At 58.6% G+C, this 45,110-nt stretch carries 45 protein-coding genes and 1 pseudogene; 23 read left to right on the forward strand and 23 right to left on the reverse strand.

The window, feature by feature from the left end; genetic code table 11:
- Nucleotides 1–43: 43 nt before the first annotated feature.
- Nucleotides 44–502, reverse strand: a complete 459-nt coding sequence (locus tag ACWKV9_RS22470; protein ID WP_483838303.1) for a hypothetical protein — start codon at nt 500–502, stop codon at nt 44–46.
- 75 nt (nt 503–577) lie between these two features.
- Between ACWKV9_RS22470 and ACWKV9_RS22475 the strand changes: the two genes are divergently transcribed.
- A complete protein-coding gene (locus ACWKV9_RS22475; protein WP_483838304.1) occupies nt 578–934 on the forward strand; it encodes a MerR family transcriptional regulator in 357 nt (118 codons plus the stop codon).
- 159 nt (nt 935–1,093) lie between these two features.
- Here the strand turns inward: ACWKV9_RS22475 and ACWKV9_RS22480 are convergent, their stop codons facing one another.
- The gene (locus ACWKV9_RS22480) at nt 1,094–2,107 is read right to left on the reverse strand and encodes an NADP-dependent oxidoreductase (RefSeq protein WP_483838305.1); all 1,014 of its coding nucleotides are present in this window, start codon (nt 2,105–2,107) and stop codon (nt 1,094–1,096) included.
- Nucleotides 2,108–2,196: 89 nt separating this feature from the next.
- Between ACWKV9_RS22480 and ACWKV9_RS22485 the strand changes: the two genes are divergently transcribed.
- Nucleotides 2,197–3,099: a LysR family transcriptional regulator gene (locus ACWKV9_RS22485; protein ID WP_483838306.1), complete on the forward strand. Its 903-nt coding sequence runs from the start codon at nt 2,197–2,199 to the stop codon at nt 3,097–3,099.
- 191 nt (nt 3,100–3,290) lie between these two features.
- On the opposite strand, the gene ACWKV9_RS22490 is transcribed toward ACWKV9_RS22485, so the two are convergent.
- The 14 genes from ACWKV9_RS22490 to ACWKV9_RS22555 all read right to left on the reverse strand — a co-directional run bounded on the left by ACWKV9_RS22490 (nt 3,291) and on the right by ACWKV9_RS22555 (nt 15,853).
- Nucleotides 3,291–3,725: a GFA family protein gene (locus ACWKV9_RS22490; protein ID WP_483838307.1), complete on the reverse strand. Its 435-nt coding sequence runs from the start codon at nt 3,723–3,725 to the stop codon at nt 3,291–3,293.
- 118 nt (nt 3,726–3,843) lie between these two features.
- On the reverse strand, nt 3,844–4,356 hold the full coding sequence (locus ACWKV9_RS22495) for a nucleotidyltransferase family protein (protein ID WP_483838346.1): 513 nt from the start codon (nt 4,354–4,356) through the stop codon (nt 3,844–3,846).
- 118 nt (nt 4,357–4,474) lie between these two features.
- Complete coding sequence (gene argE / locus ACWKV9_RS22500) at nt 4,475–5,623, reverse strand: acetylornithine deacetylase (protein WP_483838308.1); 1,149 nt, start codon at nt 5,621–5,623, stop codon at nt 4,475–4,477.
- Nucleotides 5,624–6,298, reverse strand: coding sequence for a DUF1028 domain-containing protein (locus ACWKV9_RS22505; protein WP_483838309.1), 675 nt, complete (start codon nt 6,296–6,298; stop codon nt 5,624–5,626).
- Between the two features lie 72 nt (nt 6,299–6,370).
- Nucleotides 6,371–7,189 carry an ABC transporter permease gene (locus ACWKV9_RS22510; protein ID WP_483838310.1) on the reverse strand — a complete coding sequence of 273 codons (819 nt, stop codon included), beginning with the start codon at nt 7,187–7,189 and terminating at the stop codon, nt 6,371–6,373.
- Nucleotide 7,190: 1 nt separating this feature from the next.
- Nucleotides 7,191–8,045, reverse strand: a complete 855-nt coding sequence (locus tag ACWKV9_RS22515) for an ABC transporter permease (protein ID WP_483838311.1) — start codon at nt 8,043–8,045, stop codon at nt 7,191–7,193.
- 71 nt (nt 8,046–8,116) lie between these two features.
- Nucleotides 8,117–9,145: an ABC transporter substrate-binding protein gene (locus tag ACWKV9_RS22520; protein WP_483838312.1), complete on the reverse strand. Its 1,029-nt coding sequence runs from the start codon at nt 9,143–9,145 to the stop codon at nt 8,117–8,119.
- 179 nt (nt 9,146–9,324) lie between these two features.
- Complete coding sequence (locus tag ACWKV9_RS22525; RefSeq protein ID WP_483838313.1) at nt 9,325–10,257, reverse strand: 2-hydroxyacid dehydrogenase; 933 nt, start codon at nt 10,255–10,257, stop codon at nt 9,325–9,327.
- Complete coding sequence (locus tag ACWKV9_RS22530) at nt 10,254–10,730, reverse strand: type II 3-dehydroquinate dehydratase (RefSeq protein WP_483838314.1); 477 nt, start codon at nt 10,728–10,730, stop codon at nt 10,254–10,256. Before ACWKV9_RS22530 ends, ACWKV9_RS22525 begins: the two co-directional genes overlap by 4 nt.
- A gap of 16 nt (nt 10,731–10,746) precedes the next feature.
- Nucleotides 10,747–11,421, reverse strand: coding sequence for a glutathione S-transferase (locus ACWKV9_RS22535; RefSeq protein WP_483838315.1), 675 nt, complete (start codon nt 11,419–11,421; stop codon nt 10,747–10,749).
- Nucleotides 11,421–12,425: an NAD(P)H-quinone oxidoreductase gene (locus ACWKV9_RS22540; RefSeq protein ID WP_483838316.1), complete on the reverse strand. Its 1,005-nt coding sequence runs from the start codon at nt 12,423–12,425 to the stop codon at nt 11,421–11,423. The genes ACWKV9_RS22535 and ACWKV9_RS22540 overlap by 1 nt, the downstream gene beginning before the upstream one ends.
- 78 nt (nt 12,426–12,503) lie before the next feature.
- A complete protein-coding gene (locus tag ACWKV9_RS22545) occupies nt 12,504–13,664 on the reverse strand; it encodes an ABC transporter ATP-binding protein (RefSeq protein WP_483838317.1) in 1,161 nt (386 codons plus the stop codon).
- 29 nt (nt 13,665–13,693) lie between these two features.
- Nucleotides 13,694–14,119 carry a RidA family protein gene (locus tag ACWKV9_RS22550; protein WP_172611932.1) on the reverse strand — a complete coding sequence of 142 codons (426 nt, stop codon included), beginning with the start codon at nt 14,117–14,119 and terminating at the stop codon, nt 13,694–13,696.
- 483 nt (nt 14,120–14,602) lie between these two features.
- A complete protein-coding gene (locus ACWKV9_RS22555) occupies nt 14,603–15,853 on the reverse strand; it encodes a flavin-containing monooxygenase (RefSeq protein ID WP_483838318.1) in 1,251 nt (416 codons plus the stop codon).
- Nucleotides 15,854–16,184: 331 nt separating this feature from the next.
- Between ACWKV9_RS22555 and ACWKV9_RS22560 the strand changes: the two genes are divergently transcribed.
- The 5 genes from ACWKV9_RS22560 (at nt 16,185) to ACWKV9_RS22580 (ending at nt 21,672) form a co-directional block, all read left to right on the forward strand.
- Nucleotides 16,185–17,159, forward strand: a complete 975-nt coding sequence (locus ACWKV9_RS22560; RefSeq protein WP_483838319.1) for a LysR family transcriptional regulator — start codon at nt 16,185–16,187, stop codon at nt 17,157–17,159.
- A gap of 413 nt (nt 17,160–17,572) precedes the next feature.
- Nucleotides 17,573–19,096 carry an amino acid ABC transporter permease/ATP-binding protein gene (locus ACWKV9_RS22565; protein ID WP_483838320.1) on the forward strand — a complete coding sequence of 508 codons (1,524 nt, stop codon included), beginning with the start codon at nt 17,573–17,575 and terminating at the stop codon, nt 19,094–19,096.
- A gap of 36 nt (nt 19,097–19,132) precedes the next feature.
- Nucleotides 19,133–20,005 (forward strand): phytanoyl-CoA dioxygenase family protein, encoded by an 873-nt coding sequence (locus ACWKV9_RS22570; protein ID WP_483838321.1) that lies wholly within the window; start codon nt 19,133–19,135, stop codon nt 20,003–20,005.
- A gap of 27 nt (nt 20,006–20,032) precedes the next feature.
- Complete coding sequence (locus ACWKV9_RS22575) at nt 20,033–20,866, forward strand: ABC transporter substrate-binding protein (protein ID WP_483838322.1); 834 nt, start codon at nt 20,033–20,035, stop codon at nt 20,864–20,866.
- A 59-nt stretch (nt 20,867–20,925) separates the two neighbouring features.
- Nucleotides 20,926–21,672, forward strand: coding sequence for a class II aldolase and adducin N-terminal domain-containing protein (locus ACWKV9_RS22580; RefSeq protein WP_483838323.1), 747 nt, complete (start codon nt 20,926–20,928; stop codon nt 21,670–21,672).
- Between the two features lie 83 nt (nt 21,673–21,755).
- Here the strand turns inward: ACWKV9_RS22580 and ACWKV9_RS22585 are convergent, their stop codons facing one another.
- Complete coding sequence (locus tag ACWKV9_RS22585; protein WP_483838324.1) at nt 21,756–22,898, reverse strand: alpha-hydroxy acid oxidase; 1,143 nt, start codon at nt 22,896–22,898, stop codon at nt 21,756–21,758.
- A gap of 219 nt (nt 22,899–23,117) precedes the next feature.
- A complete protein-coding gene (hutC, locus tag ACWKV9_RS22590; RefSeq protein WP_483838325.1) occupies nt 23,118–23,837 on the reverse strand; it encodes a histidine utilization transcriptional repressor HutC in 720 nt (239 codons plus the stop codon).
- 268 nt (nt 23,838–24,105) lie between these two features.
- Here hutC and ACWKV9_RS22595 point away from each other — a divergent pair, with 268 nt between their 5' ends.
- The 7 genes from ACWKV9_RS22595 to ACWKV9_RS22625 all read left to right on the forward strand — a co-directional run bounded on the left by ACWKV9_RS22595 (nt 24,106) and on the right by ACWKV9_RS22625 (nt 29,727).
- Nucleotides 24,106–24,957, forward strand: a complete 852-nt coding sequence (locus ACWKV9_RS22595) for a transporter substrate-binding domain-containing protein (protein ID WP_483838326.1) — start codon at nt 24,106–24,108, stop codon at nt 24,955–24,957.
- Nucleotides 24,958–24,981: 24 nt separating this feature from the next.
- Entirely contained in the window at nt 24,982–25,629 is a 648-nt protein-coding gene (locus ACWKV9_RS22600) for an amino acid ABC transporter permease (RefSeq protein WP_483838327.1), read from the forward strand.
- A 10-nt stretch (nt 25,630–25,639) separates the two neighbouring features.
- Nucleotides 25,640–26,317: an amino acid ABC transporter permease gene (locus tag ACWKV9_RS22605; protein ID WP_483838328.1), complete on the forward strand. Its 678-nt coding sequence runs from the start codon at nt 25,640–25,642 to the stop codon at nt 26,315–26,317.
- The gene (locus tag ACWKV9_RS22610; protein WP_483838329.1) at nt 26,314–27,093 is read left to right on the forward strand and encodes an amino acid ABC transporter ATP-binding protein; all 780 of its coding nucleotides are present in this window, start codon (nt 26,314–26,316) and stop codon (nt 27,091–27,093) included. The genes ACWKV9_RS22605 and ACWKV9_RS22610 overlap by 4 nt, the downstream gene beginning before the upstream one ends.
- Before the next feature lie 35 nt (nt 27,094–27,128).
- On the forward strand, nt 27,129–27,806 hold the full coding sequence (locus ACWKV9_RS22615) for an RraA family protein (RefSeq protein WP_483838347.1): 678 nt from the start codon (nt 27,129–27,131) through the stop codon (nt 27,804–27,806).
- Between the two features lie 22 nt (nt 27,807–27,828).
- Nucleotides 27,829–28,722, forward strand: a complete 894-nt coding sequence (locus tag ACWKV9_RS22620; protein WP_483838330.1) for a dienelactone hydrolase family protein — start codon at nt 27,829–27,831, stop codon at nt 28,720–28,722.
- Between the two features lie 81 nt (nt 28,723–28,803).
- Nucleotides 28,804–29,727: a LysR family transcriptional regulator gene (locus tag ACWKV9_RS22625; RefSeq protein ID WP_483838331.1), complete on the forward strand. Its 924-nt coding sequence runs from the start codon at nt 28,804–28,806 to the stop codon at nt 29,725–29,727.
- Nucleotides 29,728–29,789: 62 nt separating this feature from the next.
- On the opposite strand, the gene ACWKV9_RS22630 is transcribed toward ACWKV9_RS22625, so the two are convergent.
- Together ACWKV9_RS22630 and ACWKV9_RS22635 are read right to left on the reverse strand one after the other, a co-directional pair.
- Entirely contained in the window at nt 29,790–30,947 is a 1,158-nt protein-coding gene (locus ACWKV9_RS22630) for an HPP family protein (protein ID WP_483838332.1), read from the reverse strand.
- Nucleotides 30,948–31,194: 247 nt separating this feature from the next.
- A complete protein-coding gene (locus ACWKV9_RS22635) occupies nt 31,195–32,091 on the reverse strand; it encodes an AraC family transcriptional regulator (RefSeq protein ID WP_483838333.1) in 897 nt (298 codons plus the stop codon).
- A 138-nt stretch (nt 32,092–32,229) separates the two neighbouring features.
- Between ACWKV9_RS22635 and ACWKV9_RS22640 the strand changes: the two genes are divergently transcribed.
- Nucleotides 32,230–32,973: an SDR family NAD(P)-dependent oxidoreductase gene (locus ACWKV9_RS22640; RefSeq protein ID WP_483838334.1), complete on the forward strand. Its 744-nt coding sequence runs from the start codon at nt 32,230–32,232 to the stop codon at nt 32,971–32,973.
- Between the two features lie 69 nt (nt 32,974–33,042).
- Nucleotides 33,043–34,020: a saccharopine dehydrogenase family protein gene (locus ACWKV9_RS22645; RefSeq protein ID WP_483838335.1), complete on the forward strand. Its 978-nt coding sequence runs from the start codon at nt 33,043–33,045 to the stop codon at nt 34,018–34,020.
- A 30-nt stretch (nt 34,021–34,050) separates the two neighbouring features.
- Here ACWKV9_RS22645 and ACWKV9_RS22650 read toward each other — a convergent pair whose 3' ends face one another.
- Nucleotides 34,051–34,929, reverse strand: a complete 879-nt coding sequence (locus ACWKV9_RS22650; protein ID WP_483838336.1) for an AraC family transcriptional regulator — start codon at nt 34,927–34,929, stop codon at nt 34,051–34,053.
- A 192-nt stretch (nt 34,930–35,121) separates the two neighbouring features.
- Between ACWKV9_RS22650 and ACWKV9_RS22655 the strand changes: the two genes are divergently transcribed.
- The 6 genes and pseudogenes from ACWKV9_RS22655 to ACWKV9_RS22680 all read left to right on the forward strand — a co-directional run.
- Nucleotides 35,122–35,871: a glucose 1-dehydrogenase gene (locus ACWKV9_RS22655; protein ID WP_483838337.1), complete on the forward strand. Its 750-nt coding sequence runs from the start codon at nt 35,122–35,124 to the stop codon at nt 35,869–35,871.
- Nucleotides 35,872–36,639: 768 nt separating this feature from the next.
- Entirely contained in the window at nt 36,640–38,184 is a 1,545-nt protein-coding gene (locus tag ACWKV9_RS22660; protein WP_483838348.1) for an MFS transporter, read from the forward strand.
- Entirely contained in the window at nt 38,181–39,209 is a 1,029-nt protein-coding gene (locus ACWKV9_RS22665) for an HlyD family secretion protein (protein WP_483838338.1), read from the forward strand. The genes ACWKV9_RS22660 and ACWKV9_RS22665 overlap by 4 nt, the downstream gene beginning before the upstream one ends.
- A gap of 1 nt (nt 39,210) precedes the next feature.
- Nucleotides 39,211–40,620, forward strand: coding sequence for an efflux transporter outer membrane subunit (locus tag ACWKV9_RS22670; protein ID WP_483838339.1), 1,410 nt, complete (start codon nt 39,211–39,213; stop codon nt 40,618–40,620).
- An 88-nt stretch (nt 40,621–40,708) separates the two neighbouring features.
- Complete coding sequence (locus tag ACWKV9_RS22675) at nt 40,709–42,208, forward strand: FAD-dependent monooxygenase (protein WP_483838340.1); 1,500 nt, start codon at nt 40,709–40,711, stop codon at nt 42,206–42,208.
- Nucleotides 42,209–42,272: 64 nt separating this feature from the next.
- A pseudogene (locus ACWKV9_RS22680) lies at nt 42,273–42,416 on the forward strand (LysR family transcriptional regulator); the annotation flags it as partial.
- A 90-nt stretch (nt 42,417–42,506) separates the two neighbouring features.
- Here the strand turns inward: ACWKV9_RS22680 and ACWKV9_RS22685 are convergent.
- Both ACWKV9_RS22685 and ACWKV9_RS22690 read right to left on the reverse strand, forming a co-directional pair.
- On the reverse strand, nt 42,507–42,860 hold the full coding sequence (locus ACWKV9_RS22685) for a putative quinol monooxygenase (RefSeq protein ID WP_483838341.1): 354 nt from the start codon (nt 42,858–42,860) through the stop codon (nt 42,507–42,509).
- 88 nt (nt 42,861–42,948) lie between these two features.
- Complete coding sequence (locus ACWKV9_RS22690) at nt 42,949–43,146, reverse strand: tautomerase family protein (RefSeq protein ID WP_483838342.1); 198 nt, start codon at nt 43,144–43,146, stop codon at nt 42,949–42,951.
- A 142-nt stretch (nt 43,147–43,288) separates the two neighbouring features.
- Between ACWKV9_RS22690 and ACWKV9_RS22695 the strand changes: the two genes are divergently transcribed.
- Entirely contained in the window at nt 43,289–44,191 is a 903-nt protein-coding gene (locus ACWKV9_RS22695; protein ID WP_483838343.1) for a LysR family transcriptional regulator, read from the forward strand.
- The last annotated feature ends 919 nt before the right edge of the window (nt 44,192–45,110 follow it).

A 45,110-nucleotide genomic window follows, 5' to 3' on the forward strand; every position in this document is an offset into this window, starting at 1 on the left:
GAGGCTATGGCATCAACGCATCAATGAACAGACATCAGCTTGCTCAGGCCACACTGCTGGGAACCTTCGTCCCCCTACCTTCAGGTGAATATGGGCTGCTTTCTTTTGTATTGTTCACCGGCAACGTCTGCACAATGGCAAAGACTACCTCGGCACAGGTAAAGCCCAGCAGGAGAAAACTGGCGCCATGCGCCACCGCAAACAGCTGCCAGAATGAAAACAGTACCCTGGCAACGGCGTCATACCATCCGACGCTGCGACTTGGGCGCATCAGCCGCCAGAGTGACCAGACCACCACCAGGCTGCCCATTAAATTGGCGAACATCAGGCTGGTTACATCCAACGTCGGAACTGGGCGGGCCAAGGCCAACTTGTGGGATAACGCTGCTACAGCCTCAAGAAGCAGAGGTGCAGTCCAAGGCGTCATGAATCCCGCTGTCACCACCAGGTCGTAGCTGGCGCTCAGCCGGACTATTTGCAGATTTCTGTTTACGCTGATCATGGTCTTCCCTCACTGTTCGAACCCGCAGGCTAAAGCCTGGTGTAAGGTCCAGGGTCAAGAGGAAATGTGCTGATTATGAAAATCGGAGAAATGGCAGCGCGAACGGGGGTGACCGTTGACGCATTGCGCTTTTATGAAGAGAAAGGCTTGATCAAGCCTCAGCGTACCGCGAACGGGTATCGGCTTTATCCAGAGCAGATGCTGCAACTGGTGGGGTACATCAAGCAGGCTCAGCAACTGGGGTTTTCGTTAAGCGAAATTGGTGAAAATCTGCCGCTTCTGTGGGGCAGCGAAGGGGTGTCCGGCGAAGTATTGGCCCGCTTGTTTATCGAGAAAATAGCTTTGCTCGACAAGAGAGTGGCGCAAATGCAGGAACTGCGCGGGCTGCTGGCTATACGTGCGACACAGGTATGTCCTTTGCTGGGAAACTAGCTGCCAAGGAGCCTAGCAACCAGGGAGGAGGGGTCCGCGTTAAAGACCGCTCCTGGCCAAAACCGGCCGGTCGAGTGCCCGTCCGCTAAGTCACGACTCATCCCTGTTGGTTTTTTCCCCTTCCATCCAGGTATCGATTCAAGATCAGATATCCAACTCTCAGACAATAAGCACGACCTTACCCTGGATGCTGCCCCGTGAAGCTCGATGATGCGCATCCGATGCCTGGGCCAGTGCGAAGGTGCTGTCGATTACAACCTGAACAGTGCCGTCGTTGAGCAGTTCTCCCGCCTCTGCCAGTTGGGCGCCATTGGAGCGTACTTGTGTCGTGGATACGGTGACTCCCAGATCAGCAGCTTCCTTATGCCCGGCGAATCCTAATGGGTTGACGAGGAAGAGGGTGCCGCCCGGCCTGATGATGCGCAAAAAGCGTTCCATATTTGCGCCGCCAACGGCGTCGATCACCAGATCCACATCCTTGGCAGCAGCTTCGGCGGCTATCTTTGTGTGATCAATGAATACCTCCGCGCCCAGCGTGCGAAGCAGGCTTTCATGCTTGCCTGAGGCAACCGCGATCACGTGCGCGCCTTTCCATCTGGCAATCTGCACCGCCAGATGCCCCACGCCACCCCCGGCACCGTTGACCAACACCGTCTTGCCTTCAAGCGGGACTGGCGTATGTCGAAAAGACTGAAAAGGGTTCGGCTCGTCATGACCCACGTCAATCAAAAACTGCCACGCGGTGAGCAGCGACATCGGCGCGCCTGCAGCCTGGATATGATTTGTGCCCTTGGGTTTGAGCGCCAGCTCTGACTCATGGATGCGTATGTATTCGGCATACGCGCCGCTGCCGGTCATCAGATCTTCCGGAAAACGCACCATTGAATACACTTCGTCACCGACGTTGAATCGGGAAACTCCATCGCCCACTGCTACAACTTCTCCAGATACATCCGTGCCCAGAATCATCGGAAATTTCTCAACGGGCCGCCACTCAGGGGGTAGGGACCGAAAGCCGTCTCTGAGATAAAGGTCCGGCGGGTTAAGGCTTGCCGCATGGACACGGACCAGTACCTCGCCGGCTTGTGCCAAGGGTTTGGGCGCATCTTCATAAAGCAAGACCTCCGGGCCGCCGAATTCGTGTAATCGCACCGCTTTCATGGTTTCGCTCATGACAACCTCATTCAGACTGATCGATTCGACCGAGCTTAAGCCTTGTTGGCGAGGTTGATAATAAGGCTGACTTTCGTTTCAATGGTGCCATGAAGGAACCAATAGGATTTGAACGGCTCAGTGGCTTGATTGCGTTCGCGCGCGCAGGATCTCTGGGCAACTACAGAGCGGCAGCCCGCTCGCTGTCGGTTTCGCCGTCGGCGATCAGTAAAAGTATCCAGCGGCTGGAACGGCATTTCGGGATGGCGCTATTTATTCGCACCACACGTTCGCTGACCTTTACCCCCGAGGGTCGCGATCTTCATGGGCGTGTGTTGCAGCTGCTGCGCCAGGCGGAAGAAATCGAGCAGGTGGCGAAGGCAGCGCGCTCCGAGCCTGCAGGCACGTTACGGATTGCAGCATCGCTTCCGATCGGTCTGCACCTTATTGCGCCCGCCATCGCGGAGTTCCGCAAACGCCATCCGAAGGTGCTCATCGACCTTCGACTCAGCGATCAGATAGTGGACCTGACTGAGGAAGGCATTGACCTTGCTGTCAGGATCGGTGAGCTTGCGGACTCCTCGCTTTTGTCCCGGCGGCTCATGCCGTACACGCTCTGTTGTTACGCCTCTGCGGAGTATCTGGCGAGGCGCGGCATCCCTCAGCATCCCGATCAACTAGCGGATCACGATACGGTGAACCTGCGCTATCAAAGTAGCGGTCAAGCCTTTCGCTGGCCGTTTCGCATTGCAGATAAGGAGATCGAAGTTTTGCCGTCATCGCCTGTCGTAGTGGATGCGAGCGAAGCGCTCCTGGCCGCAATGGCAGCTGGGGCAGGCATAGGCATGGCCGCGAGTTTCATGGCCGCCCCCAGGGTGAGGTGCCATGAGCTGATCCCGATTCTTTCCGAATTCGCGGTGCCTAGGCAAAACATCACGGCCATTTGGCCAGAGAGTCGCCGCAGCAATCCTGCTGTGCGCGCGTTTTTGGACATGCTGATTGAACTTGGGTGAAGTCGTGACTTTTGGCTAGGGGGGGTGTTTGCGCGGGCGCTGGCCGAGTCGATCGACTCCCGTTTCGGCGGGATTTTGCGTTTAAGGATCATTGATTGACGACTCCTGACCAATCGCGTTGTTGCGTCGACCGGCTGAATCCGCAACGCAAAGCAGTCGTCGAAGCACCAAACGATATAGTGACTTTTTTCTCAGTCAGCAGTATTTGGAAAATATCGCAGGTATCCAGCGATGTTAGGCCCGCTTTCCCCCGCCTTATCCATTGGGTGGATTCGCCCCTCGTTTACTGGCACCTCTCCAAAATCAAATGGGCTAACGCCTTCCAGACAGGCCGCGTTAATCCCGTATTGTTTTGGGTTGGAACGGCGCTGGTGATGTGTGTATATCCCACACTTTGAGCAGAAATAGTGTTTGGCTTGCAGGGTGTTGAACTGATACAGCGTGAGCCATTCTTCGCCAGCAGTGACCTCTATGTCTTGGGTCTCTGCTGATACAGCCACGGCGCCCCTCATGCGGCAATAAGAGCAGTTGCATCGTCGTGCGGTATTGAGTTCTTCGGTAAGTCGTACCAGGAGTTGTACTGATCCACAATGACACGAAGCTCGTAAAGGTCTCGCATTGTCCATTTACTTCTCCTTTCCCGATGACTGCTCATGGCCGATAGCAACCATCCGCTATCCCACCCAATTTATATCCCGGAGTATCTCAACGGATATCTGACAATTTAATAGCTTTACGGAAAAGCTAGCGGCCATCAGTGGGGAAGGTCAACCCCGGCCATTTTGATTTCCACTGCTTGGAATCAATCCGGCCGAGAAATATCGCGTGTTTGTCCTGCTGAAACCGTGGTGATGGCCTCACCACCAACGCAAATAAATCAGCTAGGCCGAAAGGTGCCGCTATTTCTATTTCGTCTTGCGCACTGAGCCTGACCGCCACGGCTGTTGCCGTCTCCGGCCAATAGACCATTGCATCGGTTGCGGACATGTAAGGCGCGTCGCCATTGCGAGCATGCATTCGAGCCTGATTTTTCACAGACCATTTCACCTCGTGGTCCATGGCTGACAAAGATGCTTGCAGGGATTGGTGTGTGCGTGCGTCGGTCTGCTCAGGGTCGTACCAGATGACATCTATATCGGCAGGCAGCGGGGAGCATGATCTTTGATGCAATCGGTCCCAGACCAGGCTTCGCACGAAGCCCGCGGCAACCCAGCAATCCGGCGCATTCAACGCACGTACCTGCCTGAGAATCTGCATTCGCACTGGATCGCCCGCAATATGCGTTATGAGCCATTTTTGCTGCGCCGTGGCGCTCTTCAGATGGTCTGCAATCACGAATGGCTGACCTCAATATCGTTTACGCCGAGGGCCAGTATCAAGCGCGCAGTGCCTGGGTCAGGCGTTCGAGCATGCGATCGCAGCCATCCAGTTGCTCGACGCTGATGAATTCATCGGGCTTGTGCCCTTGATCCATACTCCCCGGCCCACACACTACTGTCGGTATACCGATGGCATCGAACAACCCGCCCTCGGTACCGAACGCCACAGTGGTGAAATCCTGGGAGCCACAGCATTCGGCAATTAGCATGGCCGCTTCGCCACGGGCATCCGTCGCCAGCCCTGGATAGGCGGACAGCTCGGAGAAGCGGATATCGCTTGAAGCGTTGATTGCTTGCATTTTTGGTACCACTTGGTGATGCGCGTATTGCTCCAGTTGCCGGGCGACATCGTGGGCATTTTGATCGGGCAGGGTGCGTATCTCGAAGTCGAAGCTGCAGTCGGCAGGCACGATATTCAGCGCCTTGCCGCCCCTGATCAGGCCGGTCTGCACGGTAGAGAAGGGCGGATCGAAGCGGGCATCCTGCAATTCCACGGCGCGTAATCGCGACCCGATACGACCCAGCTCACCGATCAGCTCAGCGGCGTACTCAATGGCATTGACCCCTTGCGGGGCATACGCCGAATGACAGGCCGCGCCGTGTACATCGCAGCGCATGGCGAGTTTGCCCTTGTGACCGAGCACCGGTTTGAGTTCAGTGGGCTCACCAATCAAGCACAGCGCAGGTTTGATCGCACGCTGTTCCAACTCGGCGAGCAGGCTGCGTACGCCCAGGCAGCCGACTTCTTCATCGTAGGACAACGCGATATGCACGGGCATACGCAGTGGCTGGGCGAGCAATCCCGGTACGGCGGCCAGCACGCAGGCAATAAAGCCCTTCATGTCCGCTGCGCCGCGACCGTACAAGTTGCCGTCCTTTTCACTGAGTTCGAAGGGTGGCACGGTCCACGCTTGCCCATCCACCGGCACTACATCGGTATGGCCTGACAGCACAACCCCAGGCCTGTCGTCCGGGCCGAGGGTGGCAAAGAGATTGGCCTTGCTGCCTTCATCATTGAAAATCAGTTCGCAGGGCACTTGATGCCCGGCGAGGTAATCACGAACGAACTCGATCAGTTGCAGGTTGGACTCGCGGCTGGTGGTGTCGAAGCCGATCAGTGCCGCCAGAATCTCTCGGCTGCTCATTCATTCGTCTCCCGGCACGCCGTAGCTCGGCGCCCGGGTTGGGTCAAGAGCCCGAGTCAGGTAGTCCTGCATCTGCGGGCGGTAGGCGGTCCACAACTGCGCCAGCGCTGTTATTGGATCTTCCTCGGCCCAGTCGACGCGCAGGTCAATGATCGGCCAACTCACGTCGCCCACCACTTTCAAGGCAGCTGAATGCACAGGGCCCGCTTCGCCACCGGCCGCCATCGCGGCCTGCATGGCGGCGATCAAACGATCGGCCAATTGCCCGCCGGTGGTTTCGAAGGCCTTGACCAGTGCATCGATGACGGCCTTATCGGCCAGCATGTTGCCGGCACCGACGCATTGCTCACCCGCTACCGAGTGCACGCAGCCCAGGGTTTCGGTGCCGTTGAAGATCGCGGTGTTGCCCTGATGATCGATGACAGTCACCTGACGAAACCGGCTGAACGCGTCGTAGGCTGGCACGGTGGCAATCGCTTGCCCGGGTGACAGGCCAAGCTCCAGCTGATCGAGCACATGGCTGCCCAAAGCCGGCAGCGTGATGTTCTGCGTCGAGACCGCGCCTACACCTGGGCGCAACCATGGGCAGCGTGCGCCGACGGCAATGCTTGAAGAGCTGATGGCGATGCCCAGCTGACCGGTTTCGGCGCAGCGGCCAATGATGGAAAACGTCATGGTGTCCGATCCTTTCTGATACGTATTCGGCGCCCGTACAACGGGCGATAGATGAGCAATTCAGGGCCGCGTTCAGCGTGCCCCTTCGACATTCAGCACGCGGCCCAATCCCAGAAAACGATTGGCCAGCGTCAGTAACGTTGCGGTCACGGCGATGTACATCACCGACAGCGCAGCCAGGGTCGGGTCGGCGAACTCACGCACGTAGTTATACATCGCCACCGGTAAGGTCTGGGTGGCCTGGGTGGTGACGAACAGCGAGGCGGTGAATTCGTTGAACGACAAAATGGCTGCGAACAGCCAGCCACCGAACAACCCCGGAATCATCAGCGGCACGGTGATGGTCCACACTACGCGCAATGGCGAGGCCCCAAGACTGGCAGCGGCCAGCTCGATACGCTGCTCCAGATTGTGCAGCGACACATACAGGCTGCGCAGGACGAATGGCAGCACCAGCAGAATGTGGCAGAAGATCACCAGCGCATATCCGCGCCCCAGATTGAGCTGCGCCACCAGCATCAGCAGCCCCAGCCCGATGGTGAAATGCGGGATGAACAGCGGCGACAGCAGCACGCCTTCGAGCAGGCGCTTGAAGCGGAAATCGAAGCGATGGATGGCGATGGCGAGCATTGTCCCGATCACCACTGCCAGGCTTGAGGCCCAGGCGGTGACGATCAGCCCGGCGTAGAACCCCTTGCGAAAATCGTCGTAGGCAAGGGCTCGTTCGAACCAGCGCAACGACCAGCCTTTGGGCGGAAAGAACAGCACTGAGGTGCTGCTGAACGAGGAGATGATCACCACGATCGTGGGCAGTAGCACGAACAGCAGAATCAGCCCCACCAGCAGGCGGCCCGCGTGGCCGAGCCATTTGTCGCGATTGGAACGCGTCATCTCAATGGCCTCCGACGGTATGCAGGGAGCGCGTCATGCGCTTGAGCGCCGTCAGCAGCAAGATCGTCAGCACCAGGCCCGCGACGCTCAGTGCCGCAGCGAACGGGAAATTCAGAGACGAAAAGCCCAGTTGATAGACCAGCGTGGCGATGGTGCTGACCTTGCCACCGCCGATCAGCTGCGGCGTGGCAAAAGCGCTGAAGGTCCAGGCGAAGGCGGTCGTCAGGCTGGCGACGATACCCGGCAATGACAACGGAAGCGTCACCGTGAGAAACGCGCGAATCGGCCCGGCGCCAAGACTGGTTGCGGCTTTCTCGTAGGCCGGGTCGATGTGCGACAGCCCGGTGGCGAGCATCAGCACCATGATCGGCATTGTTACGTGAACCAATGCCAGGACCACGCCGGTCTGGGTGAACATCAATTGCAGCGGAGTGTCGATCACGCCCATCGCCAGCAACAGGCTGTTCAGAAAACCGCTGCTGCCCAGCACAATGATCCAGGAGTAGGTGCGCACCACTTCGCCGAGGAACAGCGGGGTGATCGCGATGATCAGGATGCTCGACTTCAGCCAGCCCGTGCGGGTACGGACCAGCGCGTAGGCCAGCGGATAGCTGAGCAACAATCCAAACAGGGCGGTCTTGAAACTCAAGGACACGGTGTTGAAGAACGCCTGGGCATACAGGCTCTTGAGCAGATCCTGGAAGTTATCGAGCGTAAACCCCCCCACGTCCAGTGAGCCTGGAACGTAGGCGCGCACGCTGTATTGCAGCACGGTCAGCATCGCGATCGTCAGGCCGATGGCGGTCAACGCCGACGGCAGCACGAACCACAGGACAAACGCAGGTCTTCGAGTCATGGGGTCTTCCATGCAAGCGGCCAATACAGCAGGCCGCTGAAACAATACAAATGCTGGAGCTACGCCAGCACTCAGTGCGCCATGATGTTTTCAGAGAACCACTTACGCCATTCCGCTGATTTCTGGGCGCGCAGCTCAGGGTCGATGTTCAGGGTCGCGTCCCACTGAGCAGGGGTTGTGAGCATCCCCGGCAGCTTGGCGACTTCCGGATCGACATGGGCATTGGTCACCACCGGGCTGCCACGGTTGATCTTGGCGATCTTCGCTTGTACTTCCGGCGACAAGGCTATGTTCATGAATCTATAGGCCAGGTCCGCGTGCTTGCTGCCGGTGTTGATGCCCATCGCATCAACGCCCAGTACCGCGCCTTCCTTGGGGATGGCGAGCTTGATGTTCACGCCTTCTTCCATCATGTGATAGGCGTTCATGGACAGCATGACCTGCACCGGTGTCTCGCCGGTGGCAATCAGCTGCTGGCTGTTGGCGTCGTTGGTGTAGAACGACTTGATGTTGGGAATCAGCGCCTTGAGCTTGTCCTCGCCTTTTTCCCAGTGCTCGGCGTCGCTGCCCGAGAGCTTGGCCGAGACCGCGATGATGTGGCTCGGGTCCCAGTCGGGCAGGGCCAGCGTGCCTTTTAGCTCGGGTTTCCACAGGTCTGCCCAGCTGTCGAAGGTCACGCCTTTGGGTACCAGATCCGGCCGATAGCCGATGGTGTAGACGTAGCCCCAAACGCCAATGTGCGACGGGCTCAGTTTGGCCTGATGCACCAGGTTGGCGGCATTGGGAATCTTGCTCATGTCCAGGGTTTCGAACAGCTTGTCGTTGGTGTACAGCCAGCCTACGTGGGACGTCGTGAAGGTCAGGTCGGACTCAGCGGTGCCAGCGAGCTTGGCCTTGTTGAGGCGGTCGATGGTGCCGCCGGTGATGTACTCGACCTCAACGCCGGTCTGCTTGGTGAACTCCTTGCCAATGGCTTCGTCGATCAGGTCCTTGAAGCTGCCGCCCCAAGTGCTGACGACCAGTTTGTCAGCGGCGTTGGTATTCGCGGCGGCCAGCAGGCTCGCGCTCAACAAGGTCAAGGCAATGACGTTACGCAGCATGTTCTATTCCTTCTGGCTGTACGGAAAGGAGGACGTCTCGCCAACGCGCGTGCACACCATGTAGACGCGCATCGGTTCGATGGGACCATCATGGAGTGGCGCCACTGGATCGGTAAAACAGGCTTTGCTGTACTTGTGCATCGGAATTTGCGACGCAGTCACTCAAGTGTCCGCGATCATCAATAACCGCGGGCCGGATCAACCTGATTCAGCACGGGCTCGCCTCGGTTCAGTCGCTGAATGTTGTCCGCCACTTGCTGCGCGGCGGTGGCTGGTATGGCCACCGAAGCCAGATGGGGTGTGATCAGCACGTTGTCCAGCGCCCAGAGTGGGTCCTCGGGCGGCAATGGCTCGCGATCGAATACGTCCAGCGTCGCCTCGCCGATCTGCCCGCTGGCAAGTGCAGCGGTCAACGCTTGTTGATCGACGACGGCACCCCGTGAGACGTTGACGAAGCAACTGCCCTTGGGCAAGAGGGCCAGCCGTTCAGCGTTGAGCAAGCCATGGGTTTGCGGCGTCAGTGGCAGCATCACCACCAGAATGTCGCTGCTGGCGAGAAAGCCGTCCAGACTGGCCATGCCGTTCACGCAAGTGACGTTATCCAGCTGTTTTTCCGAACGTGACCAGCCGCGCACATCGAAACCCTGACGCGCCAGTTCGAGCGCCGCATAGGCGCCTAGCTCTCCCAGGCCCAGCACCCCGACCCGCACGCTCGATGGCAAACGCGGGTGCAAGTAGTGCCAGCGCCGCTCACGTTGGGCGCGTTCGAAGGCCGGGATGTCGCGGGCATAACGCAGCACCGCAAAGAGCACGTAGCTGGCCATCATGCGACCCATATCGGGATCGGAAATACGTGTGATCGGCACGGCGGGCAGGTCATCGCGACCCACCAGCGAATCGACGCCAGCCCCCAGGTTGACCAGCAATTTGAGCTGCCGGTACTGCGCGAAGAAACCCTGCGGCGGTTTCCACCCCATCACCACGTGCACGCTGTCCGGGTCTTCGACGTCATGGGGCTGGCAGATGCGCACCCCAGGCAGCAGCGGTGTGAGCAGCGCGCTCCATTCTTCAAAACTGTCGTGCTCGCTGTAAAACACCAGGGTCGATGTCATGGTTTGGCCTCCAGTGGCTGAGCTTCATCGGTCTGCACGTCCAATAGTTCCGCCACCGCCGTGAGCGCCAGTCGATAACCGAGAGCGCCGAGCCCGGCAATGACCCCGGTGGCGGCCTTGGACACGTAGGAGTGATGACGAAAACTCTCGCGCTTCCAGATGTTGCTCATGTGCGCTTCGATGATCGGGCCGTCGAAGGCGAGCAGCGCGTCGAGAATCGGCACTGAACTGTAAGTCAGGCCGGCCGCATTGATGATCACGGCGTCGGCGTGCAGGCGCGCTTCCTGAATCCAGTCCACCAGTACGCCTTCGTGATTGCTCTGGCGAAACTCCAATTGCAAGCCCAGTTCGGCGGCGTGGCGCTGACAGCGGGTTTCGATGCTGGCAAAGCTTTCGCTGCCATAGGTGCCTTTGGTGTCCAGCCCATAGAGGTTGGCGTTGGGGCCGTTAAGAAAAAACACGGTACGGGGCATGATTCACTCCAGGGCGTTATGCAACAGGGCGAGTCGCAACCATCGCGGGGTGCTGGTCGAAGACGCCGAACCAGGCGGCAGTGGCGGGGTGGTCGGACCGCCAGTCGAGATGGGCAAAGCGGAAATCCAGGTAACCGAGGCCGCAGCCAATGGCGATCAGGCCGATGTCATCGGGCACGACGCTGTACAGCGCCGCCTGGGTCTCGATGTCGGCCAGCACGGCTCGAATCTTGGTCAGTTGCCCGTCGAGCCAGCCGTCCCATTGCTTGTCGACAGGCCGGGCAACGGTTTCGTAGCGGGCAAGCATGGCGGCGTCCAGCAGACCGTCCCCCAACGCCTGTCGGACCAGACTGGCCCAGCGTTGCGTGCCTTCGCGCGGGAACAGCGAGCCGCCAGCATGGGTGTCGAGGTATTCGCAGATCACCCGGCTGTCGTACAGATCCAGGCCATCAACCGTCTGCATCGCCGGCACCTTCGCCAGCGGATTGAAATGTGCAATGCGCTCGTCGCGCTTGATCGGGTGGGCGGCGGACTCAAGTTTCTGGATCTGCCCCTCCAGTCCCAGGCAGTGGGCGGTAATCATCACCTTGCGCACGTAGGGCGAAGTCGCGGCGTAATACAGTTTGAACATGGGCTCTCCGGCGACGATGTCGGGTTGATGGCCTTGCAGGCCGTCAAGCGAGTTAGGCATCAGGTGGCATCGGCGATCAGCAGCACTTTGCCGAGATTGGCGTTGCTCTCCAGCAGGCGGTGCGCTTGGGCGGCCTGTTCGAGGGGCATGCGGGTGTGGATCAGCGGCCGAACCTGACCCGAGACGATCCACGGCATCAGGTTGGCGCGAATGCAGGTCGCCAGACGCGTCTTCTCCGCGACAGATTTGGGCCGCAGTGTGGACGAGGTAAGGCTCAGGCCCTTACGCATCAGCAGTTGCAGGTCCAGTTCAATCTTCGCCCCTTGCAGGAACGACAGGCTGACGTGGCGCCCTCCAGCGGCCATGGCGTCAAGATTGCGCGCCACGTACGGGCCGCCGACGTTATCGAGGACGACATCGACGCCACGTCCTTCGGTGCATTCGGCGATCACCTGGACGAAGTCTTCGCGATGGCGATCAACCGCACGCCAGACGCCCAGCGCCTCCAGCATCAGCACCTTGTCGGCGCCGCCTGCGGTGGCGATAACCCGCGCACCCGCCGCATGGGCGCATTGCACGGCGAAGCTGCCGACGCCGCTGGCCGCGCCATGAATCAACACGGTATCGCCTGCGCCCAGACGGCCCAGCTCGAACAGGTTATGCCACACGGTGAAGGCTGCTTCGGGCACGCCTGCGGCGTCTTCGAGGGGCAGTTCATCGGGTACTGGCAGGCAGTAGGCGGCCAGGGCGAGGCAGTACTGCGCATAACCGCCACCGTTGAGCAATGCCATGACGCAGTCGCCGGGTTTGAAGTCGTGGACGCCGTCACCTACGGCCACCACCGTGCCCGCCGCCTCAAGCCCCAGCACGTCAGGGGTGCCGGGCGGCGTCGGCATGCCGCTGCGCTGCATCAGGTCCGGACGGTTGACGCCTGCGGCTGCGACGCGGATCAGCAACTCACCGGCTTGTGGCGCGGGCATAGGACGTTGCACGCTTTGCAGCACATCAGGGCCGCCGGGTTCACGGGCGATGATCGCGGTGATGGTGACGGGAAGCGCACTCATAAGAGCTGCTCGGACGCTTGAGGGCAGACGCTGAGGTGGCGGTTGAGACGATGGCGTGTGGTCATGGAATGCTCGAATTCAGGAAAGGGGCGGGACGTCGGCGGCGAAAGCGCACACGCCTTCTTCATCGAAGCTCAGGCCCGCCGCGGCACCTATCGGCCAGCGAGTCAGAGCGTCGAGCCCGGACTGGCGGACGAACAGAAGGGTCTGGCCCAAAGCAGGGACGTCAAGGTGGATATCGACGTGATCACCCTGAAAGACATGGGTGACCACGGTGGCACTCAGCAACGTATCGGGGCCGAGTGCGCCGAGGCGGATGTTTTCCGGGCGCACATAAATGTCCACTCGCGCGCCGACATCGGCATGAACCCGCTCAGGCGGCAGGCGCAGCACGCTGTCGCCAAAGGCCAGGGTCGCGAGCTCGTCGCGGCTCAGGTAGCGCCCCGGAAGTACGTTGACGTCGCCCACGAAGCTGGCGACGAAGGGGTCTTCGGGATGACGATAAATCGCATCCGGCGTACCGATCTGGCGGACATGCCCGGCAGACATGACCACCACTCGGTCGCTCATGCTCAGCGCTTCGCTCTGGTCATGGGTGACGAACACTGTGGTGACGCCGAGCTTGCGCTGGATGTCCTTGAGCTCGATTTGCATCGACAGCCGCAGGTTCTTGTCCAGCGCTGAAAATGGCTCGTCCAGCAATAACACTTTGGGCCGGATCACCAGCGCCCGGGCCAGCGCGACACGTTGCTGCTGCCCACCGGAGAGCTCGCGCGGCTTGCGCTCGCCGTAGCCTTGCAGCTTGACCAGCGCCAGCGCCTGCTCGACGTGCTCGGCGATCTCGCCCTTTGGCACGCCGCGCATCCGCAGCCCATAGCCGATGTTCCTGGCCACGTTCATGTGCGGGAACAACGCGTAGTTCTGGAAGACGATGCCAATCTCACGCTGATAAGGCGGGGTCTCGGTGACCAACTGGCCGTCGATGAATATTTCGCCTTTGTCGGCATCGTCAAACCCGGCCATCAGGTTGAGCAGCGTGGTCTTGCCGCAGCCCGACGGGCCGAGCAGGGTGACGAATTCGCCTTCCTGGATCTTCAGCGAAACCTCATGCAGCGCAATCGAGTCGCCAAAACGCTTGAGGACGTTGTCCAGTTGCACGGCGATGTTGATCTTCGCAGTTGCAGCCGTGCCCACGGCCACTGTCGCAGGTTCAAAGGGTGCGATCTGTGCAGTTGCCATGGCGACTCCGTCAGCGAGGGGTTGGGGTTTCAGGCGGCGGTCCAGTCATCCGGAATGACTGCGATGACGTCGATTTCCATCAGCCACTCAGGTTGGCCAAGCCCGGAAATCACCAGACCGGTGGAGATCGGGAAGACGCCCTTGAGCCATTTGCCGACCTCTTTGTAAACCGGCTCGCGGTAGCGGGGGTCGATGATGTAGGTGGTGGTCTTGACGATGTGGGAGAGGTCGGAACCCGCTTCTTCCAGCAATTGCTTGACGTTTTTCATGGCTTGCTCGGCTTGGGCCTGAGGGTTGCCCAGGCCAACGAGGTTGCCAGCGAAATCAGTGCCGATCTGGCCCCGGACGTAGACCGTGTTACCCGCGCGCACGGCCTGGCAGAGGTCGTTGTCGAGAGACTGATTGGGATAGGTTTCTTTGGTGTTGAACATGCGGATGCGAGTGTGAGTAGGCATGTCGGCGTCTCTTGGAAGTGATGGGATAGAGCTTCACATCGGGGGTGATTTGACGAAACCAGCATTTGCGTGGGGTATTGGTTAGGTAAAACCGAAGGCGGGGCGAGACGGGCTTTCCGGCACATGTGGCTTTTGCCGTCTAAAGCCGCGAAGCCCTCGATCCGCCTTTGATCTTGAACTTCAAACATAAAAAGCCCAGACACCACATAGCGCGACTTGGGTGCAGGCTGAACGCAGCTCTCGCTCCGTGGGCCGAGCGGCATGGATGCCGCGAGAGCCGCCCCCCGCCATGGATGGCGGATGGCGGCGGGCCCACGGAGCGAGAGCTGCGTGAAGGAACCCGACGGAGGCGGGCCCAACCGAGAGCCAGCACCCTTGGCTGCTCTTTAAAACCAAAGGCGGGGTGCTTTTCCAAGTAACTCGCCGAAGGCGAAACAGTCTGCCCCAAGGCAGACGCCCTTGATCTTGATCTTTCCTACTCGATCACGACCGCTCATACGCCTTGTAGTCATTCTGCAAAACGATGTGATCGGCAATGTATTTCGCGTCATGCCAAACCCCGTAGATGAACGAGGACGCGCGGTTGACCAGGTTCGGCAAGCCGAGGAAATAGATCCCGCTTTCGGCGCAGATCCCGCGTTTGTGGAACGGATCGCCTTTCTCATCGAACGCATTGACCTGCAGCCAGTTGAAATCGAACTTGAAGCCCGTGGCCCACAGGATCGTGGTGATGCCAGCTTCTTCGAGATCCAGACTTAACAGCGGGTTCGTCAGGCAATCCGGGTCAGGCAACAGCTCCCAGGCCTCGGGTTCCGGCGGGAACGGCAAACCGTTCTGCTCGATATACGCATCCGCGTCGCGCAGCACGTCGAAATACGCCCGGTCGCCCTCAGCCACGTTCGCTGCCAGACCTGGCTCAAACGTCATGACCCCGTCCTCGCAGGCTTTGGTCAGGCCCACCAGCGTGATGCCCTGATGGGCGAGGCGACGGAAATCAACGGTTTTGCCGCCCTCATAGCCACTGACCGCGAAGGCCACGTGTTTTTTCTTCGGCGTGATACGCACTTCGTCCCACAGGCCCAACGCACCCAGCCACCAGCAGTAATCACGGCCGCGATACGAGCGAGGAGGGCGGTAATGTTCGCCCACTGAGAGAAAGACTTTCTTCCCGGCTTTTTGCAATTCTTCAGCGATCTGCGAGCCCGAGGCGCCAGCGCCGACCACCAGCACGGCACCCTCTGCCAATTGCGCCGGATTCTTGTAATCCGACGAATGAAGTTGCTGAACGCTGACTTGCCCGGAAACGATGTTTGGCACCGCTGGACGCTGAAAGGGACCGGTGGCCGCGACCACGTTTGACGCCTCGATCACGCCCTGAGACGTGGTGACTTTAAAGCCGGGCCGCCCCACATGGCGCTCAACTTTCAGCACTTCGATGCCGGTACGCACAGGCGCTTTCAACATGGCGACGTAGTCTTCGAAGTAGTCCGCCATGCGCTCTTTCGGCGGGAAAGCCTCCGGCGAGATGTTGGTAAATTTCATGCTCGGGAAGCGGTCATGCCAAGCCGGTCCGTTGGCAACGAGCGAGTCCCAGCGCTCCGAACGCCAGCGTTCGGCGATTCGGCTGCGCTCCAGGACAACGTGCTCCACGCCCATGAGGGAAAGATGTTCGCTCATCGCGACACCCGCCTGGCCTGCGCCGACCACCAAGGTGTTGATTTTTTCCACTGACATTTGAGTTTCCTAAAGAGAATCGACCTTGATCGGTTTCGCCGATGCCGCAGCAACGACAGCACGTCTAGAAGGCACAGCCGCTTTGCGGGCTTCATCCAGCCATGGGGCCAGTGTGATCAAGGGACCGTCTTTGGGAAATTCTGCTTTTTGAACGTATAGCTTAGGAAAAACCGAACCCCGCTCTGGCGTGTGCCAATGCTGTGGCACCGCGTCGCATGCAGGCGGCTGGGAGCCGGTCCGGCATGAACCGTGCAACCGTGCCTGTGCAAAGTGATTCATTCAAAGGGTCGGCGCGGTCGTTCGCCCGCTCGTTATAGATGTGGAGGGCGTGATGCTCAGTCGTATTACTCAACGCCAGCTGGAATATTTCGTCGCGTCCGGGGAAGCCGGCAGTATCAGCGCGGCGTCGGAGCGCATTCATGTGTCGTCACCGTCTATCTCGGCGGCGATCACCCACGTGGAGGCCGAACTGGGCATTCAGTTGTTCATTCGTCATCACGCGCAAGGCATCTCCCTCACGGCAGTGGGGCGGCAGGTCATGCAAGAGGCCAAACTCATCCTTGAGCAGATGAGCAACCTTTATACGATCGCCTCAGAGTCACTGAACACAGTGCGCGGGCCCTTGAGAGTGGGATGTCTGCATTCGCTCGCGCCGATGATCACCCCGGAGCTGGTGTTCGGTTTCGGGCGCGCGTTTCCGGGCGTGCGGATCACTCAGGTGGAGGGCGATCACGAGCAATTGCTGGAAAAACTGCGCAGCGCCGAGATTGATATCGCGCTGACCTACGACCTGGCGGCCAGCGCTGACATCGATTTCCAGCCGTTGGCCAAATTGCCGCCCTACGTCATGGTTGGGGATTACCACCCACTGGCCCATCTGCCCACGGTGAGTTTGCAGGACCTGGAATCCTTCCCGATGGTGCTGCTGGATATCCCGTGGAGTCGGGAATATTTCCTCAGCCTGTTCATTCAGGCAGGCACCACGCCGAACATCGTGATGCGTTCCAGCAACCTCGAAACCGTGCGCGCGATGGTCGGTAACGGTATCGGCTACACCATTGCCAATGCCCGCCCCAAGGGCAACATGTCTCAAGACGGCAAGCGCTTGATCCGCATTCGTCTGGCGGGCGGATTGCACCCGTTGCAGTTGGGTTACGCGACGGCTACCAACGCGCAATTGTCCCGTGTGGTATCCGCATTTACCGAGCGCTGCCGTATGTTCGTTTCTGATCAATACATCCCTGGCATGGCAGCGCCCAGCTTCTTTGACCCTCACGCTGTACGCCCGGCACCTACTGCCGACTAAGCGGGTGCACCAGCGTTGGTCACCTCGGCGGGTGCGGCTGCTTCGGATTTACCCGCCCCAGCCGTAAACCAGAAACGAATTTAAGCAAAGCCCCCGAGCCTGCAGACTGCAGGTATCAGACGAGCCCAATGGTGGCTGGAACCTGGGCGCACCAAAGTGTGGCGCCCGCCCGCGAATGGAATGGGTTATGCGTCATTTTGGCGCGACGTGCGCGCCCGCCGGTTATGCAGTCACGCACGGGCAACTAAACAGCGGGGCGCTGCATCGGTTCTGCCTACGCACTGCTCCAGTTAATCCTAATTGACCATGAGTGCCTCGCTCCACGAATCTCGTTTCATCGGTGCACACCGTGAGAGGCGTTAGAGCAGGGCGCCCGGTTGCACATTCAGATTTTTTTGTAGGGCGCAGCGACGATGACATTCGACTGGAATTACATGTTTGGTTTGCTGTTCGATGCCGAGTTCTGGCGAGCGACGTGGACCGTTATCAAGCTGAGTTTCGCGACCTGGGTATTGAGTATCGGCCTGGGGTTCTTCGTGGCCCTGGCAAAACAATCCAAACGTCCACTGCTGAACGCACCGGCACGTGCCTACATCTGGCTGTTTCGCAGCATACCGCTGCTGGTGCTGCTGATTTTCGTCTACAACATCCCCCAGGCCTTTCCCGCCGCGTCCGTGGTGCTGGGCGATCCCTTCTGGGCCGGTCTCCTGGCAATGGTGCTCTGCGAAACAGCCTATGTGGCTGAAATTCATCGTGGCGGTCTGCTGTCGATCCACAAGGGTCAGGCCGAGGCCGCGCGAGCCCTGGGCCTGAAGTTCTTCGGCACCCAATGGCGCGTGGTCATTCCCCAAGCGCTGCGGGTTGCATTGCCCTCGTTGGCCAACGAATACATCTCGATCGTCAAGCTTAGCTCCCTGGTCTCGGTGATCTCGCTCACCGAAATCCTCATGGTTGGTCAGCGCCTGTACTCGCAGAATTTCCTGGTGATGGAGACGATGGCGGCGGTCGCCTTCTATTACGTGCTAATCGTCACTGTGTTCGATTTCCTGCTCAAGAGGCTGGAAAAATATCTGGACGTCAACCAGCGCAATGTCTCCCGCGTGCCGGACGCCGAGGTGCTGGCGCTGGCGACACAGCAGCGCGCCGTCATTCAGCGTGAAGCGGCCACCGAACCGCAAGTCCCGGCGTTGCAAGCGACCCGTCTGCACAAGGCCTACAACAACGTTGAGGTGCTGGGCGCCGTCAGCCTGAACGTTCAGCCTGGTGAGGTGGTGTCGGTGATCGGGCCGTCCGGTTCAGGCAAGACCACGCTGATCCGTTTGCTCAACGGTCTTGAGCAGATCGACAACGGCGACATCAAGATCAATGGCCAGCCCTTCATTCACCTGAACAAGCAGGGCGCCCAGAAACCTCAGTACGTCGAGCACGCCGAACACCGCTTGAACATAGGCATGGTGTTTCAAAGCTTCAATCTGTTTCCGCACTTGACGGTGCTCGACAACCTGCTGATGGCGCCGCGTTACCACCGCCTCGGCAGTCTGCCGGAGCTCAAGCAACAGGCTTATGCGCTGCTGCACAAGGTCGGCATGCTCGATCACACCTGGAAATACCCGCATCAGTTATCCGGTGGTCAGCAGCAACGTGTGGCGATTGCCCGGGCCCTGATGATGCGTCCGCAGATCATGTTGTTTGACGAACCGACCTCGGCGCTGGACCCGGAGAAAGTGACCGAGGTGCTACAGGTCATCGAAGCCCTTGCCCAGGAAGGCATCACCATGGTGATCGTCACTCATGAAATGAATTTCGCGTTCAAGGTCTCCGACCGGATCGTCTTCATGGAGAAAGGCCGCGTGGTGTGCGACGACAAGCCCCACGTGCTGCGCAGCGGCCAAAACCCACGCGTTGAATCGTTCCTCAAGGACGTTTCGCTGGCGTGACCACTTTTATCGTTCGAGTTTCAAGAAGGTAAGCGCATGATCGAGCAATCGCAGGTTGAGCAGTTCCACCGGGACGGTTTTCTGGTGGTGGAAGGGGTCCTGTCGGCAGACGAAGTGGCGGCGTTGCAGCACGACTTCGACCAGTGGGTTGAAGACAGTCGCGCTCATCAGCAGGGCTGGGGCGAAACCATTGACGGTCGTCTGCGTTTCGACCTCGAAGGCGATCACCGCGCCGATCACCCTTCGCTGCGTCGGGTGAGTTCGCCCACCGAGATTTCGCCGGTCTACAAGCGCGTTGCGTTGCAGTCGCGGATGGCGCACATCTCCGCGCAATTGATCGGGGGCGGCGGTACGCGCTTTCATCACAGCAAGATCAACTCCAAGCTGCCGAAAACTGCCACGCACGTGAAGTGGCACCAGGATTTCTTGTTCACACCCCACAGCAACGACGACCTCGTCACCGCGCTGTTGATGGTCAGCGAAGTGACGCCGCAAAACGGCCCGCTGAACGTTATCCCCGGCAGCCATAAAGGACCGTTGTGGTCGCACTGGCATGATCAGCGTTTCACCGGCGCGGTGGATGACGAGGTCGTCCAGGCCCACTGCCAGTCACCCGTTGCCTGTTTCGGCCCCGCCGGTTCCGTGTGCTTCATGCACACCCGTTTGCTGCACGCTTCAAGCCCTAACGAGACCGAACTGCCGCGCACGCTCTTCATCGGCGTGTATGCCGCTGAAGACGCGCTGCCATTCGGCGACAACCCCCTGCCCAGCGAACACTCCGGCCTGATGGTGGCCGGTGAGGAAAGCGGCCTCGTGCGTTCCACGGCCAATCAGATGCGTTTGCCGCAGAAGCCACGCGGCGCCTCTTTCTTTGTACAGCAAGCCGGACAAGACCAAGCCACTGCCTGACTTCTTTTAACTTTGCGGGGATTCACCATGACAGCGTTTCACAAGATTGTTCGTCCTATCGCCCTGAGCCTGGTCGGCGCTGCGGTCGCAGTGACTTCGTTGGCGGCTTCGGCCTTTCAACAAGACGGCAAGATCATTGCCGGTTCCGACGTGACGTTTTTCCCGTATGAATATATGGACAATAACCGTCCTGCCGGCTTCGATATCGAGTTTCTCGACGGTCTGGGCAAGGTCATGGGGCGCAAGGTCGAGACTGTCGACACGCGGTTTCCGAACCTGATTACCGGTCTGCAGGGCGGTCGTTTCGACCTCACCAACTCCTCGATGTACATCACCGCTGAACGGGTGAAAGTCATCGACATGATCCCGTATCTGAAAAGCGGTGAGTCGATCCTTGCGCTCAAGGGTGCCGAGTACCAGCCCAAGCGTCCTGAAGATTTCTGCGGTCACAAGGTCGGCTCGATGGCCGCGACGGCGTGGTTGCAGCAGATGCACAAACTGTCGGACGAATACTGCGTCAAGAATGGCCTGCAGCCCATCGCAATCAGTGAGTACGCCACTGACCCGCAAACCACTCAGGCGATGCTCGCGCACGCCGTCGACGCGCAGATCACCGACGCGGCTGTGGCCCGTGGTGTGGTTGAAAAACTGGGCACTCGCGTAGTGATTTCCTCCGACACCCTGATTTATCCGGTGCTCAACGGCTGGGGCGTGAAGAAGGGCAACGACGAGGTCAAGAACGCGCTGGTCGAGGCACTGAACAAGTATCGCGTGACCCCTGAATACGCCGCGCTGATGAAGAAGTACAACTTCCAGGCACCGACAGACGAAGACATCGCCACCCTGATGCCCAAGCCCTGATACCAGGTTATAGCGCGTGGCCACCGCTGGTTGTGGTCACGCCCTGCGGAGAAAGATTGATGGCATTAACAGTGGAAGAACAGGCGGTCGAGAAGCAGGCGCGCATCGATCTGGCGGCAACTTTTCGGATCATCGCCCATCTGGGCATGCACGAAGCGGTGGCTAACCATTTCAGCGCTGCGGTCTCGGCCGATGGCAAAAAGTTTTTGATCAATCCGAAGTGGAAACACTTCTCGCGTATTCGCGCCAGTGACCTGCTGTTGCTGGACGCTGACGACCCGGCCAGTGCCGATCACCCGGACGTCGATTCGACGGCCTGGTCGATTCACGGGCAGATTCATCAGCGCTTGCCGCAAGCCCGCGCCGTGCTGCATTTACACCCGGTCTACACCACGGCAGTTGCCTGTCTTGCCGATCCCCACGTTCCGCCGATCGACCAGAACACCGCGCGTTATTTCAATCGCGTAGCAGTCGACAGGATGTACGGTGGGATGGCCGACACAGAAGCCGAAGGCGAGCGTCTGGCTGGATTGCTCGATGGCAAGAGTCGCTTGCTGATGGGTAATCACGGGGTCATGGTGATTGCGCCGAATATCGGCGAAGCTTTCGACGACGTCTGGACCCTGGAGCGCGCGTGCCAGATTCTGGTGACAGCCTGGTCTACGGGCCAACCGTTGCGGGTGCTGGCAGACGACGTGGCGGAAAAGACTGCCAAGGGCTGGGAAGGGATCACCGATTTCTCCCGACGGCATTTCGAGGAAATGAAAGAGATGATGATCGAGGCTGATCCGTCGATGCTCGACTGAATGTGGTTTGACTGAATCGAACGCTGACCTGGCGCCACACCCCTCGGGTGCTGGCGCCTTGTTCTGACTACGATGCGCAATGCTCAGTGATTTAGCAGAATCTTGCGATCGACGTTGCGAATGTCGGTCCGGCCGCAAAACGCCATCGACAGGTCCAGTTCATTTCTGATGATCTCCAGCGCCGTGCTCACCCCTCGTTCACCCTGGGCACCCAGCCCGTAGAGCATGGCGCGGCCGATGTAAGTTCCCCGGGCGCCCAGCGCGATGGCCTTGAGCACGTCCTGTCCGGAGCGAATGCCGCCATCCAGATGCACCTCCGCGTAGTGACCGATCGCCTCGACAATGCCCGGCAGCGCCGAAATAGACGAGCCCGCGCCGTCCAGTTGACGTCCTCCGTGGTTGGAAACGATGACAGCATCGGCGCCGTATTCCACCGCCAGACGCGCATCTTCCGGGTCCTGAATGCCCTTGACGATCAGCTTGCCGCCCCAACGCTGTTTGATCCACGCTACGTCCTGCCAGGACAAGCGCGGATCGAACTGATCCCGTGTCCACTCGACCAATGAGCTGATGTTGTCCACTCCCTTGGCGTGGCCGACGATGTTGCCGAACTGGCGGTTGCGGGTGCGCAGCATATTCAGACACCAGCGCGGTTTGCTCGCCATGTTGACGATATTGCGCAAGGTCGGTTTGGGGGGAATGGACAGTCCGTTTTTCTTGTCCTTGTGGCGCTGACCGAACACTTGCAGATCCATCGTCACCACTAATGCCGAGCAGTTGGCGTTGCGCGCGCGTTCGATCAAATCTTCCACGAACGTTCGATCTCGCGTGACGTACAGCTGGAACCAGAACGGGTGAAGTTCGGTTGCCTGCGCCACCGCTTCAATCGAGCAGATGCTCATGGTCGACAGGGTGAAAGGAATGCCGAAGTTTTTGGCGGCACGGGCGGCCAGGATTTCCCCGTCGGCGTGCTGCATGCCGGTCAGCCCGGTCGGAGCAATCGCTACCGGCATGCTGACCGGTATGTCCACCATGGTGGTGGACGTGCTGCGCCGGGTAATGTCGAACGCTACACGCTGGCGAAATTCCAGACGCTGAAAGTCCGCTTCATTGGCCCGGTAGGTGTATTCGGTCCAGGAGCCGCCGTCGACGTAGTCATAAAACATGCGCGGCACTCGCTTGCGCGCAAGCCTGCGCAAATCTTCGATGCAAGTCATTTCAGCCATGGACGCCCTTGTCGCATTCGCGTGCTTGAGTGAGTGGAGCTTGAAGCTTCACACCGCGAGAGGGAACACGAAACCAGCATTTGAGCGGGGTAGTGCTTAGGTAAAAGCGATGCCTGAAATATCAGCAGCGCGGCATATCCCATGTGGGAGCGAACCTGTTCGCGAAGGCGGTGGTTTGGGCGGTAGAGATGCATCGTCAGGCCGCGATCGAGGATTTGATCACTCGATTTCTGTGCTCTGCCCCCCGGAAATGAACGAGCCGGAGAACTGATAGCGGTCGCCTGCGTAGATGATTTGCGTGTAATTGATGGTGCTCTGATTGAGGAACGTTTGGCGGATGAGCTTCAGGCAGGCCGCATTGCGTTTGGTCTCAAGCAGGCGTGCCGTGGTCGCATCGGCAGACAATGCCTGGATCACATGCCGGGCCTCGGACCACGGCATCTGCGTGATCATCCATTGTCCGGGCGTCAGGGCGTTGAAGTTTTCATCCCGCGCCTGGGGCACAACGTCGAGCATGATGATCCGGTGTTCAAGGGCATAGGGCAGGTTATCAACGCGGTGCAGGCAATCGATTCGCTTGATTTGAGCCCCGCTTGATTCACCCACTGTGTGCGCTTCTTCTTCGGTCAACTCGCTCACGGTATTGCTCAGGATTGTGTAGGTGTGCGCCTGTTTAGCAAGCGCCTCTTGGGTGCCGATGTCCTGAATTTCCATCACCGTGCGGTTGAGCGGCGTGGCGACGAACGTACCTGCGCGACGCCGCCTGATGATCATTCCGCGCTCGGCCAAGGCCGACAATGCCTTGCTCACCGTCATCCTCGAGCACTGATATTGCTGGCTCAGTTCGGTCTCGAACGGGATGCGGTGACCGGGGGGCCAGGTCCCTTCCAGGATCGCTGCCTGAATGTCGTTGAAGATGCGCTGATGTAGGGTCGTCAAGAAGAGCTCCTCTGCGTTTTCGTCCTTCGAGCGATTCTCGCACGCATTAAATTTGCTGAATAGGTATAGACATATTTATTCGATGTGGATAGATTCTGGGGCGTCGAGACGAGTTCTCGACCAGCCATCCGAGTGGTCTCAAACCACCGTCGACCTGTCACCGAACAGGCTGTGTCGCTCCAAAACGCTATTCCGCATCGCCGCCACAGAAGCTGCGAACGCCTTTACCTTACTGAACCTGCCCTAATCTATCTGCAAGGATTGATCCATGACTGGATTGGTAGGCCGTATCGTTTCTCATGTTCCCTCGGTAGCGCTGGGCATCTCGTTGTTCAGCTCCGTGCTTTTGTCGAGCGCTGCAGCGCAAGCGGACACTCTCTCCAAAATCAAGGCTGAAGGCTCATTGGTCGTGGCCACGCAAATGGCTTATCCGCCTTTTGACTTCATGGAAAACGGCGCCTATGCCGGGGTCGACAAGGACCTGCTCGACGAAGTCGGCAAGGAGCTGGGCGTCAAGATGGTCTATCAGGACCTGCCCTGGACCAGCGTATTGAGCGGCCTGGATGCGAAGAAATTCGACTTCGTCGGTGCGCCGATCAACGCCACCAAAGCCCGGGCGCAGAAGTACGCCTTCACCAGCCCGATTGCCGGTTCCGGTAACGCGTTCATCAAGAAAAAAGACAACGCCGATATCAAACTGCCTGCCGACCTGAGCGGCAAGAAAGTAGGTGTGGTGCAGGCCAGTTATGTACAACAGCAGGTCGAGGCTTATTCGGCAACGTTGGCCAAGCCTATTCAGGTTCGTCAGTACGCCGATCTCAACCAAATCTACGCGGACGTCGCCAACGGTCGTCTCGACGCAGGCGCGACATCTCTGCCGAACGTCTCCTACGCCGCGTTGCAACGGCCAGACGCGCTCGAAGTTGTCCTGCCGATTTTCGGGGTCTCGACCTATTACGGTTTCATCGCACGTAAGGACCCTGAAGATGCCAGCTTCGTCGCTGCGGTCTCCGGCGCGTTGCAGAAAATCAAGGCCGATGGCCGTATGGATGTGATCCAGAAGAAATGGTTTGGTCGTACCGAAGCGCTTCCAGCTGTCATGCCAGAGCCGTTGCTTTAACGGGCGGCAAAGGAGGCCTGGCCGATGCATTTCGATGTAGTAATCAACGCATTACCGTTCCTGCTCAAAGGCTTTGGCCTGACGTTGCTGGTGTCGGTCCTGGGTACTGTGGTGGGAACAGTCATCGGGGTGGCTATTTGCGCAATGCGGTGGACGTCAATACCGGCGCTATCGAGGGTGGCCGCCCTCTACATCAGCTATTTCCGGGGTGTGCCGCTGCTGGTGCAGTTGCTGGTTTTCTATAACTTCCTGCCTTACGCAGGCATCGATCTTTCGCCCATTGCAGCGGCGATCTGTGCACTGGGCATGGTGGGTGGTGCTTACATGGCGGAGTTGCTGCGCGGTGCGCTGGCCGCCATCCCCAAAGGGCAGGTCGAAGCTGGGGTGGCCTTGGGTTTCTCACCGATCAGCATTGGCAGGCGACTGCTGCTGCCGCAAATGCTGCGCCTGGCGACCCCTGCAATGACCAACGAACTGATCCTGCTGGTCAAGGCGTCATCGCTGGTCTCGGTGGTGGGGTTGGCCGAAGTGACACGTGTGAGCCAGACCTTCGCCGCCAGCACGTTACGGCCTATGGAGTTTTATCTGGCAGCGGGGGCTTTTTACCTGGTCACCAATTTGTTCCTGGCGTATTGCGGCGCTCGCCTGGAACGCAAGATGGCACGCAGGTGAAATCATGGACATGAACACATTGCTTTCCTACCTGCCGGCGCTCGGTCAGGGGTTGTGGATCACGCTGGTATGTTGGGTCGTCGCGTCAATCGGCGGCGTGCTTCTGGGGCTGGTCATTGCACTGGTGCAACGCTCGGCTGCGGCGCCGGTGCGGCTCGTGATCAAGTGCTATATCGAAGCCATGCGCTGCACACCGTTGATCGTCCTGCTGTTCATCGTCTACGACGGCGGACCTGCGGTGGGATTACTGCTCGATCCCTTACCAGCGGGGATTCTGGTGCTGATCATCCATGGCAGCGCTTATTTTGCGGAAATCTTTCGCGGTGGTTTTCAGGCCGTTCCGGCGGGGCAGATCGAGGCGGCCAACAGTCTGGGGATGTCACCGCTTTCAATCGTGCGCCGAGTGCTCATGCCCGGTGCCCTGACGGCCGCAATGCCTTCGCTGATCAACATGGTCATCAACGTGTGCAAAGAGACGGCGCTGCTGTCGATCATCACCGTGGGCGACCTCACATTTGCAGTGCAGAACATGGCAGTCGAAACCTTTGCAGCGTTTGAGTCGATCCTCGCGCTGGCCTTGGGTTATTGGCTGCTGATCGAAATCTTTTCACGCCTGGGACAACGCGCTGAACGCCGCATCAACAGGCATTTGAGGCTCCGTGGAGCGACAGGTATGGGCGGTTTATGAGCGACGCACTGGTAACCATTTCGAACGTGCGCAAGTGCTTCGGGGATCTTGAAGTGCTCAAGGACATCAACCTGGTGGTCGGCCGATCCGAGGTTGTTTGCCTGATTGGCCCTAGCGGCTCCGGAAAAAGCACGCTGCTGCGCTGCATCAACTTTCTGGAAAGCTATGACAGCGGCGACATCGTCGTGGACGGAAAGCTGATCGGCTATGAGGATCAGGGCGGCAAGCGTCGACTGATGAATGCCGGGGTGCTGCGCGAGATGCGCAAGGGCATTGGCATGGTGTTCCAGCAATTCAACCTGTGGCCACACATGACAGCCCTGGAAAACGTTGCTGAACCGCTGCTTCGCGTGCAACGCATGAACGCCACTGATGCCTTGTCCAAAGCGCGAAAGATGCTGGAGCGGGTCGGGCTTGAGCACAAAGCTGGCAACTACCCCTCAGCCCTTTCGGGTGGCCAGCAGCAACGCGTGGCGATTGCTCGCGCGCTGTCCATGGACCCGGCGTTGATGCTGTTCGATGAGCCGACCTCCGCGTTGGACCCGGAGTTAGTGGGGGAGGTGTTGCAGGTCATGCGCGATCTCGCAGCAGAAGGCATGACCATGGTGGTGGTGACGCACGAAATGGGCTTTGCCGCCAAGGCAGCGGACAAGGTCGCGTTTCTGGACGGCGGCCGCATCGTGCAGTTCGCCCATCCGCAACAGGTCCTTAAGCAAAGCACCGAACCGCGCTTGCAAAAGTTCCTGAAAACCTATCACGCCCGAAACGACTTTTAGGTCGAACTCGTTGCGCTGCCAACAAGAAGGAATACCTGATGATCGGATTTAAAGTCTGTGAGCGGGCCCGTCGTGTCGATGAAGCCTGGGTTGATGCGTTTCGGGAGCTACCCGTGGCAACGCTCAGTGACTCGATGTCACGCATGAGCGCTGGTGGAACCTCGCTTCGACCTTTCTATACAGGGCCACGAATGGTGGGAGCCGCTGTGACGGTCAAGACCCGACCTGGCGATAACCTGATGGTGCATAAGGCCATGGACATGGCCCAGCCCGGCGATATCGTCGTGGTCGATGCCGGTGGTGATTTGACCAACGCCATCATTGGCGAGTTGATGGTAGCCCACGCAGTGCAACGCAAACTGGGTGGTCTGGTGATCTTTGGTGCGATCCGCGATAGCGATCAATTGAGCAAAGGCGCCATGCCGGTCTTCGCGGTGGGGGTCACTCATCGCGGGCCATACAAGGACGGGCCGGGTGAGGTGAACGTCCCGATTGCCATTAACGGCATGGTGATCAACCCGGGGGATCTGGTATGTGGCGATGCTGATGGCGTGCTTGCTGTCCCGTTTGCTGACGTCGCTGCAGTTCACGCGGCGGCCACCAGAAAGGGCGAAGACGAAGCGCAGTTGATGGCAGAGATCGTCAGCGGCACGTCGGATCGCACCTGGATCGATGACATCCTGCGTCGTCAGGGTTGCTCGTTCGAGCAATGAATTCTTTGAATCGAGAACCGACTTGAGCACCTTGCCAATTGCCCGGACAGAGGTCATTCCGTTCGCTACCCAGACGCTGACCGACACCGAATTTCTGCGTGGCGTTGCCTTTGGCATGACCACCATTGCGGGGGTGCTTCGGCTGCCCGAAGCGACGGGCGAGCCAGTGCCCGTAGTGATTTTGCTGCACGGTTCAGGTGGCTACAGTGCTTATATCGACGCGTGGGTCCTGCGCCTCAATAGCTGGGGAATGGCAACCTTCGTTGTTGACAGCTTGAGCGGTCGCGGCCTGCACAAAGTGGCCGATGATCAGGGCGCGCTGGGCCGACTGGCGGGGACGATGGACGCGTATCGCGCACTGGAAACATTGTCCGGGCATCCGCTTATCGACGCAGAGCGAGTGACATTGCTGGGGTTTTCACGAGGCGGGCAGGGCGCGTTATACGCCGCGATGAGCCGTTTTCAGGACTATTACTTGCAGCCTGGCGTGCAGTTCTGCAGGTTCATTGCTTTGTATCCCAACTGCTCGACCCGCTACCACAACGATGAGCAACTGGTGGATCGACCTGTGCATATCTTTCATGGGGAACTGGATGATTTCAACGCCGTTGAACCCTGCGAGCGCTATGTCGAGCGACTGAAGGCTGCGGGGGCTGACGTGGAGTTGACGGTTTATCCAGAGGCCCACCATGTGTTCGACTGGGACGGTTTTGCCGAGCCCTATGTGGCGCACGACAATCAATCAACCCGCAACTGTCGAATCTCCGAGTCTCCTCTGGGTGTGTTGATCAATCAGGACACCGGGCTGGCGTTCAGTTACACCGATGCCTGCGTGGTGAAGGGAACCACTGCCGCCTATAACCCCTCCGCATCCCGTGCGGTGATCGACAAGATCAAGTTACTGCTGAAGGGCTGAGGTGATCTTGAGTGTATTTATGTTCTCGTACCTGATAAATATGCGTTCAAAGACTACAGCTGATACCCGGTGTAATTAATTATGAGTCGCCACTTTGATGACATTCAGCTCGGCAGCATTGAGCTCTTTTGTCTTGCCTCGGAAACCGGCAGTTTCACCGCAGCGGCTCATGTTGCTGGCGTCACACCTGCGGCAGTGAGCCGATCAATTTTCCGTCTTGAGGAGCGACTGGGATCACGACTGTTTGTGCGAACCACGCGTAGCATTCGCATGACTGAACCGGGTCGGGTTTTTTACGAGCAGTGCAGGCAAGCGCTGACCCAGCTGATGGAAGCGCAACAAGAGGTCATGGGCTCACAAACCAAGCCATCGGGGAGTCTTCGCATCAGTCTGCCGACTACCTATGGCCATCACCGGATCTTGCCCCTTCTGCCGAAGTTTCGAGAGCTTTATCCGGACGTCACCGTGGATATCCACATAGGGAACCGGAATATTGATTTTGTCGCTGAAGGCTACGATTTGGCGATCCGAGTACTTAGCCAGCCAGACTCGGCCATGATTGCCCGATTGCTTGAAGATGCGAAACTGGTGGTAGTGGCGACACCTGAATACCTCGCCCGGGCAGGCATTCCAGAAACCCTCGATGATTTAAGCGCTCACGAGTGCATTCAATTCGAGTTGCCCAGCAGCGGTAAGCGGATCTCATGGTTATTCAACGTCGATGGCAAGGTGCGCGAGATCTTCGCTGATGGGGGATATTGCTGTTCGGACGATGTTTTAGGCGGCGTTACGCTAGCCAAACATGGGGCAGGGCTATTTCAGACTTACAAGTTTATCGTCGAAAACGAGCTAGCCAATGGGAGCCTGGTGGAGGTACTCCAACGCTACAATGGAAGCTCCCGGCCTTACACGCTCTTATATCCCCATGGCCGATACATACCTCAGCGTGTCCGGGCTTTCGTCGATTTCTTGTTGCAATATCGTGCCCAATGGGCAGACACCTGAGCCGATGAGCTAGTCATGCAGGCGTGTCATCGTCGTGGCTGACGGGTTAATGAAATGTCAGATTATGCCCGCACGGCTGAATACAGCGCCCTGACCAGATCAGATTGGGTGATGATGCCCACCAGTCGTCGCTCGGCATCAATAATCGGGATATGACGGTGATCGTTCTCCGAGAATACCGGCACCAACTCGGTCAACAGGCGATCAGCACTGGCGACGCGGACCGTGCGAGTCATGATCTGTGCAACGACGCTAACCGGTGGTTTGCTTCGGGTTTGTCGCAGCAACGCGCGCAGGTGCCAGCCCACGCCCTCGTGGGCCTCCAGATCGATCTGTTTCATGAAATCTGCAACCGTCACGATGCCTAACAGGTGTCGCTGGCTGTCGACGACAGGCAGCGCCTTGATCTTGTGCCGACGCAACAATGCCCAAGCCTCGCGCAGTGGCATTTCCTGGCGTGCTACGACAGGCGTCGTACTCATCACGTCCGCACAGCGGATCTCGCCCATCTTTCGCTGATAAGCCGAAGCTTCCGCTCGCTCCAATAGCGCCTGAAGGTCGTCACGACTGACGTCCAGAACCTGGTTGTAATGGGCAAGCGCAGCGTCCAGATCGACGGCGCTGAACCGGCTGGTAACCGAAGTAGCCCTTGGCTGCGGAACATGTGGCCAGGGGCGGCGAGTGAGGTTGTTGTAGACCACGCCTGCTGTGACCAGCAGGAGTGAATCGATCATTACCGGGCTCAATGCGTAAGTGAACTGATCACAGCCGGCAACCACCATTAGCAGTGCTGCGGCGCCGCCGGGCGGATGCAGGCAGCGCAGCGTCAGCATGACTGCAATCGCCAGGCTTACTGCCACGCCGGCAGCGAGCGTGGCATCCGGAATCCACTTGGCACAGGCAATGCCGACCAGCGCCGACAACGTATTGCCGCCTACCACCGACCACGGCTGCGCCAGAGGGCTGGACGGCAATGCAAAAACCAGCACGGCACTTGCACCGATGGGCGCAACGATCGCCATCGCAAGAAGGCTGTGGTCCATAGCGAATGCCCCGTGCAGCCCCAGTGAAGCAACCGTGGCGACCAGCATGACACCCAACGCCGCGCCGCAACTGGCACGCCATTTTTCCCGATTATCGATGGCTAAAGGTGCAGGCCACAGCGAGCGCAAGCGCGCGGCGAAAGAACGGTTGGCGGGCGGTTTGGAAGAGGGAGGCATGTTCGGTTCAACTGTTAGTCATGGCAATAATCGGGAGTGTCGCCGACGCGGCTCTGCTCTGGAAACCCGTCGGCGCAGACTGCTGTCAACGCGTTGTGCATTGTCGCAGCTGACTTGCTGACACACTTTACCGATTCTAACGTGGTTTGAAAGGTGACCCCATCGAGCGTTCTGATATGCCACTGACCTGTCAGGCGCCAGTGGCCGACTGATCATCTAAGGAGCAACGGACTTCCCCACGCCGCACTCACTTGCTTCCTGTTGACCTTGCATCGCTAATGATTCGGCTCGCGTCCTGCGAAGGCGCGAGCCCAAATACTTTCGAATAATCCCGGCTGAATTGAGTCGCGCTTTCATAGCCAACTTCAAAGGCAGCGGCCATGACACTCTTTGCGTTCGCGACCATCAATGTCCTGGCGTGGAGCAGGCGCACACGTTTCTGATACTGCAACGGGCTCAGATTGGTCACGGCCTTGAAGTGACGGTGAAACGCGGAGACGCTCATTGAGGCCCGCTCGGCCAGACGCTCTACGCCAATAGGCTGGGCAAAATCGCGCCGGATCCACTGGACCGCCAGATTCACACGTGCCATCGCGCTATCGGGCGCAGCGATCTCCCGGAGCATCCAGCCATGGGGACCCTGAAGTACGCGGAAAATGATTTCACGCTCATACACCGGGGCCAACGCTGCTATGGCATTCGGATCACCCATCAGCCGCATCATCCGCACCCAGGCATCCATGAGATCGGGGGTCATGGATGCGACTGAAAACCCAGGGAGGGCCTCGACGCGGCTGGCAGGTTTGGGCAGGTCTGCGAACAGCGTCGACAGCACCACTGGGTCCAGTGTCAAGCTGATCGCCAGGTAGGGTTCCCCAGACTCGGCGGGGTGGACTGAACCTACAGCGGGTAAATCTATAGACATGACGAAATAGGTAGCAGGGTCATACCGCAGCGTGCGGTCACCCACGGTCATGCTTTTGCTGCCTTGCAGAATCACGTTGATCATAGGGTCGTAGACAGCCGCGAGCATATGCTCGGGGATTTTCCCCTTGACCATGGCCACTCGTGCAATACCGGTTTCGGTTCGACGATTTTCAGCGTGGGCCGCGAGCGACCTGAGTTCGTTCAGTTGATTGTTCATGCCGCACATGCTGAGGGCAGACGTCTGTGCCCGGCAAGTAAAAAGCAGAAACGGGCATGCTTCGAGTAGAAACGGGTGCGCTGCGGATTTGGCTGGTCACTACTCTGGGTACACATTTGAACCACAGAGGAACAGCACATGGGCGTTATCGTCATCACGGGTGGGAGTCGCGGAATCGGTGCCAGTGCCGCCGAGCATATCGCTCAACGGGGCATGGGCGTCATCCTGACCTACAACAATCATCCAGAGGCGGCTGCTTCAGTCGTTGAGCGTATCGGGCACGCAGGAGGCAAGGCCGTCGCGCTCAAGCTAGATGTGTCTGATATCGCAAGCTTCCCGGCGTTTCGAGATTCGGTGGCACTGACCCTGCGCGAGGTTTGGGGAGACACCACATTGCTTGGACTGGTGAACAATGCCGGTTACGGCCTGTTCAATCCGTTGGCCACCGTCAGCGAAGCGCAGTTCGACGGCTTGTTCAATGTGCATCTCAAAGGCCCGTTTTTCCTCACTCAAACATTACTGCCGCTGCTGGAGGACAACGCCAGCATCGTTAACCTGACCAGCGCGACCACACGCGTTGCCACGGCGGGTGTAGCGCCCTACGCAGCGTTCAAGGGAGGGCTCGAAGTGCTTACCCGTTACATGGCCAAAGAGTTTGGCGAACGACGGATTCGGGCCAACGCAGTGTCACCCGGCGCGATTCGTACCGAACTGGGCGGCGGCTTGAACGATGAGTTCGAGACCATGCTGGCGGCGCAAACGGCACTGGGCAGAGTGGGCGAGCCGGAGGATGTCGCGCGGGTGATTGCCATGTTGCTGTCGCAAGACGGTAGCTGGATCAATGCCCAAACCATCGAAGTGGCTGGCGGCTACAACATCTGAGGGTTACGCGATGCTGGATCAGGATGGCTACAGTCTCGAATTCGTTTATAAAAAATGGCAGCACGTCCAATGAACACACTTCTGATTTACGGAGCCACTGGCTATACCGGTCGCATGGCGGCTGAACGGGCAAAAGCGCTTGGCCTGCCTTTCGAAATTGCCGGACGCGATCACACGCGACTGGCGGCACTCGCTGCGCAGTTGGACGTGCCGTTTCGCGTGTTCGACGCCGACCCGCATGCGCAGGACTCGCTTTCTGGTATATCCGTCTTGCTCAATTTTGCGGGACCTTTCGTGTACACCGCAGAGCCGTTGATGCGCGCGTGTATCAAGGCCGGGGTTGACTATCTAGACATCACCGCCGAGATCAACGTTTATAGGCTGGCTGAGCGGCTAGGCGCAGAAGCCGCGTCCCATCACGTCATGCTCTTGCCAGGCGTCGGTTGGGACGTCGTACCGACTGACTCGCTGGCGGTGCATGTGGCCAAACGCGTCGAAGAGCCTTTTGCCCTGAGCATCGCGCTTCAGGTCCCAGGCTCCATGTCCCGTGGTTCAGCCCTAAGCGTGAGTGAAATCATCGGTGCGGGGGTACTGGCGAGGATCGATGGCGAACTGGTCGCCACCCCCGATGCCACGCCACGTTTTTTTGACTTCGGTGAAGGCCCGGTCCTTTGCGTTCCGCTATCATTCGGTGATCTGGTGACGGGCTGGCATTCGACAGCCATCCCGAACATCGCGATGTTCGTTCATATCTCGGGCGAGGCGTTTCCAGAAGGCGATCTGTCGCTGTTGCCGGATGGCCCCACCCAAGAACAGAGAGATGCTCATCGGGCGCGAGCGGTGGCTGAGGTTATTGGTGTTGATGGAGCAATCGCGCGGTCTGTGATCGAAACCGTGAATGGCTATTCCTACACGCCGCTTGCTGCAATTGAAGCGGCCAGGCGAGTACTCGAGGGTGAGCGTCAATCGGGTTTCGCGACACCCACCAAGGTATTCGGTGACGGATTTGCCGAGAGCATCGATGGGACGTTTATCACGGACGTCTGAAACCGTTGATGGCTGTTCGAACGGTGGCTGTCAGCCTGTGGCGGGAAGGGGAGACTTGAATCTCGCCGCGTCTCGCGCAGGAGGAAGGCCAAACAGCCGCGCGTATTCCCGGTTGAATTGTGAGGCGCTTTCATAGCCAACTGTGTAGGCGATGGACGTCGCGTCCAGCGTGTCGAATAGCAGTAACCATCGCGCCCTCAGCAAGCGCAGGCGCTTCTGGTACTGGATCGGTGTCATGGCCGTCACCGATTTGAAGTGCCGGTAGAAGGCGGCGACGCTCATGTCCGCCATGAATGCCAGCGGCTCTACCCGAAACGGCTCGGTGTAGTGATCACGAATCCACTGGGTGACACGACGGATCTGTGTCATCCGGCCATCCGGTCGCGCAACGTCACGCAGAATGCCACCCAGCGGCCCCTGCAATGCACGGAACAGAATCTCACGCTCAATCATCGGCGCCAGTATCGCAACCTCATGGGGGCGATCCATGAGCCGCATCATGCGTAGCCAGGCATCGATCATTTCATCCGGCGCAGGTACGCCCTCAAAACAAGAGTTCTGCGGCGCCCTTGGCGTTTTGCCCTCGTCCATCAGCAGCGTAGCGATCACATCGGGATCCAGCGTCAGGCTGACCGCAAGGTACGGCTTGTAAAGGGCATCGGCGTGAACCTGGCCCGTCGCGGGCACATCGACCGGCACCAGAAAATAGACGCCTGCCGTGTAGCTGGAAACGTCCTCGCCTATCGATAGGGACTTGGTGCCTTGAAGCACCAAATGCAGCATCGGCTGATAAACCTGATCAGCGCAGGCCTCTGCCCGGACCATGGTCACACGGGGCAACCCCGTATCGGTCCACTTATCTTGCGCGCGCATTACGATGCTGCGCAGTTCTTCCAGTGATTTTTCCATACCTGCCACCGTGAGCTAAATCCCGGCGCATAGCAATCCAGCTGAGAAGAATGGGCAAGGATGTGCGATTAACCGGCAAACGCTTGATCGTTCGATAGTTGAATACTTATGCCGCGCGGCTCGTTGTATTTCTGTCTTTCACGACTCGACTGCAACTAAGCCTCATATCATGCAATTTCAACAGGTCAGCTTATGAAACTCGAAGGGAAAATAGCGGTTGTCACTGGCGCGTCCAAAGGCATAGGCGCTGGTATCGCCAAGGCATTCGGCGTCGAGGGCGCAACAGTGATCGTTAATTACGCCTCCAGCAAGGTTGATGCGGACGCAGTCGTTGCCCAGATCAAAAAGCACGGAGGTTCTGCCTTTGCGGTACAGGCAGACATGAGCCAGGCAGCTGAAGTCGTGCGCCTGTTTGAAACGGTCCGTGCCCAATTCGGCACCCTGGATGTGCTGGTTAATAATGCCGGTGTCGCGGTGTTCCAGATGATAGATGACCTGACCGAGGAAGCCTTCCACAAGCAATTCAATCTGAATGTGCTGGGCTACCTTCTGGCAGTACGTGAGGCGGTCAAGCTGCTGGGCTCGACAGGCAGCATCATTAATATCAGCTCGATCCTTAGCACCGATCCTTACTTGGCTTCGAGTGTCTACTCAGCGACCAAAGGTGCGGTCGATACTTTGACCTTCGCACTTGCCAGGGAGCTGGGTCCTCGTGGCATTCGAGTCAACTCGATCCTGCCAGGGCACACCAACACTCCGGCTACTGACGGGCATTTTGCGGGCGAGTTAGGCGAAAAGATTCTCGCCGGAACGCCGCTTGGCCGCTTCGGTGAGCCAGAAGATATCGCACCATTGGCTGTGTTTCTGGCATCGCAAGATTCGCACTGGGTGACAGGCGAATCCATCCGGGCTTCAGGCGGCGTTCGCGGTGTCGGTTACTGAGACTGCTGAATTAACCTAAAGCACATGCCCCGTTGCCATGACGAACGGGGCATCCTGCGGTCAGCCAACGGCTCCAACCATCCCTGGTTCTACCTCATGACGACTAGCGGCCAATGCCGGTATGGTTCTGAGTCGACGCTGTATTGCGAATATCGGTTATTCGCCAAGCGGATGATCACGTCTTTTTTTGACTTGCCCAAGCACGTTGCGCCCGCCCACTCTTTGAAGTCTTAATGTTCGGGTTATCTTACTATTTACATCGTCGTCAATAATCCCAATCACCTGATCTTTCCATGCTGCCTTATTAACTAACCGGCATGGCATTAATCCTGATCGCCGGACTTATGTGCTATCGCGCTAAGTTAAAGGTACGCCTGCACTTATCCTGGATTTACTGAATCAATCCCATTGGTCTACAAAATTATTCGGGAATTGGTTATCTGTTCATTGGCATCGATCCCTTAGGATGGAGGCCTGTCGGGAGACGCTCAAACGCCGCTATGAAGCTTTGCGTTATGCCCGTATCGATCGGCTATTGGTGGCGTTTTGTCTGCTGCTCAATCTCTCCACTGAGTCCGATGTCGTCGGTCCGTCAACTAGCGTAGTGCCCGGACCTGACGCTTGTAGAAGTTCTTATCGCTCAAGGTTATAGACAAGTTATAAAGCGCAGCCGCACTTAACTGAATCGGCACTTCACTTACCGTCCGCCTGTGGCGTGTCAGTGGACTACCGGTTTCCTGTTTCTTCTGGTTTTGTTCTGAGAGTTAAATAGTGTCATCCCCGACATCTGCGCCTGTCGCTGCATCTGGTTCCGCCTCATTTGATGGCCGCTTGGCCGTGGGGCTGTTTGGGGTCCTGATTGCTGCACTCACTTGCGGCATCAATGACCGTGTCACCGAAATAACGTTGATCGACAGTCTCGGCGCCTTTGGTCTTGGCCATGATGAAGGTACTTGGGTGAGCACCGCGTACGCTGCCGCGCAAGTGTCTGCCATGCTGATAGCGCCCTGGTTGGCGATTACCTACTCAATCCGCCGTTTCGCGATCGCTGTCACGGTTGCGTTCACACTGCTCGGCATCATTATTCCGCTCTCACCCAATCTTCAAACGCTGCTGGTACTTCGGGTGATGCAGGGCCTTGCCGGGGGCGCGTTGCCGCCGCTGTTGATGACCGTCGCTTTGCGTTTCCTGCCTTGGAACATCAAGCTTTACGGGCTATCGGCTTACGCGCTGACAGCGACGTTCGGACCTAATCTGGCGATGCCGTTAGCCGCGCTATGGACGGAACAAAGTGACTGGAAGTTAGTGTTTTGGCAGATCGTCCCTACAGGTTTTTTGGGCGCCGCTTTGATTGCTTACGGTCTGCCACAAGACCCCGTGCGTCTGGAGCGATTCAAGCAAGCCGACTGGCTCGGCGGCGCACTTGGGGTGGGGTGGATCTCCATGCTGGTGATCGCGCTGACCCAGGGCGAACGGCTGGACTGGCTGGCATCGCCGCTCATTGTGGCGATGTTGTCGGGGGCAGCGATTTGTCTGCCACTGTTCCTGCTTAACGAGTGGTATCACCCGTTACCGCTGTTCAAGTTGCAGCTACTCAAGCGACGCAATTTTGCCTTCGGTCTTGCGACCCTTTGTCTATTTGTCATCGTTGCCAGCGCAGGAGGCGCTATCCCTGCGGCCTACCTGATCGAGATTCAACACTATCGGCCGCAGCAAGTGATGCCTATTGCCCTGTTGATTGCATTGCCGCAATTACTGCTCGCACCGCTGGTGGCGTTCGCCATCAACCGGCGCTGGCTGGATTCACGCTTTGTGCTTGGTGCAGGTCTTGGCCTTTTAACGGTGGCGTGCATCGGCGGCTCGTTCATCACCGGTGAGTGGATACGCGAAGACTTCTATCTGTTGCAGGCCCTGCACGCCATAGGCCAGCCAATGGTGGTCGTGCCCTTGCTGATGAACGCCACAGGTGTCATCGCGCCGATGGAAGGCCCGTTTGCCTCGGCGATGGTCAATGCCTTGCGGGGGCTGGCGGCCGTGTGCGCAGGCTCTGCCGTCGAAAACTTCATCACCCATCGCGAGCATTTTCATTCCAACGTACTGCTCGACGGCCTGGGCTCCCGCTGGCACACCCTGGCGCAAAGCCTGAGCGCGGGGCCGATGGCGGAGCTCGCCGAGCGTGTCAGAGCGCAGGCCTTTGTGCTGAGCTTTTCCGACGCCTTCCTGGCGCTGTTACTGGTAATCGCCGTGCTGTTCGCAATCTTGTTGACCCTCCCGATACGCGCCTATCCACCGCAACCTCCGGTAACGCCATGAAACATAGAACCGCTATTTCCCTCGTTGCCGCCGCAGTGCTGCTGTGCGTTGTTTACGGCATCTATCGCCTGTTGAGCGGTGACTCGGTGCAGACCACAGACGACGCTTACATACGTGCGGATTCGGTGTTCGTCTCCTCGAGGGTGTCAGGCCAGGTAGCGAAGGTGTTGGTTGAGGATGATCAGCCGGTAGCAATCGGGCAGCCGTTGGTGGAGCTGGATGATCGTGATTTTGTGGTCGCCAGAGACTCAGCCTCAGCCGGGGTCAAGGGCGCCGAAGCCGAAGTAAAAAATCTGGCAGCGGGCATTGAACGTCAAGCAGCGGTAATCGATCAGGCTGCTGCCACCACTCGATCCACCGCTGCGTTGATCAGATTTGCCCAGTACAACGCGCAGCGCTATTTGAACCTCTCCAACTCTGGAGCAGGGACCCAACAGGAGCGACAAAAGGCAGACGCTGATCTGCAACGGCTTCAGGCCACACGCGACCGCGACGAAGCTTCGCGCGTCGCCGCAGTGAAAACCCTCGACGTACTCAAAGCACAACTTGAGGTTGCCAAGGCAACGCTGGCCCGCGATCAGGCGGCGTTGCGCCAGGCGGATCTGAATCTCTCGTATACCAAAATCTCGGCGCCGCAGGCTGGCATGGTCGGACAGCGCTCGGTGCGTGTCGGGGCCTATGTGTCCCAAGGGCAACCACTTCTGGCTGTCGTGCCCCTGGCTGAGTCCTACGTCGTCGCTAATTTTCGCGAGACGCAACTGGCGCACATGCGGCAAAACCAACAGGTCGATATCCGTGTCGATGGCGTTACCGGGCACAACTTCAAGGGGCATGTTTCCAGTGTGGCCCCAGCCAGCGGAGTCTCCTTTTCAGAAATAGCCCCGGACAACGCCACCGGAAACTTCACCAAAGTGACCCAGCGCATCCCGGTGAAAATCGTCTTTGATGCCAATCAGCAGGACCTTGATCGTTTGCGCGTCGGCATGTCGGTGGTGGTCAGTATCGATACCGCTCAGGAGCAATGACATGAAGCGCGCATGGCTGTTTCTGACATTTTTCGGTCTTCAAGCGTGCTCGGTGGGTCCTGACTTTTACAAACCCAAGCCGCAGCTACCCGATAGCTGGGTCATCGTTCCGGGTTCTGAAACCTCGCCCGGCGGGGTAGTAGATAGCCTTTGGTGGCAGCAACTGGGCGATGAGCAACTGACTTTCCTGGTGAGCCGCGCAGCGAAGGCCAATCTGGACGTGCGCATCGCGAGCAGTCGTCTATCTCAGAGCCGCGTTCTGCGTCAGGTCACGGGAAGCGAGCAATACCCAGGTGTCAGCACCGGAGGTAGTTATCAGCGTGATCGAAGTAGCCAGAATGGACTGTTGGACCCCTCCAATCGCAATGGTCAGTCGCCCTATGAAGTCTGGACTGCAACCTTGGACGCCAGTTGGGAAATTGACCTTTGGGGGCGCGTGAGCAGGAGCGTGGAAGCTGCCGATGCCGATATTCAGCTCACGTCGGCACAGCGCGATGGCGTGTTGCTGAGCATCGCGGCTGAAACAGCTACCGACTACATTCGCTTGCGTGGGGTCCAGGCACGGCTGGCTGTCGCACGGCAGAATCTTGAGATCGCCCGGCAAAGCGCCGACCTGACCCAGGTTCGTTTTGACAACGGCGTGACCACTAATCTGGACACCTCTAACGCCGCTGCGCAGGTCTCCACCATCGAAGCAACGCTTCCTGTGTTGCAGGCGCAGCAAGACAGCCTGGTGAACGCGCTCAGCTTTCTGCTGGGGGATCCACCACGCGCGCTCAGTGCAGAATTGATCGAGGTAAAAGCCATTCCGCATCCGGCCCCCGACGTGCCACTCGGACTGCCGTCTGAACTTGCCCAGCGTCGACCGGATATCCAGCAAAGCGAAGCTGCACTGCATCGAGCAACGGCCGAAATTGGCGTAGCGCAGGCGGACTTTTACCCACGCATCAGCCTGGGCGCAAGCATCGGGTCCCAAGCGTTGAGCGGGTCTGATATCGGTGCCTGGAATTCGCGGCAATGGTCCTATGGGCCAAGCCTCTATCTGCCGATTTTTCAGGGCGGGCGTTTGACCGGGACGCTTGAGTTGCGAAAGCGTCAGGAGCAACAGGCCGCCCTGGAATATCAGCGGGTGGTATTGGGCGCCTGGCATGAAATCGACAATGCGATGACTGATTACGCCGCCGAGAAAAGGCATCACGCCGCGCTGCAGCAGGCGGTGCAGCACAACAGTGATGCACTCGCCACGGCCCGCGACCGCTACAACCAGGGCGCCACTGACTTCATCAATGTGCTGGCGGTGCAACGGGCTTTGCTCGCGACGCAAAGCGAACTTGTGGACAGCGCCACAGAGGCCGCGATCGACCGCGTACATCTTTACCGGGCTTTGGGCGGCGGCTGGCCGACGCCCTGACTCTGGCGACACATGGAAAAAGAAACAGCTAAAGGAATTTCGATTGACCCATTCGTCATCCAATCAACCGACATAACTTTGGAATCCCATGAACACCGATATCTTAATTGCAGGAGCCGGCCCCACCGGTTTGACACTGGCATTGCGTCTGGCACGCATGGGCGTTCGCTTTCGTATCATCGAGGCGAGCAGCGGCCCGGGCCAAGCGTCACGGGCAATGGTCGTCCAGGCTCGAACCATGGAGTTCTACCAGCAACTCGGGCTCGCTGATGACTTGATCGAGCGCGGTATCCGCATCGACAGCATTCATTACAGCGAGGAGGGGCGCGATATCGCTAGCCTTTCCTGGGGAGACGCTGGCAAGGACATCACGCCGTATCCGTTCGTGTTGTCCTTTCCGCAGGATGACCACGAGCACTTTCTGGTGGAACAGCTCAAAAAACTGGGCGTTGAAGTGGAATGGGGCGTTGCGCTTGAGCGTTTCGAACAACACCCGGATGGAGTCGATATCACCCTAAACCGGGGCGGCGTAGAAGAGCGTTGCCAGGCCCGTTATCTGTGTGGATGCGAAGGCGCCCGCAGTGTGGTGCGCAAACAACTGCAGGTGGGTTTTCCGGGCGGTACCTACAACCAACTTTTCTACGTGGCCGATGTTGCGCTGGAGGGGCCGGCAAGTACCAACGTTTACCTGCATGCCGGCAAGCACAACATGGTGTTGATGGCGCCTGTGCGCAGCAGCGGCATGCAGCGTTTGATTGGCATCGTCCCACCCGAGCTAGATGGGCATGAAGGGCTGACTTTCGAAGACCTGCGCCCTGGCGCCGAAGCGATGCTGGGTGTCAAGGTCGGTAAGGCCAACTGGCTGTCGACCTACCGCGTTCACCACCGGGTTGCTGAGCACTTTCATGTAGGTCGCGCGTTCTTGCTGGGTGATGCGGGGCACCTGCACAGCCCGGCTGGCGGCCAGGGCATGAACACTGGCATAGGCGATGCAGTCAACCTGGCATGGAAACTGGCGGATGTCATTCAAGGGCGGGCGAGTGAATCGTTGCTCGACACCTACGAAACCGAGCGCATCGCCTTCGCCCGCAAGTTGGTGGAGACCACAGATAAGGCTTTCGAAGGCATGGTCGGGGAGGGCTGGCGCAGCAAGTTTCTGCGCAACTGGATGTTGCCCCATCTGGCCCCGTTGCTCAGCCACTTCGATACGTTCCGCAAGTCGCTTTTCCAGACCCTCTCGCAGACCAGAATCAAGTACCGGGACAGCGCCATCAGTGAAGGCCATGTTGGCGATCTTCACGGCGGTGATCGCATGCCCTGGACGGGTGACAACTTCGGCCATCCGTCGTCGCTGAAGTGGCACTTGCAGATATTTGGCGAAACGAACCCGGACTTTAAGCGTGAGGCTGATCGCCTGGGCTTGCCGGTCCTCGAGTTGCCTATGTCATCGCTGGCCAAAAGCAATGGTGTCAAAGAGAAAGCGGCCTATCTTGTCCGACCTGACAGCCACATCGCACTGCCCATGGAGCATCAGGACTGCAGCGTGCTGTCGGAATTTCTCCAGCGTAATGACCTGAAGCTGGTGTAACACGCTGCTTCGCGCTGGATAAAACGTTCTCTTTGCGCTCGCCAAAAAAGGCGAGTGCAAAGAGCGCGTGAAACCTGAGTGGAGCATGGTGCGCGGTGGTCTCTATTTCGTGACGCCTTCGGCACGCACCCGCCCGGTAAAGATCAAGGCGTTGTCGGATTTCTTTGTAGAGCATCTTTCCAACCCGAGCTGGCGCTGGCCTGAATAAACGCTGCTACCGGGCAAATGATGGGCAACACCGTGTCGTGGTGCCCGTGCCCGTGCCCGTGCGCGGCGTCGTGTGTGAGTTCAGCAATACTCAGCGGCTGAAGCCGTCGAACGGAGTCATGTAAACCGCGCCGAACGGATCCAGACGTTTGCGGATCTCGGCGTCGGGGGTGCCGTATACGACCAGGCTGGTGATGCTGCACAACTCAAGAAAGCGTTCGCCGAATGGCGCGAAAGTATTGTCAACGTGGCTGACCACGGACTCCACGTTGTAGCGCTCCAGAATGTGCGCAACGCTTTGGTCTTCGTTGACGCTGTACTCGTAAACCAAAGTGCCCGGCTCTTGTTGGGTCGCGGCAACGATCTGCGCGATCAGCGCCTTGAACTCAGGGAAATCGCCGGGTTTGATCGCCAGAGAAAACAGGCAGGAAATATGTGGATGCATGGGGGATATTTTCCTTCGTGGACGTTATGAAACGTCGGGAGAGGATGCATCGCTCACTAGGCCGATGCATTCAGAGCGCAGCGCTGGATCAGGGCTTTTCGGGCGCCTCACCAAACAACTCGCCAGCACCTGCCCAGTCGGATGGCGCTACGTCTTCGAAAATAACGTAGATGTACTCGGCTGGGGTGCCGGTGTTTTTCACAATGCTTTCAGTGATTTCAGCGGCCACAGTTGCTTTCTGACCGTGCTCCTTTCCTTCGAACCAGCTAACGCGTACTACGGGCATGATGTTTTCCTTTTGGGATATCCAAAGCCAAGCCTGAATCTGCCAGGCCGCGAGATGACCCATGCTAATGTAGACAGGGCTAGTGATAAACGGCCTAAAACTATAAAGTGGGTAGACATAATGTCTACAGTGGCAGGAATTCATGATTCCGATCGATTCGTTTCAGGGCGTCGTCACGTTTGTTATGGCCGCACGTTCAAGCAGCTTCACCGAGGCGGCAGCACGACTGGGCATATCGAAATCTGCTGTCGGCAAGTCCATCGCCCGCCTGGAAGAACGATTGGGCGTGCAGCTGTTTCATCGAACAACCCGTCGCATCTCACTCACCGCTGATGGTGATGCCTATTTCCTTGCATGCTCAAACGCACTTGAGGAAATCGGTGCTGCTGAAAGCGGGCTGGGGCCGGGGACCCGCGAGCCTTCCGGGCAACTGCGCGTGGACATTCCGGTGGCATTCGGGCGCCGGGTTATTGCGCCAATGCTGTTTGAAATTGCCAACAGATATCCGGCGCTACGGCTAAACATGACCTTCTCCGACCATTTGGTCGATCCAATCGAAGAGGGCGTGGACCTGCTGGTTCGCTTCGGAGAAGTCAAAGATACCGGCGGCCTGGTGGCACGACGTCTGGCACGACAGCGCTGGGTGATTTGTGCGGCGCCGGATTATCTGAATCGCTTCGGCGTACCCGGCAGCCTGGAGGAGCTGGACCGTCATCGTTGCATTGTCGGCTATCGACGGGGCCAGCCGCTTTCCTGGAGGGTCAGACAGGGTCAGGAAACGGTCCGTTATTCACCGTCCTCCACCCATCAGATAGGTGATGGAGAAGCGATGATTCTCGCGGCCCTGGCGGGCGTGGGCCTGTGTCAGATGCCACGCTGCCTGTTTAAGGATGACATCGAGGCGGGGAGGTTGGTTGAGGTATTAAGCGACTACGAACCAGAGCCGGTTGATGTGCATGCGGTATGGCCGAAGGTTTCGCATTTGCGGCCAAAAGTCCGGTTCGTAGTCGATGAGCTGGTTAGATTATTTGCGCACTGGCAATGAGGTCAGAACCTTGAGCTGATTGGTATGCGCTTCTCGTTCATGACGGGCTCTGCAGGCATCTCCAAAGAAAATGTGCGCTGCTGCCAGTAGTACTCCAGAGACAGGCAAAGAAACCATCGACGGAATTGATATTGGCTTCATTCCAGAGCCACGGTTCAACCAAAAAAACCGTCACAAAAGTCGTGGCACGCAGCTGTGTGGGAGCGGACCTGTCCGCGGAAGTGCCGGTACATCCGACACATCTATGCCGCGCTATCAATCGCCTTCGCGGACAAGTCCGCTCCCACGGGATTTGCGTCAGCCCTCTATTTCAGTAACGCCCCAGACCCACTGTAGGAGCGCGCTTGCCCGCGAAAGCAATATGCAAGGCGCTGAAGATGCGTCGGATGTACCGGCCTATATCGCGGGCAAGCGCGCTCCTACAGACATCGCGTCAAACCGTAATTTCGGCGGCGCTGCGCATCCCGTAGGAGACCAAGGAGGTTACGACGCCAGCGATGGGCCGTGCAGCGGCCCCAAACCCAACGTCCCGGTTTCAACTGATACACCGTATTTCCCGGTTTTGGTGCCGCTGCGCGCCAGATCGTCGGCAAGCCGGACTCCTACGGGCTTCGCCCAGAATCAAAAGCGGTGCGTTGTGCGCTGCGTCCACGGGATCTGTGTCAGACCTCTATTTCAGTAACGTCCCAGACCCACTGTAGGAGCGCGCCTGCCCGCGAAAGCGATTTTTCAGGCGCTGAAGATGCGTCGGATGTATGGGCCTATATCGCGGGCAAGCGCGCTCCTACAGATATCGCGTCAGAACTGAATTTCAGCGGCGATGCGCATCCCGTAGGAGACCGAGGAGGTTACGACGCCAGCGATGGGCCGTGCAGCGGCCCCAAACCCAACGTCCCGGTTTCAACTGATACACCGTATT

It is taken from the genome of Pseudomonas corni, assembly GCF_057128765.1.

What these genes read in the sequence shown, in the direction of transcription:
- ACWKV9_RS22470 (WP_483838303.1), bottom strand. Translation starts at nt 502, where the DNA reads ATGATCAGCGTAAACAGAAATCTGCAAATAGTCCGGCTGAGCGCCAGC.
- ACWKV9_RS22475 (WP_483838304.1), top strand. Translation starts at nt 578, where the DNA reads ATGAAAATCGGAGAAATGGCAGCGCGAACGGGGGTGACCGTTGACGCA.
- ACWKV9_RS22480 (WP_483838305.1), bottom strand. Translation starts at nt 2,107, where the DNA reads ATGAGCGAAACCATGAAAGCGGTGCGATTACACGAATTCGGCGGCCCG.
- ACWKV9_RS22485 (WP_483838306.1), top strand. Translation starts at nt 2,197, where the DNA reads ATGAAGGAACCAATAGGATTTGAACGGCTCAGTGGCTTGATTGCGTTC.
- ACWKV9_RS22490 (WP_483838307.1), bottom strand. Translation starts at nt 3,725, where the DNA reads ATGGACAATGCGAGACCTTTACGAGCTTCGTGTCATTGTGGATCAGTA.
- ACWKV9_RS22495 (WP_483838346.1), bottom strand. Translation starts at nt 4,356, where the DNA reads ATGCAGATTCTCAGGCAGGTACGTGCGTTGAATGCGCCGGATTGCTGG.
- argE (WP_483838308.1), bottom strand. Translation starts at nt 5,623, where the DNA reads ATGAGCAGCCGAGAGATTCTGGCGGCACTGATCGGCTTCGACACCACC.
- ACWKV9_RS22505 (WP_483838309.1), bottom strand. Translation starts at nt 6,298, where the DNA reads ATGACGTTTTCCATCATTGGCCGCTGCGCCGAAACCGGTCAGCTGGGC.
- ACWKV9_RS22510 (WP_483838310.1), bottom strand. Translation starts at nt 7,189, where the DNA reads ATGACGCGTTCCAATCGCGACAAATGGCTCGGCCACGCGGGCCGCCTG.
- ACWKV9_RS22515 (WP_483838311.1), bottom strand. Translation starts at nt 8,045, where the DNA reads ATGACTCGAAGACCTGCGTTTGTCCTGTGGTTCGTGCTGCCGTCGGCG.
- ACWKV9_RS22520 (WP_483838312.1), bottom strand. Translation starts at nt 9,145, where the DNA reads ATGCTGCGTAACGTCATTGCCTTGACCTTGTTGAGCGCGAGCCTGCTG.
- ACWKV9_RS22525 (WP_483838313.1), bottom strand. Translation starts at nt 10,257, where the DNA reads ATGACATCGACCCTGGTGTTTTACAGCGAGCACGACAGTTTTGAAGAA.
- ACWKV9_RS22530 (WP_483838314.1), bottom strand. Translation starts at nt 10,730, where the DNA reads ATGCCCCGTACCGTGTTTTTTCTTAACGGCCCCAACGCCAACCTCTAT.
- ACWKV9_RS22535 (WP_483838315.1), bottom strand. Translation starts at nt 11,421, where the DNA reads ATGCCTAACTCGCTTGACGGCCTGCAAGGCCATCAACCCGACATCGTC.
- ACWKV9_RS22540 (WP_483838316.1), bottom strand. Translation starts at nt 12,425, where the DNA reads ATGAGTGCGCTTCCCGTCACCATCACCGCGATCATCGCCCGTGAACCC.
- ACWKV9_RS22545 (WP_483838317.1), bottom strand. Translation starts at nt 13,664, where the DNA reads ATGGCAACTGCACAGATCGCACCCTTTGAACCTGCGACAGTGGCCGTG.
- ACWKV9_RS22550 (WP_172611932.1), bottom strand. Translation starts at nt 14,119, where the DNA reads ATGCCTACTCACACTCGCATCCGCATGTTCAACACCAAAGAAACCTAT.
- ACWKV9_RS22555 (WP_483838318.1), bottom strand. Translation starts at nt 15,853, where the DNA reads ATGTCAGTGGAAAAAATCAACACCTTGGTGGTCGGCGCAGGCCAGGCG.
- ACWKV9_RS22560 (WP_483838319.1), top strand. Translation starts at nt 16,185, where the DNA reads ATGCTCAGTCGTATTACTCAACGCCAGCTGGAATATTTCGTCGCGTCC.
- ACWKV9_RS22565 (WP_483838320.1), top strand. Translation starts at nt 17,573, where the DNA reads ATGACATTCGACTGGAATTACATGTTTGGTTTGCTGTTCGATGCCGAG.
- ACWKV9_RS22570 (WP_483838321.1), top strand. Translation starts at nt 19,133, where the DNA reads ATGATCGAGCAATCGCAGGTTGAGCAGTTCCACCGGGACGGTTTTCTG.
- ACWKV9_RS22575 (WP_483838322.1), top strand. Translation starts at nt 20,033, where the DNA reads ATGACAGCGTTTCACAAGATTGTTCGTCCTATCGCCCTGAGCCTGGTC.
- ACWKV9_RS22580 (WP_483838323.1), top strand. Translation starts at nt 20,926, where the DNA reads ATGGCATTAACAGTGGAAGAACAGGCGGTCGAGAAGCAGGCGCGCATC.
- ACWKV9_RS22585 (WP_483838324.1), bottom strand. Translation starts at nt 22,898, where the DNA reads ATGGCTGAAATGACTTGCATCGAAGATTTGCGCAGGCTTGCGCGCAAG.
- ACWKV9_RS22595 (WP_483838326.1), top strand. Translation starts at nt 24,106, where the DNA reads ATGACTGGATTGGTAGGCCGTATCGTTTCTCATGTTCCCTCGGTAGCG.
- ACWKV9_RS22600 (WP_483838327.1), top strand. Translation starts at nt 24,982, where the DNA reads ATGCATTTCGATGTAGTAATCAACGCATTACCGTTCCTGCTCAAAGGC.
- ACWKV9_RS22605 (WP_483838328.1), top strand. Translation starts at nt 25,640, where the DNA reads ATGAACACATTGCTTTCCTACCTGCCGGCGCTCGGTCAGGGGTTGTGG.
- ACWKV9_RS22610 (WP_483838329.1), top strand. Translation starts at nt 26,314, where the DNA reads ATGAGCGACGCACTGGTAACCATTTCGAACGTGCGCAAGTGCTTCGGG.
- ACWKV9_RS22625 (WP_483838331.1), top strand. Translation starts at nt 28,804, where the DNA reads ATGAGTCGCCACTTTGATGACATTCAGCTCGGCAGCATTGAGCTCTTT.
- ACWKV9_RS22630 (WP_483838332.1), bottom strand. Translation starts at nt 30,947, where the DNA reads ATGCCTCCCTCTTCCAAACCGCCCGCCAACCGTTCTTTCGCCGCGCGC.
- ACWKV9_RS22635 (WP_483838333.1), bottom strand. Translation starts at nt 32,091, where the DNA reads ATGAACAATCAACTGAACGAACTCAGGTCGCTCGCGGCCCACGCTGAA.
- ACWKV9_RS22640 (WP_483838334.1), top strand. Translation starts at nt 32,230, where the DNA reads ATGGGCGTTATCGTCATCACGGGTGGGAGTCGCGGAATCGGTGCCAGT.
- ACWKV9_RS22645 (WP_483838335.1), top strand. Translation starts at nt 33,043, where the DNA reads ATGAACACACTTCTGATTTACGGAGCCACTGGCTATACCGGTCGCATG.
- ACWKV9_RS22650 (WP_483838336.1), bottom strand. Translation starts at nt 34,929, where the DNA reads ATGGAAAAATCACTGGAAGAACTGCGCAGCATCGTAATGCGCGCGCAA.
- ACWKV9_RS22655 (WP_483838337.1), top strand. Translation starts at nt 35,122, where the DNA reads ATGAAACTCGAAGGGAAAATAGCGGTTGTCACTGGCGCGTCCAAAGGC.
- ACWKV9_RS22665 (WP_483838338.1), top strand. Translation starts at nt 38,181, where the DNA reads ATGAAACATAGAACCGCTATTTCCCTCGTTGCCGCCGCAGTGCTGCTG.
- ACWKV9_RS22670 (WP_483838339.1), top strand. Translation starts at nt 39,211, where the DNA reads ATGAAGCGCGCATGGCTGTTTCTGACATTTTTCGGTCTTCAAGCGTGC.
- ACWKV9_RS22675 (WP_483838340.1), top strand. Translation starts at nt 40,709, where the DNA reads ATGAACACCGATATCTTAATTGCAGGAGCCGGCCCCACCGGTTTGACA.
- ACWKV9_RS22685 (WP_483838341.1), bottom strand. Translation starts at nt 42,860, where the DNA reads ATGCATCCACATATTTCCTGCCTGTTTTCTCTGGCGATCAAACCCGGC.
- ACWKV9_RS22690 (WP_483838342.1), bottom strand. Translation starts at nt 43,146, where the DNA reads ATGCCCGTAGTACGCGTTAGCTGGTTCGAAGGAAAGGAGCACGGTCAG.
- ACWKV9_RS22695 (WP_483838343.1), top strand. Translation starts at nt 43,289, where the DNA reads ATGATTCCGATCGATTCGTTTCAGGGCGTCGTCACGTTTGTTATGGCC.